General features: G+C 59.4%; 44 protein-coding genes and 1 tRNA gene. 25 read left to right on the forward strand and 20 right to left on the reverse strand.

Annotation, left to right across the window (positions count from 1 at the left end; all coding sequences use genetic code 11):
• Nucleotides 1-56: 56 nt before the first annotated feature.
• From IFT57_RS26175 to IFT57_RS26215, 9 genes are all read left to right on the forward strand, one after another.
• Nucleotides 57-2,108, forward strand: coding sequence for a type VI secretion system Vgr family protein (locus IFT57_RS26175; protein ID WP_192153160.1), 2,052 nt, complete (start codon nt 57-59; stop codon nt 2,106-2,108).
• The gene (locus tag IFT57_RS26180) at nt 2,105-2,959 is read left to right on the forward strand and encodes a DUF4123 domain-containing protein (RefSeq protein WP_192153161.1); all 855 of its coding nucleotides are present in this window, start codon (nt 2,105-2,107) and stop codon (nt 2,957-2,959) included. The genes IFT57_RS26175 and IFT57_RS26180 overlap by 4 nt, the downstream gene beginning before the upstream one ends.
• Nucleotides 2,956-3,729 carry a hypothetical protein gene (locus IFT57_RS26185; RefSeq protein ID WP_244657433.1) on the forward strand — a complete coding sequence of 258 codons (774 nt, stop codon included), beginning with the start codon at nt 2,956-2,958 and terminating at the stop codon, nt 3,727-3,729. The genes IFT57_RS26180 and IFT57_RS26185 overlap by 4 nt, the downstream gene beginning before the upstream one ends.
• Nucleotides 3,730-3,741: 12 nt before the next feature.
• Nucleotides 3,742-4,482 (forward strand): hypothetical protein, encoded by a 741-nt coding sequence (locus IFT57_RS26190; protein ID WP_192153162.1) that lies wholly within the window; start codon nt 3,742-3,744, stop codon nt 4,480-4,482.
• Entirely contained in the window at nt 4,479-5,243 is a 765-nt protein-coding gene (locus IFT57_RS26195; RefSeq protein ID WP_244657434.1) for a hypothetical protein, read from the forward strand. Before IFT57_RS26190 ends, IFT57_RS26195 begins: the two co-directional genes overlap by 4 nt.
• A 12-nt stretch (nt 5,244-5,255) precedes the next feature.
• Nucleotides 5,256-5,996, forward strand: coding sequence for a hypothetical protein (locus IFT57_RS26200; protein WP_192153163.1), 741 nt, complete (start codon nt 5,256-5,258; stop codon nt 5,994-5,996).
• On the forward strand, nt 5,993-6,769 hold the full coding sequence (locus IFT57_RS26205) for a hypothetical protein (protein ID WP_244657435.1): 777 nt from the start codon (nt 5,993-5,995) through the stop codon (nt 6,767-6,769). Before IFT57_RS26200 ends, IFT57_RS26205 begins: the two co-directional genes overlap by 4 nt.
• Nucleotides 6,770-6,781: 12 nt before the next feature.
• Nucleotides 6,782-8,986: a lipase family protein gene (locus IFT57_RS26210; RefSeq protein ID WP_244657436.1), complete on the forward strand. Its 2,205-nt coding sequence runs from the start codon at nt 6,782-6,784 to the stop codon at nt 8,984-8,986.
• A 605-nt stretch (nt 8,987-9,591) separates the two neighbouring features.
• Nucleotides 9,592-11,295: a hypothetical protein gene (locus tag IFT57_RS26215; protein WP_192153164.1), complete on the forward strand. Its 1,704-nt coding sequence runs from the start codon at nt 9,592-9,594 to the stop codon at nt 11,293-11,295.
• A 630-nt stretch (nt 11,296-11,925) separates the two neighbouring features.
• Here IFT57_RS26215 and IFT57_RS26220 read toward each other — a convergent pair.
• The 6 genes from IFT57_RS26220 to dapA form a co-directional block, all read right to left on the reverse strand.
• Nucleotides 11,926-12,660, reverse strand: coding sequence for a hypothetical protein (locus tag IFT57_RS26220; RefSeq protein WP_342030382.1), 735 nt, complete (start codon nt 12,658-12,660; stop codon nt 11,926-11,928).
• 1,016 nt (nt 12,661-13,676) lie between these two features.
• Nucleotides 13,677-13,766: transfer RNA gene (locus tag IFT57_RS26225), tRNA-Ser, on the reverse strand.
• A gap of 93 nt (nt 13,767-13,859) precedes the next feature.
• Complete coding sequence (gene purC, locus IFT57_RS26230; RefSeq protein WP_056843894.1) at nt 13,860-14,573, reverse strand: phosphoribosylaminoimidazolesuccinocarboxamide synthase; 714 nt, start codon at nt 14,571-14,573, stop codon at nt 13,860-13,862.
• Nucleotides 14,574-14,621: 48 nt separating this feature from the next.
• The gene (locus tag IFT57_RS26235) at nt 14,622-15,380 is read right to left on the reverse strand and encodes an MBL fold metallo-hydrolase (protein WP_192153165.1); all 759 of its coding nucleotides are present in this window, start codon (nt 15,378-15,380) and stop codon (nt 14,622-14,624) included.
• A 3-nt stretch (nt 15,381-15,383) separates the two neighbouring features.
• A complete protein-coding gene (gene bamC, locus IFT57_RS26240) occupies nt 15,384-16,502 on the reverse strand; it encodes an outer membrane protein assembly factor BamC (protein WP_192153166.1) in 1,119 nt (372 codons plus the stop codon).
• Between the two features lie 17 nt (nt 16,503-16,519).
• Nucleotides 16,520-17,398: a 4-hydroxy-tetrahydrodipicolinate synthase gene (dapA, locus tag IFT57_RS26245; protein ID WP_122714077.1), complete on the reverse strand. Its 879-nt coding sequence runs from the start codon at nt 17,396-17,398 to the stop codon at nt 16,520-16,522.
• A gap of 331 nt (nt 17,399-17,729) precedes the next feature.
• Between dapA and IFT57_RS26250 the strand changes: the two genes are divergently transcribed.
• Together IFT57_RS26250 and IFT57_RS26255 are read left to right on the forward strand one after the other, a co-directional pair.
• On the forward strand, nt 17,730-18,290 hold the full coding sequence (locus IFT57_RS26250) for a glycine cleavage system protein R (RefSeq protein WP_122476686.1): 561 nt from the start codon (nt 17,730-17,732) through the stop codon (nt 18,288-18,290).
• A gap of 10 nt (nt 18,291-18,300) precedes the next feature.
• On the forward strand, nt 18,301-18,774 hold the full coding sequence (locus tag IFT57_RS26255; RefSeq protein WP_192153167.1) for a peroxiredoxin: 474 nt from the start codon (nt 18,301-18,303) through the stop codon (nt 18,772-18,774).
• Nucleotides 18,775-18,863: 89 nt separating this feature from the next.
• Here IFT57_RS26255 and IFT57_RS26260 read toward each other — a convergent pair whose 3' ends face one another.
• Entirely contained in the window at nt 18,864-19,934 is a 1,071-nt protein-coding gene (locus tag IFT57_RS26260; protein WP_122714079.1) for an AI-2E family transporter, read from the reverse strand.
• Between the two features lie 40 nt (nt 19,935-19,974).
• Entirely contained in the window at nt 19,975-20,214 is a 240-nt protein-coding gene (locus IFT57_RS26265; RefSeq protein ID WP_122714080.1) for a sulfurtransferase TusA family protein, read from the reverse strand.
• Between the two features lie 145 nt (nt 20,215-20,359).
• Here IFT57_RS26265 and IFT57_RS26270 point away from each other — a divergent pair, with 145 nt between their 5' ends.
• The 3 genes from IFT57_RS26270 to IFT57_RS26280 all read left to right on the forward strand — a co-directional run bounded on the left by IFT57_RS26270 (nt 20,360) and on the right by IFT57_RS26280 (nt 25,906).
• Nucleotides 20,360-21,793: a M48 family metalloprotease gene (locus IFT57_RS26270; protein ID WP_122795156.1), complete on the forward strand. Its 1,434-nt coding sequence runs from the start codon at nt 20,360-20,362 to the stop codon at nt 21,791-21,793.
• Nucleotides 21,794-21,943: 150 nt separating this feature from the next.
• Nucleotides 21,944-25,042, forward strand: a complete 3,099-nt coding sequence (locus IFT57_RS26275) for a transglycosylase domain-containing protein (RefSeq protein ID WP_192153168.1) — start codon at nt 21,944-21,946, stop codon at nt 25,040-25,042.
• An 84-nt stretch (nt 25,043-25,126) separates the two neighbouring features.
• Nucleotides 25,127-25,906, forward strand: coding sequence for a siderophore-interacting protein (locus IFT57_RS26280; RefSeq protein WP_122801029.1), 780 nt, complete (start codon nt 25,127-25,129; stop codon nt 25,904-25,906).
• 30 nt (nt 25,907-25,936) lie between these two features.
• On the opposite strand, the gene IFT57_RS26285 is transcribed toward IFT57_RS26280, so the two are convergent.
• Nucleotides 25,937-26,578 (reverse strand): Pr6Pr family membrane protein, encoded by a 642-nt coding sequence (locus tag IFT57_RS26285; protein WP_199869160.1) that lies wholly within the window; start codon nt 26,576-26,578, stop codon nt 25,937-25,939.
• A complete protein-coding gene (locus tag IFT57_RS26290) occupies nt 26,575-26,799 on the reverse strand; it encodes a VF530 family protein (protein ID WP_122476696.1) in 225 nt (74 codons plus the stop codon). The genes IFT57_RS26285 and IFT57_RS26290 overlap by 4 nt, the downstream gene beginning before the upstream one ends.
• 307 nt (nt 26,800-27,106) lie before the next feature.
• Here IFT57_RS26290 and IFT57_RS26295 point away from each other — a divergent pair, with 307 nt between their 5' ends.
• Nucleotides 27,107-28,468: a carbohydrate porin gene (locus tag IFT57_RS26295; protein WP_192153169.1), complete on the forward strand. Its 1,362-nt coding sequence runs from the start codon at nt 27,107-27,109 to the stop codon at nt 28,466-28,468.
• 90 nt (nt 28,469-28,558) lie between these two features.
• Nucleotides 28,559-30,970 carry a glucose/quinate/shikimate family membrane-bound PQQ-dependent dehydrogenase gene (locus tag IFT57_RS26300; protein ID WP_192153170.1) on the forward strand — a complete coding sequence of 804 codons (2,412 nt, stop codon included), beginning with the start codon at nt 28,559-28,561 and terminating at the stop codon, nt 30,968-30,970.
• Between the two features lie 73 nt (nt 30,971-31,043).
• Here IFT57_RS26300 and IFT57_RS26305 read toward each other — a convergent pair whose 3' ends face one another.
• Genes IFT57_RS26305 through IFT57_RS26320 form a run of 4 tightly spaced genes read right to left on the reverse strand, consistent with a single transcriptional unit; the run spans nt 31,044 to nt 35,354 of the window.
• A complete protein-coding gene (locus IFT57_RS26305) occupies nt 31,044-31,469 on the reverse strand; it encodes a group I truncated hemoglobin (protein ID WP_192051073.1) in 426 nt (141 codons plus the stop codon).
• Nucleotide 31,470: 1 nt separating this feature from the next.
• Nucleotides 31,471-32,316, reverse strand: a complete 846-nt coding sequence (locus IFT57_RS26310; protein ID WP_244657437.1) for a DUF3034 family protein — start codon at nt 32,314-32,316, stop codon at nt 31,471-31,473.
• Nucleotides 32,317-32,335: 19 nt separating this feature from the next.
• Nucleotides 32,336-34,696, reverse strand: coding sequence for an EAL domain-containing protein (locus IFT57_RS26315; protein ID WP_192153171.1), 2,361 nt, complete (start codon nt 34,694-34,696; stop codon nt 32,336-32,338).
• Complete coding sequence (locus tag IFT57_RS26320; RefSeq protein WP_192153172.1) at nt 34,680-35,354, reverse strand: methylamine utilization protein; 675 nt, start codon at nt 35,352-35,354, stop codon at nt 34,680-34,682. Before IFT57_RS26320 ends, IFT57_RS26315 begins: the two co-directional genes overlap by 17 nt.
• Nucleotides 35,355-35,516: 162 nt before the next feature.
• Here IFT57_RS26320 and lon point away from each other — a divergent pair, with 162 nt between their 5' ends.
• The 5 genes from lon to IFT57_RS26345 all read left to right on the forward strand — a co-directional run bounded on the left by lon (nt 35,517) and on the right by IFT57_RS26345 (nt 42,780).
• Nucleotides 35,517-37,937: an endopeptidase La gene (gene lon / locus IFT57_RS26325; RefSeq protein ID WP_122476705.1), complete on the forward strand. Its 2,421-nt coding sequence runs from the start codon at nt 35,517-35,519 to the stop codon at nt 37,935-37,937.
• 545 nt (nt 37,938-38,482) lie between these two features.
• Nucleotides 38,483-38,875, forward strand: coding sequence for a protease inhibitor I42 family protein (locus tag IFT57_RS26330; RefSeq protein WP_192153173.1), 393 nt, complete (start codon nt 38,483-38,485; stop codon nt 38,873-38,875).
• 277 nt (nt 38,876-39,152) lie between these two features.
• Entirely contained in the window at nt 39,153-39,935 is a 783-nt protein-coding gene (cmoA, locus tag IFT57_RS26335) for a carboxy-S-adenosyl-L-methionine synthase CmoA (protein WP_185794223.1), read from the forward strand.
• On the forward strand, nt 39,932-40,888 hold the full coding sequence (cmoB, locus tag IFT57_RS26340) for a tRNA 5-methoxyuridine(34)/uridine 5-oxyacetic acid(34) synthase CmoB (RefSeq protein ID WP_192153174.1): 957 nt from the start codon (nt 39,932-39,934) through the stop codon (nt 40,886-40,888). The genes cmoA and cmoB overlap by 4 nt, the downstream gene beginning before the upstream one ends.
• Nucleotides 40,889-41,532: 644 nt before the next feature.
• On the forward strand, nt 41,533-42,780 hold the full coding sequence (locus tag IFT57_RS26345) for a ribonucleotide-diphosphate reductase subunit beta (RefSeq protein ID WP_122476712.1): 1,248 nt from the start codon (nt 41,533-41,535) through the stop codon (nt 42,778-42,780).
• Between the two features lie 210 nt (nt 42,781-42,990).
• On the opposite strand, the gene IFT57_RS26350 is transcribed toward IFT57_RS26345, so the two are convergent.
• The 5 genes from IFT57_RS26350 to IFT57_RS26370 form a co-directional block, all read right to left on the reverse strand.
• Nucleotides 42,991-44,493 carry an MFS transporter gene (locus IFT57_RS26350; RefSeq protein ID WP_192153175.1) on the reverse strand — a complete coding sequence of 501 codons (1,503 nt, stop codon included), beginning with the start codon at nt 44,491-44,493 and terminating at the stop codon, nt 42,991-42,993.
• Between the two features lie 264 nt (nt 44,494-44,757).
• The gene (locus tag IFT57_RS26355; RefSeq protein ID WP_192153189.1) at nt 44,758-45,303 is read right to left on the reverse strand and encodes an ankyrin repeat domain-containing protein; all 546 of its coding nucleotides are present in this window, start codon (nt 45,301-45,303) and stop codon (nt 44,758-44,760) included.
• A gap of 56 nt (nt 45,304-45,359) precedes the next feature.
• Nucleotides 45,360-46,886, reverse strand: a complete 1,527-nt coding sequence (katB, locus tag IFT57_RS26360; protein WP_192153176.1) for a catalase KatB — start codon at nt 46,884-46,886, stop codon at nt 45,360-45,362.
• 150 nt (nt 46,887-47,036) lie between these two features.
• Entirely contained in the window at nt 47,037-47,807 is a 771-nt protein-coding gene (locus IFT57_RS26365; RefSeq protein ID WP_192153177.1) for a hypothetical protein, read from the reverse strand.
• 111 nt (nt 47,808-47,918) lie between these two features.
• On the reverse strand, nt 47,919-48,488 hold the full coding sequence (locus IFT57_RS26370) for a TetR family transcriptional regulator (protein ID WP_192153178.1): 570 nt from the start codon (nt 48,486-48,488) through the stop codon (nt 47,919-47,921).
• Between the two features lie 144 nt (nt 48,489-48,632).
• Here IFT57_RS26370 and IFT57_RS26375 point away from each other — a divergent pair, with 144 nt between their 5' ends.
• The 3 genes from IFT57_RS26375 (at nt 48,633) to IFT57_RS26385 (ending at nt 51,144) form a co-directional block, all read left to right on the forward strand.
• Nucleotides 48,633-49,433, forward strand: coding sequence for an SDR family NAD(P)-dependent oxidoreductase (locus IFT57_RS26375; protein ID WP_192153179.1), 801 nt, complete (start codon nt 48,633-48,635; stop codon nt 49,431-49,433).
• A gap of 3 nt (nt 49,434-49,436) precedes the next feature.
• Nucleotides 49,437-50,444, forward strand: a complete 1,008-nt coding sequence (locus IFT57_RS26380; protein WP_192153180.1) for an NADP-dependent oxidoreductase — start codon at nt 49,437-49,439, stop codon at nt 50,442-50,444.
• A gap of 160 nt (nt 50,445-50,604) precedes the next feature.
• On the forward strand, nt 50,605-51,144 hold the full coding sequence (locus tag IFT57_RS26385) for an isochorismatase family protein (RefSeq protein ID WP_192153190.1): 540 nt from the start codon (nt 50,605-50,607) through the stop codon (nt 51,142-51,144).
• Nucleotides 51,145-51,214: 70 nt separating this feature from the next.
• Here IFT57_RS26385 and IFT57_RS26390 read toward each other — a convergent pair whose 3' ends face one another.
• Nucleotides 51,215-52,084, reverse strand: a complete 870-nt coding sequence (locus IFT57_RS26390) for a LysR family transcriptional regulator (RefSeq protein WP_192153181.1) — start codon at nt 52,082-52,084, stop codon at nt 51,215-51,217.
• A 141-nt stretch (nt 52,085-52,225) separates the two neighbouring features.
• Here IFT57_RS26390 and IFT57_RS26395 point away from each other — a divergent pair, with 141 nt between their 5' ends.
• Nucleotides 52,226-52,972, forward strand: a complete 747-nt coding sequence (locus IFT57_RS26395; protein WP_192153182.1) for an iron-containing redox enzyme family protein — start codon at nt 52,226-52,228, stop codon at nt 52,970-52,972.
• Nucleotides 52,973-53,071: the final 99 nt, after the last annotated feature.

Consider the following 53,071-nt stretch of genomic DNA (forward strand, 5'->3'; position numbering starts at 1 on the left):
ATTACGTCTAAGGTGGGCGTCGCGTTTTGCCTCCTCTCTCAGCTAAGGATAAGCCTATGTTCGCGGCGGCCAATATTGCACACTTCACGTTACTGATCCCCTCTGTTCGCAACGATTTCAAAGTGCTGGCCTTCAAGGGCACCGAATCCATCAGCAGTTTGTATGCGATTCAGGTTGAACTCGTCAGTGAATCCCCAGATTTCGATCTGGAGAGCGTGCTCAGTCAGCCAGCGTTTCTCCAGTTCGGCCTGAACGGTGAAGGTATTCATGGCCGTATCGAAGATGTTTTTGTGGGGGAAGCCGGTAAACGCCTGACACGTTATCACCTGACCTTGGTGCCGGCGCTGCACTATTTGCAGTTCAACCATAACCAGCGGATCTTCCAGCACCTGACAGTGCCGCAAATCATCGCCCAGGTACTCAACGGACATGGCATCCAGGCCGATGCGTTTACCTTTAATGTCAGCACCAGCCCTGAGCGCGAATACTGCACTCAATATGGGGAAAACGACTTCGAGTTCCTGCAGAGGTTGTGCAGTGAAGATGGGATCTCGTGGCACCACCAACACAGCCAGGATGGCCACCAGCTCGTATTCACCGACGATCAGACCTATTTCCCCAAGCTGGGGGAAACACCGTATCAGCAAGGCTCCGGCCTGGCGGCGGATCACCCGGTCGTCAGCCAATTCTCCATGCGTTTCAACACCCGAACCAGCACGAGCACGCGCCGAGGCTATGATTTAAAACGCCCAAGCTTGTTGCTGGAAAGCCAATTTACCGCCGAGTTCAGTCCTGCGCTTGAAGACTACCGCTACCCGGTGCTGATCGAAAATGAAAAGCTCGGCAAACAGCTTGCCCGGCAGGCCCTGGAGCGGCACCGTAGCGACTACCAGTTGGCCGAGGGTAAGAGCGATCAACCGGTCCTACGCAGCGGCCACTTTTTCGATCTGACGGAACATCCGCGTCAGCAGTGCAACGATTTGTGGTTGTTGCTCAGTGTGACGCATTCAGGCAAGCAGCCCCAGGCACTTGAGGAGGCGATCACCAGCGATGTGAATCCAGAAGACGGTTTCACTCAAGGTTACTGCAACAGGTTCAGTGCGATTCCCTGGGATGTGTTCTACCGTCCGCCGCGTGTCACGCGTAAGACAGTGTTGGTCAGCCAGACTGCCCGCGTCACCGGCCCAGCGGGGGAAGAGATCTTTTGCGATGAGTACGGGCGGGTTAAGGTCGAGTTTCATTGGGATCGAGCCGAACTGGGCACCGACAAAAGCAGTTGCTGGTTACGAGTTTCATCTAGCTGGGCGGGGGACAGTTTCGGTGCGGTGACCGTCCCGCGTATCGGCATGGAAGTAGTGGTGACCTACCTGGAAGGTAATCCCGACAATCCGTTAATTACGGGCTGCGTGCCTAACAAGGTCACCTCTGTTCCATACCCCTTACCCGCGAATAAAACCAAAACTGTCCTGCGCAGCCACAGCTCGCCCGCCAGTGGCGGCTACAACGAGCTGTCGATTGAAGACCGCAGCGGCCAAGAGCTGATCTACCTGCGTGCTCAGCGTGACATGGAGCAGAAGGTCGAAAATGACAGCCGACTGGAAGTGGGTAATGAGCGCCGGGAAACCATCAAGGGCAATAGCATTGCGGTGCTGGAAGCTGAAGAGCAGCGCACCGTCACCGCTGACCGCAAAGTCCAGCTCAACGCCAATGACTACTTGCAGGTCGCTAGCAGCAGCCACACTCGTGTAGGGCAAACGGTGGTGATTGAGGCGGGTCAACAAGTCCACCTCAAGGCCGGTGCCCATCTGATCCTGGACGCTGGAGCCAGCATCACCTTAAAAGGCGGTGGTCAGCATATCGTGATTGGCCCTGGCGGTATTTTCAGCAGTACCGAGATTCAAATCGGCGGTGCGCCTGCTGCAGGAACGGCTGCCAATCCGTTGTTGCCGGGTGTACTAGCGCCCCTGGCGACCCCGCCCGCACTGCCTATCATGGCCCCGACACAAAACGCGCTGATGGCGGCCAGTAAAGTTAAAGGCGCTGACTTCTGCCCGCTTTGTGAGGCTTGTAAAAACGGTCTTTGCCTGCCCAAAGGAATGAAATCATGACGGCTGCCTGTCCTCGGCAATGGATGCTCGATCAGCTAAAACTCGACCATACTCTGTGCCTGATTCTAGACTCAGAAGGCGAAGTCGACGTCCGCCAAGCCTTGTTGAACACTAGCGAACCAGATCAGCATCGCAGTGTGTACAGCGAGACTCAGGTATCCGCTTTAGCTGATGCGGGGCCTTTCATATTCCTCATCGACAATCCTGACAATGAACGCATCAGAGACCTACTCAAGGCGCCTGAGCGCAATTGGGGCTGGCTTGCGAGTATTCGCAAAGATGACCTGTCTGCGCTGACCCAGCACTGGCGTGAACGCCTGATTATCGGCACACGGCCCAATCAGGCGCTGTATCGTTTTCACGATAATCAGGTCCTCACCCGTGCCTTGGGGCATATCCCTGAAGAGGCCCGCCCTGAGTACCTGGGGCCCGTGATCAGTGTGTGTTATTGGCAGGGCGCAGACTGGGAAGTCACCCACAATCCAGTTCCCGGCGAACACCCGCGTCCTGCTGATCCGTTGTGGCTGAACGTCCCAGCACCGACTAGTCAGTCGATGGAGATGCTTCAGTCCAATATCTACCGGTATCTGTGGGCAGAACACAGTGACGATCTGATGCGACTCAGCCAGCGCCAAGACCCAAGCACTTGGCTCGCAAAACAACTCTCGCAGGCTCAGCAATGGGGATGGTCTGCCCCTGAGCAAGTACATTTTTTGATCATCAACAAACTCAATGAAACTGAGCTGCCCATCATAAAAAATTGTTTGCCTCATGCCGGCGAAGCGCCGCAGGTGCACTTCGAGCGACTTTTTGATGAAGCGAAATTCTGGTCAAGAGAACACTCCGAATGATGCATGTACGACGCTTTACTCCCCAACTCCTGCAGGTCTTATTTGTGAGCGCAATGGCCTTGGTCGCTTCGGGTTGCTCAATCGCGCAAACAGAAAGCTTTACCTTCCAAGCCGACATGCCGGAAAACTTTACCATTAGTCCGATGGCGTATTACGCGTCGGCCTCCGGCGAGTCGTGTTCCGGGCATAACCTTATCCAAAGCGAGCAGCCCAAAGGAGTGCGTCCGGTTGAGTTCAAGCTGCCACTGACGGACACAGCGAAGGGTTGTTCAATGGTTTTGACAAAGGTGGTGCTGCATATCGAAGGACAGTGGGGCAAGCGTGACTTGGACATGAGTCTGCAGACTGCAGGTTTATCAATCCGTGATGAACCATCAGAAAAGGTTCGCCCTTTCCCCACGTCGGGACCTCTGGTCTTTCAGGGCCAGTGTCAGTGGTTGTTTCGCACGATGGGATCGAAACGATTTATCAGGAAAATCCTACAGTGCCGGGGACTCGACGCGAATGGCGTCGTGCAGAAAAGCCTGGCGGGCGCAGCGTTGCAGCGCGATCAGTTAGCGGGCAAGACCGTGAAATTGGTACTGACGGAGGCGAAAGAGGAACTGCCTTACTTTGATCGCTATTGGATTAAAACAACTAGTGGATGGAAACCGTGCAAGGGGAACTGGGGGCGCGACATCGAGGAGCTGTGTGTAACCCCCCCTCAATTCAAACCCTTCAAAATGCCTGATGGACGTGACTGCACCGTCTACCCCAACTGCACCGAATAAGGACATCCAAAAATGAGTTCCTATAAACCCATGGAAGATGGTGATAAGCCGGCATTCAGCGGCAAGATGTTTGCCTGCCCATTAAAAGTTCACTGGATCAGTTTTCAGTTGGTAGACGAGTTCGGTGAAGGCAAACCGTATGCTGGTCTTGCCTATACCCTTCAGGACAGCGCAGAGCAACAGTACACGGGAGTGTTGGACGCCGAAGGGTTTGCCAAGATTGAAGACTGCTATCGTGGGCCTGTCGTATTAACGGTCGATAGTGAGTATCAAGGAGGCGTTGATATTTGGTATGAAAAGATCGTGGATAGAAAATCTTATCCACTTCCGATTACCGAGCTCCAAGTCCGCGCCGAACAAACCCGTTTCTTTCACAAGGACGGCTTTCCTGTCGACCACAACCCCGCGCAAAAAGCGGGAGATAAATTCATCCAGGTAGAGGTGCGGGACTTGGTCAAGCACCGCGCGCATTTACCTCCGCCCGTTGACCGTAAATACCCGCCGGGTGACGATCTGATGCGACTCAGCCAGCGCCAAGAACCAAGCACTTGGCTCGCAGAACAACTGTCGCAGGCTCAGCAATGGGGATGGTCTGCCCCTGAGCAAGTGCATTTTTTGATCGTCAACAAACTCAATGAAACTGAGCTGCCCATCATAAAAAATTGGTTGCCTCTAGCCGGCGTTGCGCCGCAGGTGCACTTCGAGCGACTTTTTGATGAAGCGAAATTCTGGTCAGGAGAACACTCTGCATGATGCATGTACGACGCTTTACTCCCCAACTCCTGCGGGTCTTATTTGTGAGCGCAATGGCCTTGGTCGCTTCGGGCTGCTCTATGGCGCAGACAGAGACTTTTACCTTCCAGGCCGACATGCCGGAAAACTTCACCATTAGTCCGATGGCGTATTACGCGTCGGCCTCCGGCGAGTCGTGTTCCGGGCATAACCTTATCCAAAGCGAGCAGCCCAAAGGAGTGCGTCCGGTTGAGTTCAAGCTGCCACTGACGGACACAGCGAAGGGTTGTTCAATGGTTTTGACAAAGGTGGTGCTGCATATCGAAGGACAGTGGGGCAAGCGTGACTTGGACATGAGTCTGCAGACTGCAGGTTTATCAATCCGTGATGAACCATCAGAAAAGGTTCGCCCTTTCCCCACGTCGGGACCTCTGGTCTTTCAGGGCCAGTGTCAGTGGTTGTTTCGCACGATGGGATCGAAACGATTTATCAGGAAAATCCTACAGTGCCGGGGACTCGACGCGAATGGCGTCGTGCAGAAAAGCCTGGCGGGCGCAGCGTTGCAGCGCGATCAATTAGCGGGCAAAACCGTGAAGTTGGTACTGATGGAGGCGAAAGAGGAGCTGCCGTATTTTGGGCGCTCATGGCTAGAAACACCTAGGGGCTGGAAGCCCTGTATCGAAACGAAGGAAACGTTCCGCTGCCAAACTCCGCCGACTTTCACCGATTTCAAAATGCCTGATGGACGTGACTGCACCGTCTACCCCAACTGCACCGAATAAGGACATCCAAAAATGAGTTCCTATAAACCCATGGAAGATGGGGATAAGCCGGCATTCAGCGGCAAGATGTTTGCCTGCCCAAACAAAGGGCACTGGATCAGTTTTCAGTTGGTAGACGAGTTCGGTGAAGGCAAACCGTATGCCGGTCTTGCCTATACCCTTCAGGACAGTGCAGAACAGCAGTATACCGGGGTATTAGACGCCGAAGGGTTTGCCAAGATTGAAGACTGCTATCGTGGGCCTGTCGTATTAACAGTCGATAGTGAGTATCAAGGAGGCGTTGATGTTTGGTATGAAAAGATCGTGGATAGAAAACCTTATCCACTTCCGATTACCGAGCTCCAAGTTCGTGCCGAACAAACCCGCTTCTTTCACAAGGACGGCTTTCCTGTCGACCACAACCCCGCGCAAAAAGCGGGAGATAAATTCATCCAGGTAGAGGTGCGGGACTTGGTCAAGCACCGCGCGCATTTACCTCCGCCCGTTGACCGTAAATACCCGCCGGGTGACGATCTGATGCGACTCAGCCAGCGCCAAGAACCAAGCACTTGGCTCGCAGAACAACTGTCGCAGGCTCAGCAATGGGGATGGTCTGCCCCTGAGCAAGTGCATTTTTTGATCATCAACAAACTCAATGAAACTGAGCTGCCCATCATAAAAAATTGTTTGCCTCATGCCGGCGTTGCGCCGCAGGTGCACTTCGAGCGACTTTTTGATGAAGCGAAATTCTGGTCAGGAGAACACTCTGCATGATGCATGTACGACGCTTTACTCCCCAACTCCTGCGGGTCTTATTTGTGAGCGCAATGGCCTTGGTCGCTTCGGGCTGCTCTATGGCGCAGACAGAGAGTTTTACCTTCCAGGCCGACATGCCGGAAAACTTCACCATTAGTCCGATGGCATATTACGCGTCGGCCTCCGGCGAGTCGTGTTCGGGGCATAACCTTATCCAAAGCGAGCAGCCCAAGGGAGTGCGTCCGGTTGAGTTCAAGCTGCCACTGACGGACACGGCGAAGGGTTGCTCAATGGTTTTGACAAAGGTGGTGCTGCATATCGAAGGACAGTGGGGCAAGCGTGAGCTGGACATGAGTCTCCAGACTGCCGGTTTATCAATCCGCGATGAGCCATCGGAAACGGTTCGCCCTTTTCCCACGTCGGCACCTCTGGTCTTTCAGGGCCAGTGTCAGTGGTTGTTTCGCACGATGGGTCCGTATCGTTACATCGTCAAAATCCTACAGTGCCGGGGACTCGACGCGAATGGCGTCGTGCAGAAAAGCCTGGCGGGCGCAGCGTTGCAGCGCGATCAGTTAGCGGGCAAGACCGTGAAATTGGTACTGACGGAGGCGAAAGAGGAGCTGCCAGCAATTGGTGATAATTGGGTTAAGTTTCCTGCTGGTTGGAAGCGTTGTATGGGGAAAGGACTAGACGATTTGTACGGATTTTGCCGTGGAAATACTACGGACTTCAAACCCTTCAAAATGCCTGATGGACGTGACTGCACCGTCTACCCCAACTGCACCGAATAAGGATATCAAAGGATGAGTTCGTATAAACCTATGGAAGATGGGGATAAGCCGGCTTTCAGCGGCAAGATGTTTGCCTGCCCAAACAAAGGGCACTGGATTAGTTTTCAGTTGGTGGACGAGTTCGGTGAAGGCAAACCGTATGCTGGTCTTGCCTATACCCTTCAGGACAGTGCAGAACAGCAGTATACCGGAGCATTGGACGCCGAAGGGTTTGCCAAGATTGAAGACTGCTATCGTGGGCCCGTTGTACTCCGTTTAGACACTGAGTATGCCGGCAGCGAAGATTTGTATCGTCTTTTGATGAAACGCGAGTCATATCCACTTCCGATTACCGAACTCCAAGTTCGTGCCGAACAAACCCGCTTCTTTCACCAAGACGGTTTCCCTGTCGACAACAACCCTGCGCTAAAGGCGGGAGATAAATTCATCCAGGTAGAGGTGCGGGACCTGGTCAAGCATCGTGCGCATTTACCTCCGCCCGTTGACCGTAAATACCCGCCGGATGACATCTTGGTACGAGCGCTTGATGAGCTGACGTTTGGTCCAGAGCCTTTATCTCAGCGTGGTGTTGGGCTGTTGTCAAACCGACACACGCTACTACAGGTGCGCCCGCTGCGTGCGTTTAGACCCATGCTCTCAACCGATGATGCCTTCAGTGCACTGAACCTGTATCAGCTCGCGATCATGGCGAATTTGAGTTATTCCAACTTTGGCCAGAATCCCGCCAAAGAACCTGTGGACTCTGTGAGTTTTCCGCTGGATCCCAGCGTCGGTAATTTTTTTGGTGATGCCCTTTCGAACTATCGAGAAAGCTGGAAGGTAGACAGTTCACAGTCATCGGTTCACCGTTACTTTCCACTGTACGAAGAAGTTCCTTACTCGAAGCGCTTTAAAATTTTGCCGTTCGACCCAACGGTGTATGAGCAGAATAAGCCTAGCGACACTCAGGAGCACCCTGCCAATCTGCATTTTTTTGATGACATCAATGAGTGTTGGGTTAGCGATAAGAGCACCCAGGCGTTCATTACGCATCATGATGAGATCATACTGATCGCTATCCGTGGAACACTGGAATTGTCAGATTGGTGGCGTGACGCGGATGCGGCACAAGTACCCTTCAAAGAGGGTAAAGGGAAGGTCCATCATGGTTTTTACGATGCCTATCAGGCGTTGAAGAAGTTTGTTCAGGACTATTTATTCCGATTTTATGTCGGTCAAAAAATCATAATCAGTGGCCATAGTCTGGGTGGCGCGATTGCATTGCTGCTGGCGGAAGCATTGCGATGTGATGAAACTCAGAAATACGACGTGCTCCTCTACACCTATGGGGCGCCACGTGCGGGTGATGCCACGTTCGTCGCGGCTGCCGAGGCGCTGACGCACCACCGGATGGTGAACAACAACGACATGGTTCCCGGTGTCCCTGCTACCTGGATGAACGCACGACGAACCATCTGGATTCCTGGGCTTGCGACCCTTTTTATAACCAATCCTATTTTAGGCATCTTGATCTTCGTCGCAGGTCTTGTGCGTGTTGGTGGCGATCCTTATGAGCATCACGGCACATTGCATCACTTCATGCCGGTGAATTTTACCGGCAAGGAAAAGTCGGCGATTCTCTGGGACCCGGGTTGTGCCTCCATCGAAGAGGCCGCTTGCACTCGGGCGCTCGCCAAAGATGGCGACCTGCCGTTTCGTGGCGGCTTTATCGATCAGGCCATGAATTTCGGTGATCACAGTGCACCGGGGTCTTATATCCCGTTTTCCTGGGCGACGTTACGACGTTGGCAGCAAACTCAGGAAACGAAGGGAACGGTGGTCACTAAGAGTGAATACGATTTGGTGGCGGCGGCATTGAAGACGATGCATGGCAAGGTGCAGGATCAAAGCCAGCGAACTAGAGACACTCTGCGTTATGCCAATAATGACCCTGCGTACCTACAAACGGTAACTGACTTGAACAAAGAGTCGCGAAATCTTCTCGATTCGCTACAACGACTTAAAATACAAAAGGGGCGCCAACTGACGCTTTTCGATGTCTATGGCAGCGCTGCGCAGTCTCCCAACTTGGAAGCCGCCCTGCATCGCTGGAAGGGCCAGCGGGAGAACAACCTGAAGGTGCAGATAGCCATGATCCCTCAACAGGATGCTGGCGATTTGATGCTTTCCACTCGCATCGGTGCGCCTCATACGTTGGACATCGACTCTATTGTCTAGTTGGAGTGTCTACCGGTGAGTCCGCGTCTCTGGGCTCACCGGATAACTGACCAGATTCTCTATGAAAAACTCAAGCTCAATGACCGATACTCATACTCCACCTGGCTAGCCCCACAGCCAAGCAACAGCAGGGGCACACCGATCTAGCCCAATAGATTACCTGGCTACGCAGTCGCCGAGTCAAAGAGGTGAGTTATTTGTGCGTGACGGTGGGCAATTGGAGGCGGTCGCTGACTCTCGTTACTAAACTGATTCAAATCGCCGCTTTGCCGTTCCCTCCAAACATTCCCGAAAGGGAATCTCTGTTTAGTAAGCCGCTTCAACCAAAGCCACAAGGAAGTATTTATGCATCCATCGCTACAGTGCCTATCCCCAAGCTCCGCGCCTCGTTCACACCTTGCCTTGCTGTTGGGTACAAGTTTGTGTAGTTCGCCCATTAGACCCGTGCCAGAGGGACGAATATGAAGCGTTTACTACCAAGCCGGTACGGCTCCCTCCTGGCCGCAGTTCTGTTTTCAGCCTGTACCGCTGCTTGGGCGGCGCCGACGGTTGAGGCGAGGCCCCAAGCGCCAGACGCTGCTGGGCTGATGCGTGAGGCACAACGCTTGAGCAGCGCGAAATCATTGGTAGAGGCCACGATTATGGCCCAGGCTGCTATGGAGGCTGGCCGTAAGGGCGGGGCCGGAGAATACACGGACCTCGAAGCGGGCGCCTTGCTCGTCAACCTACTGCAACAGCAGAAGAGATACGACGAGGCTCGGATCGCCGCCGAAGAGCAAATTGCGTATTGGGAGCAGCAAACAGCCTCTAACGGGTCGAGGGACAAACGCGACATTCGTATCTCGCGCATGCTTGGGCGGGCAATAGAGGCAAGCATGATGGCGGGTGAAAGAGCAGAGGTCGCACGCTTGCAGGAAAAGCTATTCGCGGTCGTCAGCCCCTATCCCGGTCTATGGCGCTTATCACTGGACGAGCCGCGTTTACGATATGAGCTGGCTGACTTCTCGATGCCAATGCTGCTGGGGCAGTGGAAACTGACGACGTTTGAGCCCGCTGAAAATCGGGAATCCCCCACTAGGGTCCTCTACACGCAGGAATCGGCAGACAGCCACCTGAGCGCCGAGATTTCGCTGTCTTATGACGAATTACAACGTAAGAAGACATCGTCACAACGGCAGGAATGGCTCAAATCCTACGACGAGCTGCGTGAGCAAAAAGCGCATGCATCGGCGATGCCCGATCTACCCTTCGACGGACTAACCACCGTCAAACTAAGGAGGCCAGAGCCCTGTGACGGCGAGCCGTGCACTAGCTTTTATTGGACGGCACTACGTGGCGACTGGCGTATGGAGATCGATGTGATTTTCAGATCGCGAGACGAGACCCAAGCAGTTGAGCAAGTGCGAAAGTTGTTCGCAGCGCTGAAATGGCAAAGTGCACCACAGCTGTTTCGTGAGCACACGATGGCCGAGCAGAACCAAGATATGGACTCACATTGGAATGCTCCTGGCGGCTGGTCCAAGGCCGCTGAACTGGCGGAGCAGGCTAAGCCCGATGCCTTTTTTTCCGAGGAAATTGCACGATTACAAACATATATCGGCGTATCGCAGTACCGGCGTGGCTCGCTAGGCGCCGCCCGACGCTCGCTAGATTTGGCCGTACTTGCCTGGAGGAATGGCTCTGCCCAAGATGCGGAACTTTTTAGGACAGCGCTAGATTATGCTGCGGATATCGCCTACCGCCAGAGGAGAGGTAATGAGGCTATTGCCCTGAACCGGAGGCTCATTGAGTGGCAGAAAAGCGACGCGTCGATGGGCTGGGGAATACCGAAGGGCGAAAATGCCTTTGTTAACCTCTGGGGAGCCATGCGGTTGCCCTTGCGTGTGGGTACTTACCGCCTGAGATTGGGTGATGCCAATCGTTTTTACTATGAAAACTTGCAAACGGGGGCACAACTTGGTCTCACGGTGGGCTTAGCTCAGTCATCCGACGAGAAGCTTGAATCGTTGCTGCGTGCCTTCATGACGAAAAAACTAGGGTTGCAAGCCGGAAAAATGCACATAACGAAGTTTTCGCCCAAGCCGGCCGAGCATGGAGAGCCGCAGGCAACCGGCCGTAAATGGGAGTTCGATGTGACGAAGCTGCCGGATGAGGCCCCAGCAACTGGTGTCCTTCAGGAAACACCTATAAAGATGGCGTTCTGGATCGTCGATCGCGAGGGGGAACGATCGTTGCTGCGGGCACCAATCATGGACGGCGGTCAAACCACGGCTGAGGCGAATCAGATTGCGCAAGCATTGTCATGGTAGGGCCGATGACGCGCCGACAGCCGCTGAAGATCTGGAGTAGGTGGGCCTCCAGGTTGCTACTTTGAGTCGAAGATCTTTAGCAATTCGTCGGGGAAGGCCTCAATCAGCTCATTCAACCGAGAGGTTGATAAAGTGCAAGAGACCCGAGACCGATTAGCGACCGTGCATAAGGATAAGGTTGACGGAGCGAAGGTCTACGGCTTGCTTTCACAACACACTGAAATACTGGCAGACAGCCTGCTTCGCTGGCAAGCCCATCCAGAAAACAGGGTAGCGGAACAATTGGCCATGGCGCCGCGCTGTCGAAAGCGACCGTGAGTTATTCGCGTCAATATTAGGTCGCCCAATCGGCACTCCACACACGCTTGATATTGATTCAATCGTCTGAAACAAAGCGGTAGCAGGCAACGCTGCGAAATGGTTGCCTGCAAGATATCTGGTTGGTTAGGGCGTTTGAAGGGTTCGGATGACTATCCGCGCCCAAACACCTACTGGTCATCTGAACTTACTCAGCATCCAACTCTTGTCGAGCGATGGGCTGATTAGTCACCCAGGAACTTTTCTTTGCCTGACCTTTACGCAAGCAACGAGCCCCCACAGGCTTTAGCCGTAGATACTGAGTGTCTTTGCCTAGGTAACGCATCGCATAATGGATCTTCGGCCGAATATCGAGATCATCGCGCCTGATGACACCGATACCAAGTGCTCGACACTGCAGATATATCCGATCAAATGGCCAAAGATTGAATTGCGTTCAATTTCCCTGACCAGCCTTTTCTGATCTCCAAAGGCGTCTTCAACACGCAGCCTAGCTTGCACCACAGATAGGTAATGCAGATCTACTCGGACCACAACAGTACGTGAGTAACGGTCAAGTACTCGATCAACGTATTCAGTGATCTTGGTTTGTTTATCCCTGGCTTGGTAACGACGGTCTACCTTCCCACGCTGATACCGTTTTCCACTTGTCAGTTGGCGGATACGGTCAGTCAGTGTATTGAGCGTCTCATCAGTGCTTAGGTAGCGGCTCTCGCCTTCATCAAGGCACGTCAGTCCCATCGGGCTCAGCTCCAGACCAATGTCCTGACACGCTTGCCTGAACACGTGGAGGTGCTCGCTGTAATCGTAGGGGTAACGGTCGTCGAACAAACCTACCATCTGCTGAATGTGGTTGAAGTACTTGGAAAGCCTGATTTTTTGTACACGCTCTTGGACGGGCCTGAGCTGAGTGACCCTGAACGCCGGGATGGTCGTGTCCTCAATAGCCTGTACGAGACGTTCAATCTGAATGGCGATACAGGATTGGGACAGGCTGGTGTAGGTGGTGCGCTTGCTCATGGTGATGTAGCTGGCTGGTTTAGTCATACCGGATACGGACGATGTCTTTTTTAACCGACCACATGCCTTGCAGGGCCAGGTAGCGGTGGTGGTATTGGCAGGCTTATCGTACGTAGGTAGCAGGTATCCACTGGGTATGGAGTGCTGGTAGGTATGGGTAATGATGGGTATGGGTAGTGACCTGTATGGGTACCGAGTTAACTTGATTCATAACTTACGGCATAATCGCGAACCAATTAATCTTGTTTTTCCAGTCATCTGCCGCTAACGGTTCGCGGTGATAGTCTCAATATTGATGCAACCCAACCGGCTACGCATATCTCTCGTACTCCAGCACGAATCTATAGCGATCAATGCTGACTAAAAGCTTGTCCAATTTATCCCATAAAGCCTGCATCACACGGGCAAAATCATTCCCTGCTGGAAACCCTGAGAAAAATCCCTATAGGGATTTTTTCGGAGCCACACTACCGAGCTCCCTGACCGACAGTTCCACACTGCCCGCGCACGACACAAGCGCGAAGTAATCTTTGCCAGGGCTGTCTACCGAAACTATCCAGCCTTTGGTCGAGGGGTTATATTCTTCGTCATGAAATATCTGGACGGAATTGCCCCCTTGATTCGGCTTGAACCTATCAAAGTAGGCCCGCACCGATCTCTCTAGAAAGTCTCTTCCTGCCTGAGGACAAGGCTCTATCTGCCGTTTTTCGCAGCCCATCATAAAAACACAGCATGCAGTTGTTACGATCATTCTGAACGAGCACATTTGTTCCTTCCTTTGAATAGCGGGCAACCCTGTCGTTGGGTTTTCGTTTGGCCGCTGGAACTTTACTCGGTCCGATGTGAAACGCGTCTGATTTTTTGAAAGCTGCTGTGTCGTTATTGTAGGCGCCAAACAGGAATCGCAGAGGGCAGCATTGCGCTGAAAGCCATGGACTCAAGCGTCAAGGGATGGCCGGCTGCGGACGCACAGGCACCCATTACTTAAATCCCTGAAACAAAAAAAGCCCCGAGGCTATAAGCACTCGGGGCTTTTCAAATAATGGCGGAGAGATAGGGATTCGAACCCTAGGTACCGGTGAAGGTACAACGGATTTCGAATCCGTCCCATTCGGCCACTCTGGCATCTCTCCAACGGCGCGAATCATACCAGCGTCTGCGCCAAACGCGAAGCCCCTGATGCAAAATAATTTGCGAATTCAGGCGCTTGCGCGTCTACAGCGGTGTTACAGCGGCACGCCCAGGCGGTTGGCCACTTCTTCGTACGCCTCGATGACGTCGCCCAGACCCTGGCGGAAGCGGTCCTTGTCCATTTTCTTGCGGGTGTCCTTGTCCCACAGGCGGCAGCCGTCGGGGCTGAATTCGTCGCCCAGGACGATGGAGCCGTCGCTGAAAACGCCGAACTCGAGCTTGAAGTCGACCAGCAGCAGGCCGGCGTCGTCGAAGAGCTTGGTCAGTACGTCGTTGACCTTGAGCGACAGCTCTTTCATTTTCGCCAGTTGCTCGGCGGTGCCCCAGCCGAATGCCACCACGTGGGATTCGTTGATGAACGGGTCACCCTTGGCGTCGTCCTTGAGGAACAGCTCGAAGGTGTACGGGTTCAGCTTCATGCCCTCTTCGACGCCCAGGCGCTTGACCAGGCTGCCGGCAGCGTAGTTGCGCACCACGCATTCGACCGGAATCATGTCGAGCTTCTTGACCAGCACTTCGTTGTCGGCCAACAGCTTGTCGAATTGGGTCGGGATACCGGCGGCTTCCAGTTTCTGCATGATGAAGGCGTTGAACTTGTTGTTCACCATGCCCTTGCGGTCGAGCTGTTCGATGCGCTTGCCGTCGAACGCCGAAGTGTCGTTGCGAAACAGCAGGATCAAGCGGTCGGCGTCGTCGGTCTTGTACACCGACTTGGCTTTGCCGCGGTAGAGTTCTTCACGTTTTTCCATGATGGGCTCCGCTTGCTAAAAGTATGGGCTAGGCGCCCCTTTGGGACGCTAGGCGATGTGGCGCCAGTCGAGCCCTGAATCTTGGTCGGCCAGTTGCAGCCAGTCCGGGTCGCACCCCAGGGTGTCGACGAAGCATTGCCGGGCCAGCTGCGGCAGGTTGTTCTTGCTGCTCAGGTGGGCCAGCACCAGGTGTTGCAGGTTCTGCCAGCCCAACTGCGCCACCAGGCCGGCTGCCTGGTGATTGTTCAAATGGCCCCAGTCACCGCCAACGCGCTGCTTGAGAAAATAAGGGTAGTGCCCACGGGCAAGCATGTCGCGGCAGTGGTTGCTTTCGATCATCAGGGCATCCAGGCCCTGGTAGTGGTCACGCACCCTGGCGCAGTGCGAGCCCAGGTCGGTCAGCAGGCCGAAGCGCCGCTTGCCGTCGCTGAACACGTACTGGGTAGGCTCCAGGGCGTCGTGAGCCACGGCAACCACTTCGACACGCAACGCACCGATTTCCAGCACGTCGCCGCAGCGCACATGGGTGCGTACCGGCACCGGCTTGCGCAGGCCGCGCTCGGTGCCGAGGCTCATGTAGACAGGCACGCCATGGCGGCGCGCCAGCAGCTCCACGCCATGCACATGGTCGGCATGTTCGTGGGTCACCAGCACGGCGCTCAATTGCGCGGCGCTCAGGCCCAGGCGGGCCAGCCGACGTTCGGTTTCGCGCAGGGAGAAACCGCAATCGACCAGCACATGGGTGTCTTCGCTGCTGATCAGCGTGCCATTCCCTTGGCTACCGCTGCCGAGAACGGCAAAACGCATCGCTTAACCCAGGTTGTCTTGAATCACACCCAACACGCGGCGGGCAACATCTGCCGGGGCCACGGTGTTGATGTTCTTCTCGACGGTGACCTGGACGCTGTCGCCCACCTTGCTCAGGCGCACCTGATAACGCTCGGCGCGGGCTTCGATTTCTTCCTTGCTCGGCGCATTGCCGAACACGCGGCTGAAGAAGCCGGGCTTGTCGTCGGCGCGCTGGGCGGACTCGGCGAGGTTGATGTAGTACAGGCCCAGGCTGCGGTTGATGTCTTCGATGCGCCACTGACCCTGCTCCAGGGCACGGCCCACGCTGGACCAGGCACGGTCCAGGTCGGCGCCGACGTTGAGCACCGGGTTGCCGCTGCCGTCTTCGCTCATGGCTACACGGCTGGGCGCGTCGAAATCACGCGCGGCAACCAGAGACACCGAGCCACCGCGCTCCGAGTCGCGGGTCATGCTGGCGAGCATCTGGTCGACCAGGATCGAGTCCAGGCCGGTGTTCACCGAGCGCGCCGGGAAATCGGGTTCGGTGCTGCTGCCGGCTGGACGCTCGACGCTGACCACGTAGATTTCGCTGCTGTTGCGCTGTACGCCAGGTTCGATGCGCACGCGCACGCGGGTTTCGCTTGCACTGGAGGTGGTGGCACCGCTCAGGCGCTGTGCCATAGAGGCGGAGAGCTCGTCGAAGCGCTGCCAGGTGGTGGTGAATTCACCGGTTTGCGGACGGTCTTCGGCGATGCGGAAACCGTTGTCCTCGAAGAACTGGTGAGCGATCGGCCAGACTTCGGCAGGCGCACGCTGGGCCATGATCCAACGGTTTTCGCCGCTGCGCTGCAGCGAGAAATCACTGGCCTGCGCAGCCACCTGCAAAGGCAGTGGGCGCGGCACTTCGAATTCGGAAGCCTTGGCGTTATCGTCGGCGACGTTGCGCGGGATCGGCAGCAGCGGATCCAGACGCTTGTCGGTTTGCACGCCGGGCGGCAGTTGCATCGGGGCGGTTTGGGTCGCCTCGAGGTAATCATTGCCACGATCGCGGAAGTAACCGTTTTCGCCCCAGAGCCACCCGCAACCGCTGGTGCTCGAAATGACCAAGGCAAGGGCAGAAAGGCCAGCCAATCGCTTCATGCGTCTTACTTCCTCAATTAAACCAGGACGCCGGACTGGCGCAGGGCCTGCCGCAGCGGTTCATGACAGGTGGCGCTCAACCAGGTGAGCGGCAGGCGAATGCCTTCGGGCATCAAGCCCATTTCATGCAACGCCCATTTGACCGGAATCGGGTTGGCTTCCAGGAACAGGTTTTTGTGCAGCGGCATCAGCTTGTCGTTGATGGCGCGGGCCAGTTCGGCCTCGCCCTTCAACGCCGCATTGCACAGGTCGGCCATGGCGCGCGGGGCGACGTTGGCGGTGACCGAAATATTGCCCTTGCCACCCAGCAGGATGAGCTCGACCGCAGTGGGATCATCGCCGGACAGCACCAGGAAGTCGCTGTCGACACGGCTGATGATGTCCTTGGCACGGGCCAGGTCGCCGGTGGCTTCCTTGATGCCGATGATGTTCGGCACGCTGGAAAGGCGCACGACGGTGTCGGCCAGCATGTCGCAGGCGGTGCGGCCGGGAACGTTGTAGAGGATCTGCGGAATGTCGACGGCTTCGGCGATGTGCTTGAAATGCTGGTACAGGCCTTCCTGGGTCGGCTTGTTGTAGTACGGCGTGACCAGCAGGCAGGCATCGGCGCCGGCCTTCTTGGCATTGCGGGTCAGCTCGACGGCCTCGCGGGTGGAATTGGCGCCGGTGCCGGCGATGACCGGGATACGCCCGTTCACCTGCTTGACCACGTGCTCGATGACCTTGATGTGCTCTTCGTAGTCGAGCGTCGCCGATTCGCCGGTGGTGCCGACCGCGACGATGGCATGGGTGCCCTCCTTCAGATGGAAGTCCACCAGTTTGCTCAGGCTGTCCCAGTCCAGACGCCCTTGGGCATCCATGGGTGTGACCAGTGCCACCATACTGCCCGCAATCATGCAACCGCTCCTGCCGGAAAAAGAGAGCGGTAATGGTACTGGCGCTATCCACCTTGCACAAGCGAAGTACCACGCCGCGAGCATTCCCCTTGGCGCCGGTTTTCTATACCCTTTCAGACTTTGATCGGCAGGGGTTGCCTTTCTTGCCTGGTCATCGCCTGCCGTAACGGCGCTTCGAACCCCGTCCCTGAGCCTTGCCACCTGGCTTCACCCCGTATTTGCGGGCGTTGCCGGGCGGTCGGCCGAGGTACGCACGAGGTACGGCGCAGGCCTTGAACCAGTCATTCGGCCCCTTGACGCCGCCGACCGCTCATCGCTTTAGGAATGCTGCATGTCCACCCCCACAGTTCGCGAACAATTCCTCGTCATCAGCGCCCTGGGCCGTAATCCCATGGAGCTGACCAATGTACTGTGCCGCGCGGCCCACGACGCCCGCTGCTCGGTGTCCACCTCGCGCCTGACCCGCCACGGCGAATACAGCGCCCTGGTGCTGCAGGTGGCAGGCAACTGGGACGCCCTGGCGCGCCTGGAAACCAGCCTGGCCTCGCTGGCCAAGAAGCATGACTTCACGGTCAGCCTGGTGCGCAGCGCCACCCTCGACAGCCGCCCGCAGGCGCTGCCGTACGTGGCCTACGTCAGTTCGGCATACCGCTCGGACATCATCAACGAGTTGTGCCAGTTCTTCATCGACCACAACGTCGAACTGGAGAACCTGACGTGCGACACCTATCAGGCGCCGCAGACCGGTGGCACCATGCTCAACGCCACGTTTACCGTGACACTGCCCGCCGGCGTGCAGATCAGCTGGTTGCGCGACCAGTTCCTGGACTTCGCCGATGCCTTGAACCTCGATGCGCTGATCGAACCCTGGCGCCCACAGAACCCCATGTAAGGACTGACCGATGGCTGTCGCTCTCAATGAACCTGTTGCCGATTTTCAAGCCCAGGCCACCAGCGGCCAGACCGTCCGCCTGACCGAGCTCAAGGGTCGCCAGGTGGTGGTCTACTTCTACCCCAAGGACAGCACGCCGGGCTGCACCACCCAGGGTCAGGATTTCCGTGACCTGCTCGAGCAGTTCAAGGCCGCCGACACCGAAGTGTTCGGGGTGTCGCGCGACGGGCTCAAGTCCCACGAGAATTTCAAGGCCAAGCAGGGCTTCACCTTCGAGCTGATCAGCGATCAGGACGAGGCGTTGTGCCAGCTGTTCGACGTGATCAAGTTGAAGAAGCTGTATGGCAAGGAATACCTGGGCGTGGATCGCAGCACTTTCCTGATCGACCGGGACGGTGTGTTGCGCCATGAATGGCGTGGCGTGAAGGTGCCGGGGCATGTGCAGAGTGTGCTGGAGGCGGCACAGGCGTTGAGCAAGGGTTGAGAGGGGGTTGGATTTTTCGCGGCCGCTGCCCGCTCCTACGACGATCGTGTGCAGGAGCGGTCAGCGGCCGCGAATGATGCGCCGCAGCCTCAGAGCATCGGCGCCACGGTGGGCTCCTGCCGCGGCCAGGCATCGAGCACGGCCTTGAACAGGGTCGCCAGGGGAATGGCGAAGAAGATGCCCCAGAACCCCCACAGCCCGCCGAACAGCAACACCGCGCAGATGATCGCCACCGGATGCAGGTTCACCGCCTCGGAGAACAGCAGCGGCACCAACACATTGCCGTCCAGCGTCTGGATGATGCCGTACACCACCATCAGGTAGATGAACTGGTCGCCCCACCCCCATTGGAACAGCGCGATCAGGGTCACCGGTACGGTCACCACCACGGCGCCCACATAGGGCACCACCACCGACAAGCCTACCAGCAGGGCCAACAGCGCCGCGTAGTTCAAGCCCAGCGCGACGAACGCGATGTAGGTCACCACACCGCAGATGAAGATCTCGATGACCTTGCCACGGATGTAATTGGCGATCTGCCGGTTCATCTCCTGTGCCACCCGGGTCAGCAGCGCCCGCTCGCGAGGCAGGTAACCGCTGACCCAGCGGCCGATCATCACTCGGTCCTTGAGAAAGAAGAACACCAGAATCGGCACCAGCACGAAATAGATCATGATGTTGACCAGCAGCGGCAGGCTGGACAGCGAAAAGGTCAGTGCCCACTGGCCGAACTTGCCGATCTCGCCGCGCGCCGCTTCGATGGCCTGCAGCACCTGTTCGTCGCTGACCAGGTGCGGATAGCGTTCGGGCAGCAGCAACAGCAGTGACTGCCACTTGCCCAGCATCCCGGGCAGCTCGTTGAACAGCGTGATCAACTGGTGCCAGAGCAGCGGCACGAGCACCAGCATGAACAGCGCCAGCGCACCCATGAACAGCGCGAACACCGCTCCCACGGCCACGCCCGAAGGCACCCGCAAGCGTTCCAGGAAATTGACCAGGCCCTGCATGAGAAACGCCAGCACCATCCCTGCCAGCACCGGCGCCAGCATGCCACCCAATGTCAGCACGGCGGTGAACGCCAGCACCAGCAACACCGCCAGGACGACGGCCTCTTCGTCGGAGAAGTAGCGCTGGATCCAGTTGCGTAACACTTTGAACATTGAAATTCCCTTGAATGGCCCAGCTACCGAAGGTGGTGGCTCAGGCCTTGCGCAACCAATACGAGTAGACCCCGTCCAGCGCCTGTTCATGTAACAGCGCGTGACCTGCCAACGTGGCGAACGAACGGAAGTCGCGCTGCGAGCCGGCGTCCGTGGCGATCACCTTCAATACCGCGCCGGTGGCCATCCGATTCAGCTCCAGCTTGGCCTTGAGCAGTGGCAACGGGCAATTAAGACCGCTGGTGTCCAGCTCGACGTCACATTCGGGCGCATCGCTCATCAATATCTTCTCCAGGCCAAGGATGCCGTGATGCTGCCTCGATCCCGGCAGCCAGCGGCGCGACAGGATAACCCAAGGCCGGCGCCTCTGGTGGTCATCGGATGGGGCGGCTACAGTAGGGCCTTTCATCTGCCGAGCTCAGTGCATGCCCTTTCTGCGCCCTACCCTGCTGACACTTGCCTGCCTGCTGGCACTGCCGGGCCACGCCAGCGATCTGCCGTCCCTTGGCGACGCCAGTTCCGCGATCGTCTCGCCCCAGCAGGAGCATCAGTTGGGTCGCGCCTGGCTGAGCCTGCTGCGCGGTCAGGTCAAACAGCTAAATGACCCGCAGCTGAAGAATTTCGTCGAAACCAGCGTGTATCGACTTTCCGAAACCAGCCAGCTGAACGACCGGCGCCTTGAGTTCATCCTGATCGACAGCAAAGAGCTCAATGCCTTCGCCGCGCCAGGAGGCATCGTCGGGGTCAACGGCGGGTTGTTCTTCAATGCCCAGACCGAGGGCGAGTACATCGGTGTGCTGGCCCACGAACTGGCGCACTTGTCGCAGCGCCACTTCGCTCGCGGGGTCGAGGCTCAGCAGCGCATGCAGCTGCCGATGATGGCGGCGCTGCTGGCGGGCATCGTGATCGCCGCCTCCGGTGCCGGTGACGCCGGCATTGCGGCAATCGCCGGCAGCCAGGCGGCCGCGATCCAGGAACAGCGACGCTTCTCCCGGCAGAATGAGGAGGAGGCCGACCGCATCGGCATCATCAACATGGAAAAGGCCGGCTATGACCCGCGCAATATGCCGACCATGTTCGAACGGCTGATGCGCCAGTACCGATTCGATGCACGGCCGCCGGAATTCCTCCTGACTCACCCGGTCAGCGAATCGCGTATCGCCGACACGCGCAACCGCGCCGAACAAGCGGCCAAAGGGGGCAAGGAAGACAGCCTGTGGTACCAACTGATGCGCGCGCGCGTTCAGCTGTACTACGAGGAAACCCCAGGGCTGGCAGCCAAGCGCTTCCGCGCGCAGCTGGATGAGAACCCCAATGCGCTGCCCGCGCGCTATGGCTTGGCACTGGCTCAGGTCAAGGCTGGCCAACTCAACGAAGCACGGGAGAACCTCAAGCAGCTGCTGGCCAAGCAGCCGGACGACATCACTTTCAACCTGGCGCAGGTCGATCTGGACATCACCAACAACCGAATCCCCGATGCGCAGCAGCGCATCGATCGGCTGGTGACGCAGTACCCCGGCAACTACCCGATCAACCAGAAGCGGGTCGATGTGCTGCTCAAGCAGAACCGCATGGCGGATGCAGAGAAAGCGCTGGAAAACCTGCTCAAGAGCCGCTCGGATGACCCGGACGTCTGGTACCTGGTGGCCGAAACGCGCGGACAGAACGGCAACATCATCGGGCTGCATCAGGCGCGCGCCGAGTTTTTCGCCCTGGTCGGCGAGTTCGACCAGGCCATCCAGCAATTGGACCTGGCCAAGCGCCGGGCTGCGGACAACTTCCAGCTCGCCTCGCGAATCGATGCACGGCAACGCGAGTTGATCGAGCAGGATCGGTTGGTCAAGGAAATGCTGCGCTGAAGCCCAGGCGGGCCGAATCGGGCCCGCACGGTCGATCGCAATGAACCGACGTATCCGACACATTGATTTTCACATTTTTTTCACGCAACTGCTCTAGCGTCTAGACTTGCTCCAGGTGCGATGAATTTTCCGTGACCGGTGTGAATATCTATGGGCGTTTTGTGGCAAACCGAACCTGACAAGACTGCAACCCCGGCTGGCAGTCCTGACCCGTCTCCATTGCCAGATAGCCCACGTCAACGTCACTTGTGGCGGCGTCTGTTCTGGCTGTTGGTACTGATCACTGCTGCGGCGCTGGCGTATGCGATGTATGCGGAGACGCGCACATCGCGACTGCAGGCGCGCGAGTTCAGCCGCTGGGCAACATCGCTGACCTATGACGTGCAGCCCGGGCCGAGCGAGGCCATTGTCTATCCCGGCGAAGGTCCGTTTGACAAACGCCTGGGCTACAGCGCCCTGGGCGATTTCATTCCACGCCTGCTCAAGCGCAATTACGTGGTCGAACGACAGACCCATTTCTCGCCAGCGTTGATGCGCTACGCCGGTCATGACCTGTTCGTGCCCTATCAGGAAAAACCCCAGGCCGGGCTGGTGATCACCGATTGCCGGGGCGACCCGTTGTACCTGTATCGCTACCCGCAGCAGCTTTACACCGAGTTCGCCCAGATTCCGCCAGTCATGGTCAACAGCCTGCTGTTCGTCGAGAACCGCGGCCTGCTCGACAGCCCCGAACCCCTGCTCAACCCGGCCGTGGATTGGCCGCGCTTTGCCAAGGCCGCGTGGTCGCAGGTGGCCAAGATGTTCGCCCTCCCCGGCCAGTCGGCCGGTGGCAGCACCCTGGCCACGCAACTGGAGAAGTATCGGCATTCGCCCGACGGCCTGACCGGTTCGGGGTCGGAGAAGATTCGCCAGATGATCTCGGCCAGCGTGCGTGCCTATCAGGACGGCCCGCAGACCCTGGAGGCGCGCCAGCGCATCGTGCGCGACTACCTCAACAGCGTGCCGCTGTCGGCCGTGCCTGGCCATGGTGAAGTGCACGGCATGGCCGAAGGCTTGCGGGTCTGGTACGGCGCCGATTTCGAGCAGGTCAACCGCGCCCTCGCCAGCACCACCACCGACCCCGCCAGCGAAGCCGCGCGTGGGCTCGCCCTGCGCCAGGTTCTGTCGCTGATGATCGCCCAGCGCCGCCCTTCGTACTTCCTCAACAAGGGCCATGACGACCTCGTCGAGCTGACCGATAGCCATATTCGCCTGCTGGCCGCCAACGGTATCGTCGACCCGACCCTGGCCACCGCAGCCCTGGCCAGCCAGGTCATGTACCGCGACTGGGTGCAGGAGCCGACCTGGCAGCCCAACGAGTCGAACAAGGGCATCAGCGTGGCGCGCAACCGCCTCTCGTCCATGCTCGACCGGCCACTGTACGACCTGGACCGGCTGGACCTTTCGGCCACCACCACGCTGCATGCCGATCTGCAGAAACAGGCCAGCGATTACCTGCGCCACCTCGCCGACCCGGCCTTCGCCCAGCAGATCGGCCTGATCGGCGAGCGCCTGCTGACCTCGGCGAGCACCCGCGAAGTCAGCTACAGCTTCACCCTGTTCGAACGTACGGCCGATGGCTCGCGTGTACGAGTGCAGACCGATAACACCGACCAGCCGTTCGACATCAACGAAGGCAGCAAGCTTGAGCTGGGATCGACGGCCAAGATGCGCGTGCTCACCACCTACCTCGAGATCATTCATGAACTGCATGAGCGCTATGCCGGGCAGACACCCGCGCAACTTCGCCAGGTGAAGATCGAAGAAGCCGATCGGCTGTCGCGCTGGGTGCTCGACTACATGATCCAGAACCCCGGCGTGGACGCGCGGGCACTGCTCGGCGCCGCCCTGGAGCGCAAGTACTCGGCAAGCCCTGCCGAAAGTTTCTTCACCGGCGGCGGGATCCACACCTTCGGCAACTTTCGCCGCGAGGACAACGGCCGCATTCCCACCCTCAAGGAAGCGTTGCAGGAATCCATCAACCTGCCCTTCATCCGCCTGATGCGCGACCTGGTGCGTTACAGCACCTACTCCGCCCCGAGCAACAGCGGGCAGTTGCTCAAGGACGACGACGATCCGCGTCGCCAGGAATACCTGGCACGCTTCGCCGACCGCGAAGGCACGGAGTTCCTTCAGCGCTTCTGGAAGAAGTACCAGCGCAAGACCACCGAGCAGCGCCTGGAAACCTTTCTCGACGGTATGCGCCCTACCCCGCAGCGGCTGGCGGCCGTGCATCGCTACCTGTACCCCAATGCGCCCCAAGCGCAATTCGATCGTTTCGTGCGCGAGCACAGCAAGAGCGACAACGTCACCGACAAGCGCCTGAACGAGATGTACATCGGCTATGGCCCGGGCCGCTACAACCTGCCGGATCAGGGCTACATCGCGCGCGTCCACCCGCTGGACCTGTGGCTGCTGGGCTACCTGCTCAATCACCCGGACGCCAAGTTCGGCGAGGCGGGCGCGGCCAGTCGGTTCGAACGGCAGGAGGTTTACAGCTGGTTGTTCAACAGTCGCCACAAGCGCGCCCGCGACAACCGTATCCGCACCATGCTGGAGATCGAAGCGTTTACCGATATCCATCAGCGCTGGCAGCGCGTGGGTTATCCGTTCGATCACCTGGTGCCGTCGCTGGCAACCGCCATCGGCAGCTCGGGTGACCGCCCTGCAGCATTGGCCGAGCTGATCGGCATCATTCAGAACGACGGCATCAAGCTGCCTACCGTGCGCATCGACACCCTGCATTTTGCTGCCGACACGCCCTACGACACGCGGCTGATCAGCGATCCGGACCGGGGCAAGCGGGTCCTGCCCGCCGAGGTTGCGGCGGCCATGCGCGAGGCGTTGTCGCAGGTGGTGGACGCCGGCACCGCGCGGAGGGTATCGGGCAGCTTCAAGACCGATGATGGCACGGCGCTGGTGATGGGCGGCAAGACCGGCACCGGTGACAACCGTATTTCCAGCTTCGGCGCCGGTGGCCGGGTCATCAGTTCGAAGGCCATCAACCGTACCGCCACATTCGTGTTTTTCATAGGCGAGAATCACTTCGGTACCTTGACCGCGTTCGTGCCGGGCAAGGCGGCGGAGGGCTTTCGCTTCACATCGGCGCTTCCGGTGCAGGTGCTCAAGGGCATGGCTCCGATTCTCACACCCTACCTGCAGCCGGGTGCGCATACCCAGTGCAATGCGCCCTTGCAGGCGGCGCGTTGAACGGGACTGCGATTTCATCGACTCGCGTGTGGCCGCGTAATAAGCTATATCGATAGCCCCCTATCGGCCCAGGAGCCCCTCGCAATGAAGGCAGACAATCCGTTCGGTATTCAGCGCGTCATGCACGAGATCAAACGTCGCCGCCTGCAGGTGCTGCGTGTTGCACAGCTCACTCCGCGCATGCGCCGCATCACCCTCGGCGGCCCCGAGCTGGCCGGTTTCGTCAGCGAAGGCTGCGATGACCACATCAAGCTGATGTTCGCCACCACCCCGGAGCAACAAGCGGCGCTCGACACCATGGTGCTGGGGGCGCCGACGCCCGACGGTGCCAAGCCCGACATGCGCGACTACACGCCTCGCCGCTTCGACCTCGCGGCCGGCGAGCTGGACATCGACTTCGTTCTGCACGGCGACGGCCCTGCCGCGACCTGGGCCGCCCAGGCCGAGCCAGGTCAATTCCTGCATATCGGCGGCCCACGCAGCTCGATGCATGTACCGGATGTGTTCGATGCCTACCTGCTGATCGGTGACGAAACCGCCATTCCGGCCATGGCCAGGCGCCTGGAAGAGTTGCCGGGCAACCGCCGCGCGCTTTTGGTCATCGAAGTGGAGAACGCTCAGGAACAGCAGTCGTTCGACAGCGCGGCGGCCTTCGACGTGATTTGGGTCGACCGGCACCAGGGCGACCTGCTGCAGGCCGTCAAGGATATACGCCTGCCCGACGGCGTGGTCTATGGCTGGATCGCGACCGAGGCCGGGCTGTCACGCAAGTTGCGGCGCGTGCTGCTGGACGACCACAAGCTGAGCGAGGAGCAGATCAAGGCCGCCGGATACTGGCGTCATGAGGGCGACGACAGCGAGTGAGGCAGCCCGCCGGGGTACTTGCGGGAGCGCCTAGCGCGCACCTGCGCGTCCCCAGCAGCGGTCTATCACCAGCACGAGTGCGGAGCAGCCAATGAAGGCCACCAGCACCCCCAGTGCGTTCAGCCACACCTGGCCCATACCCAGTTTCGAGACGTCCAGAAACGGATAGGGATACACACCGATGCTGTGCCCGCGCAGCAACAGGTAGGCGAAGTAGACCACAGGGTAGACCGCCCAGGCCGCCATGTGCCACAGGCGCAGCGTGCCTTTAGGCACGCAGCACGCCCAATACACCACGAACGCCACGGGCAGCACATCGTGGAGCAACTCGTTGGCCAGCCATTGCCAGCCCTGAGGGTGCCACAGGTTGCGCAGCAACAAGCTATAGGCGACGCCCACCACCACGATGCTGACCAGCACCCCGCCGCTCACAGCCGGCCGCAGGCATAGCCGACGCCACAGCGAGTCGCGCTTCGACACATGGGCAGTCAACACACCAGCCACTGCCGTATTGGTGAGGATGGTGAAAAAGCTGAAGAAATGCACCAGCCCACCCAGCAGGCTCGCTTCGATCTGCCAGCGCGACCACAGCACAAGGTACAGCTGCAATGCCAAGGCAAACCAGGTGCCGGCCGCCGCCAGCGCAATCAACCGGCGTTCGGCGGGGATCAACGCTTGCCGCGCTGCAATTGCACATAGAGCCGCTCGACTTTCTCCCGCGCCCAAGGCGTCTTGCGCAGGAAGGTCAGGCTCGACTTGATGCTCGGGTCGCTCTTGAAGCAGCGGATGTCGATCCGTTGCGCCAGTCCTTCCCATTGGTAATGCGCCACGAGCGCAATGAGGATCTGCTCCAGCGTTACGCCGTGCAGGGGGTTGTGTGTAGGCTCATGCATGCCAGGCTCCAGAAACGGCGGGGCAGAAGGTGCGCACCTTAACCAACGCGCACGGTCGCGCAAAGCTTTTATTGGGCGAGCGCCGTGAGGCGCAAAGGCTGTCGAAGCGGGCGCTGCGCGTGCCCGTCCCCTGCGGCAGGTCGCCGCACTGTTGCAGTTTCGGCAACTGACCCTCTTTCAAACCCGGCTTTAAAAGCGGGGCCTCGAGCTATATCCTTCCGCCGCAACAAACTGAAACGTTTCACTTTTGAAAAATAACGAAGCGCTTCTCGAACAGCTTCGGACCCACCAGAAGAACCCTCTGCCAATGCCTCTTACTGCCCCCTCACGCCCCATGGCGTTTTTGCCGTTCACCGCGTTACTTGCGCTGGGTACCCTGGGCACCAGCCAAAGCGCTGTTGCCCTGCCCGCCTTCGATTCGCAGTCTCCGTTCATGTTCGGCGACTGGAACGGCACCCGCGGAGATCTTTCCGCCAAAGGCTACGATTTCAAGCTCGACTACACCGGCGAAGTCGGCAGCAACCTGCACGGCGGTTACAACCACGACCATGCCACGCGCTACAGCGACCAGTTTGCGTTGGGCGTGCACATGGACCTGGAGAAGATCCTCGGTTGGCACGACGCCGAGTTCCAGCTCACCCTGACCGACCGCAACGGCGACAACATCAGCAACGACCGGATCAACGATCCGCGTGTCGGCGGTTTCACATCGGCGCAGGAAGTCTGGGGGCGCGGCAACATTACGCGGATCACCCAGCTGTGGTACCAGCAGAAGTTCTTCGACCAGCGCCTGGACATCAAGGCCGGTCGCTTCGGTGAAGGCGAAGAATTCAACAGCTTCCCGTGCGACTTCCAGAACCTGGCGTTCTGTGGCTCGCAGGTGGGCAACTGGGTCGGCAGCGTCTGGTACAACTGGCCGGTGAGCCAGTGGGCGTTGCGCATCAAGTACAACATCACACCGCAGTTGTACGCCCAGGTCGGCATCTTCGAGCAAAACCCTTCGAACCTGGAAAACGACAACGGCTTCAAACTCAGCGGTAGCGGTACCGAAGGCGCCATGCTGCCGGTCGAGCTGATCTGGAAGCCGACCCTCGCCGGGCTGCCGGGCGAGTACCGCGCTGGCTACTACTACAGCACGGCGGACGCCGACGACGTCTACAAGGACCGCAGCGGCCAGCCTGCCGCCCTCACCGGCCAGGACTACCGCAGCGCATCCAGCCGCCACGGTTTCTGGCTGGGCGCTCAGCAGCAGTTGACCAGCGTCGCCAGCGACAACTCGCGAGGCCTGAGCGTGTTCGCCAACGCCACCCTGCATGACAAGAAAACCAACGCCATCGACAACTACGTCCAGGCCGGCGTCGTCTACAAGGGTCTGTTCGATGCGCGCGCGCGCGATGACATCGGTTTCGCCGTGGCCAGGGTCCACGTCAACCCGGCGTATCGCAAGAACGCCGAGTGGCACAACCGTACCCTCACGCTCAGCGATTACAACGATGCCGCGTACCTGCCGATCCAGGACACCGAATACAGCGCCGAGCTCTACTACGGGGTTCACATGGCCAACTGGCTGGTGCTGCGGCCGAACCTGCAATACATCCGCCACCCGGGCGGCGTCAGCCACATCGACGACGCATTGATTGGCGGCTTGAAGATTCAAGCATCGTTCTGAAACTAAACGGCGCTGAAATACCCTTACACACACGAGCTCAGAAAAACTTGAACTCTGCTGAACCATTTGACATGACGGAGAAAACTCACTATGAGCACTGACGGTGCTTTGCGTCGGTCGCGCCTGCTGCCCAAACTTCTGGGTATCGTGATGCTGCTGATGGGTCTGGCCTTGCTGGCCGGCGGTATCAAACTGGCCACCCTAGGTGGCTCGCTGTACTACCTGATCGCCGGTATCGGCGTAGGCTTCACCGGCGTACTGCTGCTGCAGGGTCGTCGCTCGGCCATCGGCCTGTATGCAGCGGTATTGTTCGCCAGCACCGTCTGGTCGCTGTACGAAGTGGGTCTGGACTGGTGGCAACTGGTGCCACGCCTGGCCTTGTGGTTTGCCCTGGGCGTGGTCCTGCTGCTGCCCTGGTTCCGCAAGCCACTGCTGCGCCAGCCTGCGCCCAAGGCCACGGCTGCGCTGAGCATCGCCGTGGTTCTGGCGGGTCTCTGCGCACTGGCTAGCCAGTTCACCAACCCTGGTGAAATCAAAGGCGAGCTGGACCGCGAAACCGCCAACATGCCGAACACCGCGCCGGCGATGCCCGACGGTGACTGGAATTCGTACGGTCGCAGTGCCCATGGCGATCGCTACTCGCCACTGGCGCAGATCACCCCGGAAAACGTCAGCAAGCTGACCCCGGCCTGGACCTACCGCACCGGCGACATCCCTGGCCCGAACGATCCGGGCGAGACCACTGCGGAGAACACCCCGCTCAAGGTCAACGGCATGCTCTACGTGTGCACGCCGCACAGCCAGGTCATCGCTCTGGACCCGGACACCGGCAAGGAAATCTGGCGTTTCGACCCGAAGATCAGCACGCAGAACGCGCCGAACTTCAAGGGTTGGGCGCACATGACCTGCCGTGGCGTGTCGTATCACGATGACACAGCCTACGCTGCTGCCAGCCCGGTCACCGACGCCAGCGCACCTGCGGCTGCGCCGACTGCCTGCCCGAAGCGCATCTTCGTGCCGACTGCCGACACCCGTCTGATTGCCCTGAATGCCGACACTGGCAAGATGTGCGAAGACTTCGGCGACAAGGGCCAGATCGACCTGCGCGCCAACATCGGCGAGTTCGCTGCGGGGGGTTACTACTCCACTTCGCCACCGGCCGTGACCAAGAACCTGGTGGTGATCGGCGGCCACGTGACCGATAACGTTTCGGTGGACGAGCCTTCGGGCGTGATCCGCGCCTATGACGTGCACGACGGTCACCTGGTATGGAACTGGGACAGCGGCAACCCCGACGACACCACGCCGATCGCCGCGGGCCAGACCTATACCCGCAATTCGCCGAACATGTGGTCCATGTTCAGCGTCGACGAAAAGAACGGCATGCTGTACCTGCCCATGGGCAACCAGATGCCCGACCAGTGGGGCGGCAACCGCACTCCCGAGTCGGAGAAGTACAGCGCTGGCCTGACCGCGCTGGACATCGACACCGGCCATGTGAAGTGGACCTACCAGTTCACCCATCACGACCTGTGGGACATGGACGTAGGCGGCCAGCCTACCCTGATGGACCTCAAGACCGCCGATGGCGTTAAGCCGGCCGTGCTGGCCTCGACCAAGCAGGGCAGCATCTACGTGCTGAACCGCTTGACCGGCGAGCCGATCGTGCCGATCCACGAAGTGCCGGTGCCCCAGGGCGCGGTGGAAGGCGACCACACCTCGCCCACTCAACCAAAATCCGACCTCAACTTCATGCCACCGGTCATGCAAGAGCGCGACATGTGGGGTGTGACGCCATTCGACCAGATGCTGTGCCGGATCGACTTCAAGTCGCTGCGCTATGAAGGTCCGTTCACGCCACCTTCGCTGCAGGGCACCTTGGTGTACCCAGGCAACTTCGGCGTGTTCGACTGGGGCGGCCTGTCGGTCGACCCGGTGCGTCAGGTGGCGTTCGTCAACCCAAGCTACATGGCTTTCCGCTCCAAGCTGGTGCCTGCTGCAGAAGTGGCCGGCGGCCCTGGTCGCAAGAGCGAAACCGAAGGTGTGCAGCCCAACAAGGGCGCGCCGTACGGGGTGATCCTGGAGGCGCTGCTGTCGCCGATGGGCCTGCCTTGCCAGGCGCCAGCCTGGGGCTACGTGGCTGCGGTCGACTTGACCACCCACCAGACCATCTGGAAACACAAGAACGGGACCGTGCGCGACAGCTCGCCTGTGCCAATCCCCTTGACCATGGGCGTGCCAAGCCTGGGTGGTGCTTTCACCACAGCCAGCGGCGTGTCGTTCCTCAGCGGTACGCTTGACCAGTACCTGCGTGCCTACGATATCCGTAACGGCAAGCAGCTGTGGGAAGGTCGCCTGCCTGCAGGCGCACAGACCACGCCGATGACCTACACCGGCAAGGACGGCCGTCAGTACGTGCTGGTGGTCGCTGGCGGGCATGGCTCGCTGGGCACCAAGCAAGGTGACTACGTGATGGCGTTTGCACTGCCTGAAAACAAGTGATGTCGATGTAATGAAAAACGGCTCCCTCGGGAGCCGTTTTTTTTGAGTGTGTCAGTGACTACCATTCACCCCCCTACTTCTCGATCACCTCTCCGCGCTGCGCCGCCAACCGGGCCAACAGCCGATTCTGCGCCGGCACCGGAACACCCTGGGCTTCCATGGCCTTGATCAGATCCTCCACCAGCGCGTTGAACTCGCTGCGGCTGATCTGCTGGCCCTTGTGCGCTTCCACCATGTCATCCCCGGTGTACTTGCACGGCCCGCCCGCCTCGACACAGAACTTGTCGATCAACTGCACACGCAGCAACTCGATGTTGACGTTGCGAAAGTGCGCCACGATCCGCTCATCCCGGGCTACGTTCAACAACATCCCCTCCACGATCCGGCTGATCCCTGGTTTGCCACCCAGCGCCTGGTACAGGCTGTCGTCCTTGGCCGGCTGCTGGTGACCCGTGCAGGCACCCAGCAGCAGGGCCATGCCCAGCACACACATACGCATGTCAAAAACTCCCTTGCACGGACAGGTAGGTGCCGTTCTGATTGTCCAGCGTGGCGATCTCGCCCAGCCTCGCGTAAGCCAGCACGATCGCCAGATGCTTGTTGGGGAAATACCCCAGGAACACATCCGCCCAGTCGCTTTCGCCGGCGAACGACAGGTTGTCCGGCTTCTCGCGGTACTCCACGCCCAACGCCCAGCGCGGGTTGAACAGCACGGCCAGCGAGCCCTCCTTGAGCAGGCTGCGGCTGTCGCGGCGATCACCGCCGAAGCCCAACAGGCCCAGTTCGTTGGCGCGGCTGTAGCGCACTCCGCCATTGACCAGCAGGTTGTAGCCAAACGCTGCGCCCATGAACAGGCGACTGGCCGTCAGGTAACCCTCGACATCTTCGTCACGCTTGGCACCGACCAGGTTGGGAATGAGGAAATCCTTCTGCCGCTTGTACGCCAGGCCCAGCGCCACCTGTGGCAGGTGGTCGTAGATCAGGTCACCGAACAGACGCACCTTCACCCCGAAAACATCCTGGCTGAGGCTGTCTTCGGGCAGCCCCAGCTTGTGCACCAGCGACCCCAGGTCGAAGCGTTGTCGGGCGTAGGAGAATTCGATGCGATTGTCGTAGCTGGCGGCCATGCCTGCCACGTCGAGCCGGTAGTCCGGCAGGTCCACGCGGGTGGCAAATGCCGTCGCGCCCCATTCGCCCTGCTCGCCATAGCCGGAAAGCACCGCCCAGGGCGTGATCCCCCCACCGGCGGCGCCGTCGATACTGCTGGCACCGCCGGTGGCCAACAGACGGCCCTCGTTGGCCTGGAGCGACGGTTGCCAGCACAAAGCCAGCGAGCACAACAACATGGCTTTTCGCATCATGACATCAATGAACCACGGCAATTGAAATGGACGAGGATTGCTGCATCCAGGCTTCGAACGCGACAGCGGTCAGCGGCCGGCTGATCAGATAGCCCTGGGCGGTGTCGCAGTTCCAACGTTCGAGCAAGCGCAGGCTGTGTTCGTATTCGACGCCCTCGGCCACCACTTTGAGGCCCAGGTTGTGGCTCATTTCGATGGTGGACCGCACGATCACCGCATCCTCGCTGGTCTCGTCGAGGTTGCGCACGAACGACTGGTCGATCTTGAGCTCCTGCACCGGCAGACGCTTGAGGTGGGCCAGCGACGAATAACCGGTGCCGAAGTCGTCGACAGACAAGCTGATACCGCAGTCGCGCAAGCTGTTGAGCACCTTCAATGCCTTCTCGGGCTCGCGCATGATCGCGCTTTCGGTGATCTCGAAAATCAACTGCTCGGCCGGCACCTGGTGCAGACCCAGGAGGCGCACGACCCGCTCAGGCAGGTCCGAACCCAGCAGGTCGTCCGCCGAGATGTTCAGCGACAACTGCACGACCAGGCCGCGCGTGCTCCATTCGCTCAACTGTCGAATGCCTTCCTCGATGACCCACCGGGTCAGCGTCTGGATACTGCCGGTGCGCTCGGCCAGCTCGATGAATTCACCAGGCGAGACATTGCCCAACTGTGGATGCTGCCAACGCAGCAAGGCTTCGGCCTGGCGTACCTGCTTGTCTCGCAGGTCCAGCTTGGGCTGGTAGTGCAGGGACAACTCGTTGTTCGCGGCGGCCCGACGCAGGTCGCGGATCAGCCGCACCTGACGCTGATGCGCGAGGTCACGACCGTGCTGATACACCTGCAGGCGACCCGGCATGTCGGCGGCGTCTTTCATCGCGATTGCCGAGCGCGCCAGCAGCTCCTCGGCACTCAGGCCGTCGGAGGGAAAGGCCGCGATGCCGATACGGCAGTCGATGGCAACGTCGTGGCCACCGAAACGGTGGGGTTGCAGCAGCACCTGTTGCAGTTTGTCGGCTACTGCCACGGCGCTGTCGCTGTCGAGGTTTTCCAGCAGCAGGAGGAATTCGTCGGTGATCAGGTGCGCCACCGTGTCGCCGGGTCGCACCAGTTCCAGCAGGGTCTGCGCGACTTGCTGGAGCAGTTTGTCGACGAAGGTCGGTCCGCCGCTTTCACTGAGTTCACGCAAATTGTCGATCCCGATGTACAGCAGGCCGATCGGGCGGTCGGCGGCAATGGCGCTGCCCAGTCGCTCCATCGCCAGCGTGCGGTTGGGCAAGCCGGTCAGGGCATCGTGCAAGGCATTGTGGGCCAGTTGCAGCTCGCGCTCGGCAATCCCGGCCTGCATGCGACTGATGGCCTGGGCCAGCACGCCCAGTTCGTCGGTGCGGTCCAGCGGTACGTCGGTCTGGTAGTCGCCATGGCCAATGCGCCCGGCGGCCCGCGCCAGGCTCTGCACCGGCAGCGAGACACTGCGCGCCAGCAGCAAGGCACCCACCAGGGAGGCCAGCAATGCAGCGAAGGCAATGCCGAAGATATTGCGATCCAGGGCGACGAACGCGCGCATCGCCTCGTCCAGCGGGCTCTGCAGCAGCGCCATGACCTTTCCGCCCTCCGGGCCACTGCTGCTGGCCAGCAACAAGGGCTGGCTGAGGTAGGTACGATCGTTGTGTTCGGAAAGGGAAATGTGTTGCGCCGCCGATTCATTGACCTGCATCCATTGACTGATGCTGGCGGACAATTCGGTCGGCTGGGTGCTCACCAGCGTGCCGACCTTGCCGGCCTCGGTGGTCAGGAAGGACACCTGCAAGTTGGTCAGCGAGTGCAATTCCTGGGCAAGGGTCACATCCATGCTGAAACCCATCACCACCCGCGCGATCGGCAGCGGTGCCAGCACCGGCGCTTCCACCAGCAAATGCGGTAACCCCTGCAACGGCACGAACAGCATCGACTGGCTGGTTCGACGCGCTTCGCGCAGCGCCGTGTCGTAGGGAAACACGCTGCCGGTGGGGACCTGATCCACGGTGCTGGCCAGTACCCGACCGTCCATGCCCAACACGAACATGTCGGTGGCGCCGATGCGCGCGCCCTGATTCTGCAGCGCCGAACGGATGGTCGGCGAGTCGCCGCTGGACACCGCATCGCGGAAACCGAAGTCGGCAGCCAGCAACTGCACGCCGTCGCGCAGGCGCCGACCGCGCACATCCAGCAGACGCTCGAACACTCGCGTGCCCACTTGCAGCTGCTCGCGGGCCTGGGCGCGCACGGCATCGTTGGTGGCCACTTTCACGGCCACGGTCAACGCCCCCACTACCACTGACAGCAGCAGAATGAGTACGCAGGCGATGCGCGCCTGGAAACTATTGCGCAGCTTCACCGGCAGCCTTTTTGAATGCATCGCTGAAAGCGCCGGTCGCCGGCTCCTGCGCAGCATCGTCCGCCGTCGCCTCGACCTTCAGCGTGTAGTTCTGCGTCATGGCCGTAGCCGTCATGTCGATCTCGCCTCCTGGCTGTACTTGCGCATCCACGCTGCGCGGATGCCACAGGCTCACTTGGTAGCGGCCCGCGGGTAATTGATCGAAACGCACGCGCCCTTGCTCGTCGCTGACGGCGAACCAGGGGTCATCGGTGACATAGATATAGCCAAGCATCCAGTCGTGAATATTGCAACCCAGGACCACGACGCCGGCCTTGTCGAACAGCTCCGGCTGGCTCGGCGTGCCTTCATAAAGCCGCAGCTCGAAGCGCTTGGCGGGCGAAAAGGAATACACCTGATGGCGGATATTGTCGCTGTTGGGGAATGAAACCGAGGTACCGGTGGCCACTGCCAGCACGTGCGGCAGGTACTTCTGCGCGCGCTGGTCCATGATCGCCGTGGCCTGCCTGGATCCGGCGGCCGCCGGCCCCCCGGACAGGCTGAGCACCGCGTCGGCCAGCGGCTTGCCGTCGGCCTGGGTGATACGTGCCTCGAAGGAGGCCGCGCTGACCCACGTGCTGAGGACGAAACTGCCGAGCAAGGCGCCAAACCTGATCATGAAATTTACCTGACGGATGGAAGTGTGGCCTGCCGCGGCCCGCTTGGGCCACAAGCCCGGTTACAACCTTATCGGCAGCCGGCTGCAAAGCTTCAGTGCAACCATTGAAACCAGTCGCACCCCGCCCCATCTAAGCAGCATAGTCATTGACGCAGGTGCCCCATGAGCGACCAGCAGGAATCCAACGAGAATCCGTCCGAAGATCTGGACAACGAGCACATCGAGCACTCGACCCACTCCAGCACCGAGCTGGCCCTGCCTGGGCAGAACCTGCCGGACAAGGTCTACGTCATCCCGATCCACAACCGCCCGTTCTTCCCCGCGCAGGTGCTGCCGGTCATCGTCAACGAAGAGCCTTGGGCAGAAACCCTGGACCTGGTCTCCAACACCGAGCACCACTCGCTGGCGCTGTTCTTCATGGACACCCCGCCCGACGATCACCGTCATTTCGATACCTCCAGCCTGCCGCTGTACGGCACTTTGGTGAAAATCCACCACGCCAGCCGCGAAAACGGCAAGCTGCAGTTCGTCGCGCAGGGGCTGTCGCGCGTGCGAATCCGCACCTGGCTCAAGCACCATCGCCCGCCGTATCTGGTGGAAGTCGAATACCCGCAGCAGCCCATCGAGCCCACCGACGAGGTCAAGGCCTACGGCATGGCGCTGATCAATGCCATCAAGGAGCTGCTGCCGCTCAACCCGCTGTACAGCGAAGAGCTGAAGAATTATCTCAATCGCTTCAGCCCCAACGACCCGTCGCCGCTGACCGACTTCGCCGCCGCGCTCACCTCGGCCACGGGCAACGAGCTGCAGGGCGTACTCGACTGCGTGCCGATGCTGCGGCGCATGGAAAAAGTCCTGCCGATGCTGCGCAAGGAAGTCGAAGTCGCGCGGCTGCAGAAAGAAATCTCCGCCGAAGTGAACAAGAAGATCGGCGAGCACCAGCGCGAGTTCTTCCTCAAGGAACAACTCAAGGTCATCCAGCAGGAGCTGGGCCTGACCAAGGACGATCGCAGCGCCGACGTCGAGCAGTTCCAGCAGCGTCTGCAGGACAAGACCTTGCCGCCCGCCGCGCAGAAGCGCATCGACGAGGAAATGCAGAAGCTGTCGATCCTGGAAACCGGCTCGCCGGAATACGCCGTCACGCGCAACTATCTGGATTGGGCCACTGCCCTGCCATGGGGTGTGTACGGCAAGGACAAGCTCGATCTGAAGCATGCGCGCAAGGTGCTCGACCAGCACCATGCCGGCCTCGACGACATCAAGACGCGCATCATCGAATTTCTCGCCGTGGGCGCCTACAAAGGTGAGATCAGCGGCTCCATCGTGCTGCTGGTGGGCCCGCCGGGCGTGGGCAAGACCAGCGTCGGCAAGTCCATCGCCGAATCGCTGGGTCGTCCTTTCTATCGCTTCAGCGTCGGCGGCATGCGTGACGAAGCCGAGATCAAGGGCCATCGCCGCACCTACATCGGCGCCCAGCCGGGCAAGCTGGTGCAGGCGCTCAAGGACGTCGAGGTGATGAACCCGGTGATCATGCTCGACGAGATCGACAAGATGGGCCAAAGCTTCCAGGGCGACCCGGCGTCGGCGCTGCTGGAGACGTTGGACCCGGAACAGAACGTCGACTTCCTCGACCACTACCTGGATCTGCGCCTGGACCTGTCCAAGGTGCTGTTCGTATGTACTGCCAACACCCTGGACTCCATCCCCGGCCCGCTGCTCGACCGTATGGAAGTGATCCGCCTGTCCGGCTACATCACCGAAGAGAAAATGGCCATTGCCAAGCGCCATCTGTGGCCCAAGCAACTGGCCAAGGCCGGTGTCGACAAGAACCGCCTGACCATCAGCGACAGTGCGCTGCGCACGGTGATCGAAGGCTATGCCCGCGAGGCCGGTGTGCGCCAGCTGGAAAAACAGCTGGGCAAACTGGTGCGCAAAGCAGTGGTGCAGTTGATCGACAAGCCCGACGTGCCGATCAAGCTGGTACCCAAGGACCTTGAAGCCTCCCTGGGCATGCCGGTGTTCCGCAGCGAGCAGGTGCTGTCGGGCAAGGGCGTGATCACCGGCCTGGCCTGGACCAGCATGGGTGGCGCCACCTTGCCGATCGAGGCGACACGTATCCATACCCTGAACCGGGGCTTCAAGCTGACCGGGCAATTGGGCGAGGTGATGAAGGAGTCGGCAGAAATTGCCTACAGCTACGTCAGCTCCAACCTTGCGCAGTTCGGCGCGGACTCCAAATTCTTCGACGAGGCCTTCGTGCACTTGCACGTACCTGAAGGCGCCACGCCCAAGGACGGCCCGAGCGCGGGTGTGACCATGGCCAGCGCGCTGCTGTCCCTGGCCCGCGACCAGGCGCCGAAGAAAGGCGTGGCCATGACCGGCGAGCTGACCTTGACCGGGCACGTGCTGCCGATCGGTGGCGTGCGCGAAAAAGTCATCGCCGCACGGCGGCAGAAGATCATGGAGTTGATTTTGCCCGAGCCAAACCGGGGCAATTTCGAAGAGCTGCCGGACTACCTCAAGCAGGGCATCACCGTGCACTTCGCCAAACGTTTTGCCGACGTCGCCAAGATCCTCTTCTGACCCATCCACCCCCTGTAGCAGCGGCGCAAGCCGCGTCAGGGGGCATCGCGTCTGCTCAGACACACCTCATCTACCGCCGACGCGGCTCGCGCCGCTGCTACAACGGCCTCATCCGCCACACCCTTGCGCCTTGACGCGGCTCGCGCCGCTGCTACGACGGCCCCATCCGCCACACCCCTTGCGCCCTGACGCGGCTCGCGCCGCTGCTACGACGGCCCCATCCGCCACACCCCTTGCGCACTGACGCGGCTCGCGCCGCTGCTACAACGGCCTCATCCGCCACACCCTTGCGCCCTGACGCGGCTCGCGCCGCTGCTACAACGGCCTCATCCTCCACACCTCTCGCGTCCTAACGCGGCGCGCGCGGTGGCTACAACACCTCCAAACAACACAATCCCCTGTAGCAGCGGCGCGAGCCGCGTCCGGCCCCACCACCGCCCTACCAGACTCACCACAATCTCCCCAAACGCGGCTCAGGTGCCTCACCCCTGCACATTCGACGAACTGGGTTATGCTTTCCAGATCCTCGTCCGTTCGGAGCCACCATGTCCGTCGTCCGCCTGATACTGCCCGCCAGCCTTGCCGCGCTCACGGCCTGCGCCCAGCAACCGCTTCACAGCGTCGTGCTGGAAAGTCAGAGCCAGTGCCCGGTTTTCCTCAGCGTCGACCAGACCATCACCCTGCAATTGCCCACCAACCCCAGCACCGGCTACCGCTGGTTGGTTCAGAATCCGGGCGCGAGCGTTTTGCGCGGCCTTGGGCCAGAGGTCTACAGCCATCCCGAAGAGGCCGGTGTGGTCGGAGCCGCCGGGCAATCCACCTGGCGCTTTCAGGCGCGCACCCCTGGCAAAGGTCACCTGATGCTAGTGCTACAGCAACCCTGGGCCCCGGAAATCCCCCCAGCCCAAACCTTCAGCTGCGACATCACCGTAAAATAATCCGTAGGAGCGGTCATCGGCCGCGAACCAGGCACCGCGGTTCACCTGNACCGCTCCTACAGGAATCGTCATCCCCCCCGTAGGAGCGGTCATCGGCCGCGAAACAGGCACCGCGGTTCAGCTGACACACCGCGGGGCCCTTCGCGGCCACAGACCGCTCCTACAGGAATCGTCATCCCCCCGTAGGAGCGGTCATCGGCCGCGAAACAGGCGCCGCGGTTCAACTGACACACCGCACATCCCACAAAAAATGCACCCCCGCCCTACATCCGCTAAAATGCCGCCCCGATTTCCCGCAACCCGCCTGGATCGCCCCGTGAGCAAAGAGCCCGACCGCCTATTCGCCCAGCCCCTGAGCCAGGTCCCCGACTTCGCCTTCAACGAAGACGTGGTGCGCGTGTTCCCGGACATGATCAAACGCTCGGTCCCAGGCTACCCCACCATCGTCGAAAACATCGGCGTGCTCGCGGCGCAATTCGCCCAGCCCAACACCACACTCTACGATCTGGGCAGCTCCCTGGGCGCCGTCACCCAAGCCTTGCGCCGCCACGTGCGCGCCGAAGGCTGCCAGGTGATCGCCATCGACAACTCCCAGGCCATGGTCGAGCGCTGCCGCGAATACCTCAACGCGCAGAACTCCATGTTTCAGGAACTGCTCCCGGTCGACGTCATCGAGGGCGACATCCTGGCCCTGGACTTCAAGCCCGCATCAGTCATCGCGCTCAATTTCACCCTGCAGTTCATCCCCCCGGCCCAGCGCCTGGAACTGCTCACCCGCATCCATCAGGCCCTGGTCCCCGGCGGCGCACTGATCCTCTCGGAAAAACTGCGCTTCGAAGACGACCAACAACACGACCTGCTCACCGACCTGCACATCGCCTTCAAACGCGCCAACGGCTACAGCGACCTGGAAATCGCGCAGAAACGCAGCGCCATTGAAAACGTCATGAAGCCCGACAGCCTCGAAGAAAACCGCGATCGCCTGCTCGCCGCCGGCTTCAGCAAGGTCGTGCCCTGGTTCCAATGCCTCAACTTCGCCTCGATGATCGCCCTGCCATGATTGACCTGTCCCCGCTCGTTCGCCGCCAGGCCAACACCCCGCTGGCCAACTGGGCCAATGGCCTGCAGGCCCAGCTCGACACCAAGATGGAAAAAGGCCACGGCGACCTCCAGCGCTGGCAGAGCGCACTCGACGCTCTGCCCGCGGTAACCGCCTGCGACATCGACCTGGTCAACGGCCTACGCCTGGACTGCGCCGACAACGCGGCTACCCGCGATCAAATGCGCGCCGCCCTGATGGGCCTGTCCCCGTGGCGCAAAGGCCCCTTCGACCTGTTCGGCGTCCACGTCGACACCGAATGGCGCTCGGACTGGAAATGGGACCGCGTCGCCCCCCACCTCGACCTGCGCGGCAAACGCGTGCTCGACGTCGGCTGCGGCAACGGTTACTACCAGTGGCGCATGCTCGGCGCCGGTGCCGACAGCGTCATTGGCGTCGACCCCAACTGGCTGTTCTTCTGCCAGTTTCAGGCCGTGCAACGCTACCTGCCCGACCTCCCCGCCTGGCACCTGCCCTTCGCCCTGGAAGACCTGCCCGCCGGCCTGGAAGGCTTCGACACGGTGTTTTCCATGGGCGTGTTCTACCACCGTCGCTCACCCATCGAGCACCTGTTGGCGCTCAAGGACTGCCTGGTCAAAGGCGGCGAACTGGTCCTCGAAACACTGGTGGTACCCGGCGACGAGCACCAGGTGCTGGTCCCCGAAGACCGCTACGCGCAGATGCGCAACGTCTGGTTCCTGCCTTCCGTCCCAGCCCTGGAAAGGTGGGTGCGCCGCGCGGGCTTCACCGACGTGAAATGCGTGGACGTGAGCATCACCACCATGGCCGAGCAACGCGGCACCGAATGGATGAAGTTCCAGTCGCTGAGCGACTTCCTCGATCCCGACGACCACAGCAAAACCGTCGAAGGCCTGCCGGCGCCGATGCGCGCGGTGATTACAGGCAGAAAATAAGCCGTAAGTCAGGAATGAGCGAATCGACGGCGAAATAAACGCCGTCGCACTTGCCTTCTTGCCGCTCATCGACTCCTTCACAGAACCATAAAAAAACTTGAAACGGTTGCATTTGCTGCAAGCCAAGCAGGGCAAGGTTTTGCGCCCAGCACAGCGAAACTCTGGCTGATTTCTAACCAGCTCATTGGGTTTGCAACCCGAACTCAAGCCTATATCCTGTGTCCACTTCTTACCAAAACCACCACATAGGCGATTTTGGGTCCGAGTCGGGGCTTATAGGTCCTAGGCCGGACGACTGGCACCAAGGTTGTAAGAAATACCGGTTTCAGCGGTTTTTTTGTGTCCTGGCGTGAACACGAGCAGGCAAAAAACCCTATAATCGCCGCCCACTTCAAGGACCTGAGACATGACCCATCGCGACATCGAAGCCGGCACGAGCACCTCGACCGAAGCTTGCCCGCGAAGTCAGCGTCTCAGCGCGCTCCAACCGGATCGTTGATAGCCCCCGCCAGGGCACCACGCTGAAAAAGCCTGGACCCGGCGACGCAACACGCACACAAAGCCAGCTTGCGCCACGCAACCTCGGCAATCAGATTTCTAAATTCATCAGCCGCCCACAGCGGCCTCGAGCAGGAGCCTCCCCCATGCTGAGCTGGGACGAATTCGACAAAGAAGACGCAGCCGAACCCGCCAAAGGCGCCAACGCCGGCCACGCCAGCGAAGCTGCGATGGACAAGCTTGACAGCGCCGGCGGTGCCGCCGCCCAAGAAGCCCGCGCCGCCAGCGCCAGCGACTCCGCTGCCGTAGCCCGCGCCAAGGCCGCCCTGAACAAACTCGACATCGCCGAAGGCCTGGCCGAGCTCGAAGGCTCCGCCGCCCGCGTCGCCGTCGACGAAAAGCGCATGATCAACTGCCGCGCCGACCTCAACCAACTCGTACCCTTCAAGTACGACTGGGCCTGGCAGAAGTACCTGGACGGTTGCGCAAACCACTGGATGCCGCAAGAAGTCAACATGAACGCCGACATCGCCCTCTGGAAAAATCCGGAAGGCCTGACCGACGACGAACGCCGCATCGTCATGCGCAACCTGGGCTTCTTCAGCACCGCCGACTCCCTGGTCGCCAACAACCTGGCCCTGGCCGTGTACCGCCTGATCACCAACCCGGAGTGCCGCCAGTACATCCTGCGCCAGGCCTTCGAAGAAGCCATCCACACCCACGCCTACCAGTACTGCATCGAATCCTTGGGCATGGACGAAGGCGAAATCTTCAACATGTACCACGAGATCCCATCGGTCGCTAAAAAAGCCGCCTGGGGCCTCAAGTACACCCGCGCCATCTCCGACCCGGAATTCAACACCGGCACCGTCGAAACCGACAAAGAGCTGCTGCGCAACCTGATCGGCTACTACTGCGTACTCGAAGGCATCTTCTTCTACTGTGGCTTCACCCAGATCCTCTCCATGGGCCGCCGCAACAAGATGACCGGCGTCGCGGAGCAGTTCCAATACATCCTGCGCGACGAATCCATGCACCTGAACTTCGGCATCGACGTGATCAACCAGATCAAGATCGAAAACCCGCACCTGTGGGACGCCGAACTGAAGGAAGAAGCTTCGCAGATGATTCTGCAAGGCACTCAGCTCGAGATCGAATACGCCCGCGATACCATGCCTCGCGGCGTGCTGGGCATGAACGCAGCGATGATGGAGGACTACCTCAAGTTCATCGCCAACCGTCGGTTGTCGCAGATTGGGTTGAAGGAAGAGTATCCAGGGACTACCAATCCGTTCCCTTGGATGAGCGAGATCATGGACTTGAAGAAGGAGAAGAACTTCTTTGAGACTCGGGTTATTGAGTATCAGACGGGTGGGGCTTTGAGCTGGGATTGATGGTTGGTCCCGCCTAGCTTTACTGGAAAGAGGCCGCCGTTGGGCGGCCTTTTTTGTGCCGGGAATTCAGGGGTTTTTGACCCATCGGCCGCGCAAGATGCTTTTCAGTTCATCGAGGGACAATAGGTACGACATGGTGAACGGGGATGAAGCCTTCGAGTGGTCACCATAAACCGATCGAAATCGAAACCAGAAGCTGATCCAGGCCAGTCATCCCCGTCGCAAACCCCGACATGCATACAAGGCAAACACCACGATCAATCCAGCGACCAAACCACTCGCCACTGTGACCCCTTCACTGAAAGCAGCATTTGCCGCTTGAGCCAACTCCTTCCCTACTTCAGCAGGTAAATCCTGTGCAAGTGAATGAGCACCTCCCAGCGTCGCCGTAAGAGCGTCCGCCTCATCCCCAACCCCCTCGGGCAACACCAGACTTAACCGATACAATGCTGCCACGGCGCCTCCCACCACTGTCGTCCCCAACACCACCCCGACCTCATACGCCGTCTCACTTACAGACGACGCACTGCCTGCCTTCTCAGCCGGCACAGCGCTCAGTACAAGGTCGTTGGAAACGCTGGTAATCGCCGCAACTGCAGCATTCAGCAACACGAAAGCCACTGCCACGATCATTGCGGTCGCAGTGAACAACGCCACGACTGCAAACGCCACAGCTGCCACACATAAACAAGCGGGTATCACGACATTCGGCGCTACCCGTTGCGCAATCGGCACAATGGCGAGGCCCGCGGCCACGGCACAGACTTGACCGGGCACCAGTACTAAGCTGGCAGCAATGGGTGACAGACCCAGAACCAGTTGCAACAGCTGGGTAGCGAAAAAGAGGAACCCGATCAGCGCGCCTAGGCTGACGAGATTGACTGTGATCGACATGCTGAAGGCGCTCGAATCGAACAGCCCCAGGTCGAGCAACGGATCCTCCAGCGCCCGTTGGCGTCGGACAAAAGCGATGCCCATCAAAAGGCCTGTCAGCATGCCCACAATTGCGTAGGTATCCAGACCCACCGTGGCTACGTGCTTGAGAGACAGCATCACTCCTGTCATGGCACCTAGGCTCAGTAGGATGCTTGGATAGTCGATCGACAACCCGGCCTGCCGTGGAGACTCTTCAATCATGGGTGATAGCAGCAGGACCGGCAGCAGGAATGGCACTGCCACCAGAAACACCGACTGCCAACTGAAGAACTGGAGCAGCACGCCACCGAGCAGCGGTCCTGCGGCCGCCCCCAATGTCAGGCAGGTCGCCCATGCCGCGACGGCAAGACGCCTTTCTTCTCGGTCATCGAAGGCGGTCCGGATCAACGCAAGCGTGGCGGGTAGAATCATTGCGCCGAACAAACCCAGTACCGCGCGCCCTGCGATCAAATGCCAAGCCTGTTGGGCGAACACAATGGCAGCCGAGATAACCGCGAAACCTGTACATCCCACACATAGCAAGCGGCGATAGCCGACGCGATCGCCCACGCTGCCCATGGTAATCAAAAGGCCAGCCAGCACTAATGAGTAGGCATCAATTACCCATAGCTGTTCGGCGGCCGAGGGGCCAAGGGCGACGGCTATCTTGGGAAGAGCAAAATTGAGGATGGTGTTGTCGAGGGTTACGAGCAATACGGGCAGAAGGATCATCAACAGGCCGGCGAGCTTGGAGCGATTGGTAATGATGGACCGCAGCGGGCTTGGGATTTTTGGCATTGATCGGTTCTCCCTGAACGTCAAAGTATGGAACGCAGGCTTCGCCATCGAGTTAGGCGTGAATTGCCCAAGGCAGTCTTGCGGTTTGATTCACACCGTCCTTGGTGTGGGGAGGTCGAACTTACTGACAGATCAGGAGGGTCGCAACTGTTTGGCCAATAAGTTTGTGTCAAGATTTACGACGATTGCCCCGTACGCAGTTGGCATCCCTCTACGGACGATGGATTGCAGCGTATGTGGCCCGGCTTAAACCAGCGCTACAGCTCAGCGTATTGGCGCCGAACTAAACCGCCCCTCCCCCAACGACCGTGCATCATTCCCCCTATCATCCCGCGCATCCAAATCCGCGCCCCTCGCCGCCAACGCCTCAAGAATATCCTTGCGCTGAAACAGCGCCGCATACATCGCCGCCGTCTGCCCTGAGTTATTACGCTCGTCCGGCGCACAGTCTGCGCCGAGTAGCCGATGGGCGATGCTGACTTCGCCTTTGAAGATCGCCCCCATCAACGCAGTGTTGCCGCGCTTGTCCTGGCTACACGAGTTGGCGCCCGCTGCGAGCAACTGTTCCACGGCATCTTTATGGCCGTGATAAGCCGCCAGAATCAGTGCGGTGTAGCCGCTTTCATCGCGGGTGTCCAAATCATAGTGAGCCTCGATGAACGCGCCCAAACGGTCGGTGCTGCCGGTACGTGCGGCGTCGAAGTACAGTTCACGAAGTTGCTGGCGGGTATCGGGGGGCGGTGCGGCATCGCCGAAGGCCGCCGTTGAAAGCATCATCGCCGAGCAGATCCAGGGAATGAAATAGCGCATTAGGTTTTGCTCCTGAAGATCACCGACCGTTGTTGCACGGCCGGTGATCGGATGCATCAGTCCTGCAGCTTGGCGGCCAACTGCTTGACCTTTTCCAAGTCGCCGTTGGCAACTTTGGTTACGCCTGTGCCATAGGCCGGATCGGCTTTGTACAGATACGACAGCATGATGTTTTTGCTCTCGGTATCAGTGTCAGCCAGGGAACCGCCGAAGCTGTTGATCAGGTCCTGCTGCTCCTTGGGCGAATAGGAGCGGTACAAGTCACCCGCTTGTTTGAAATTCTGCTCGCGCTGAATCTTCGCCTGTTGGGTAGTACCGCTCAAAGCCGTTTGGCTATAACGCGCACTATCGTCACTGGGGCGCGGCGCAAGACGGCTCGGCTCGTAGTTCACCCCACCGGTGGTATGGCCGCTGTTCAAGGCACCATCCTGGTTACCATTATTGACGGTCACGCGAGGACGGTTGATCGGCAGGCTCATGCCGTTGGCGCCCAAGCGGTACATCTGGGTATCGGCGTACGAGAACACACGGCCTTGCAGCAGACGGTCTTCAGACGGTTCGATACCCGGCACCACGTTGGACGGTGCCATCGCAACCTGTTCGGTTTCCTGGAAGAAGTTGTCGACGTTCTTGTTCAGCACCATCTGCCCGATCTTCTGCTCCGGCACCTCTGGCCAGATCTTGGTCGCGTCGAGCGGGTCGAAGGCGAACTTGGCCAGGTCCTCAGGCTTGAGCACCTGGATGTACAAGTCCCACTTGGGGAAATCACCCTTGTTGATTGCGGTGACCAGGTCATGAGTCATGTGCGCGTAGTCTTTGCCCTGGGTTTGCACGACCTGTTCCGGGTCAAGATTCTTCAGACCTTGCAGGCTCTTCCAGTGAAACTTCACGTAGTGCACTTCGCCCTTGTCGTTGACGAACTTGTAGGCGTGCACGCCATTGCCGTCCATGAAGCGATAGCCAGCAGGCGTGCCCTCATTGGAATACAGCAGCGTGAGCGTACGCGTCGCTTCCGGAACGTGGGAGAAGAAGTCGAAACGGCGGGAGTCATCGTCGAGGTTGGTACGCGGATCGGGTTTGAACGCGTGCACCATGTCGGGAAACTTGATGGCATCACGAATGAAGAAGGTCGGGAAGTTATTACCGACCAGATCCCAGTTGCCGTCCGCCGTATAGAACTTGGTCGCGAAACCACGTGGGTCACGCAGCGTTTCCGGCGAGTGGTTGCCGTGAACGACCGACGAGAAGCGCACGAACACCGGTGTGTGAGTTCCTGGCGTGAACACCTTGGCCTTGGTCAACTCACTGATGTTGCTGGACGCGACGAACTCGCCATGCACGCCGGTACCACGGGCATGCACTACGCGCTCCGGAATGCGTTCGCGGTCGAAGCGCTGCAGTTTCTGCAATAGCTGTACGTCTTGAAGCAACGCCGGCCCGTTGGGTCCGGCCGTCTGTGAATTCTGATTGTCACCAACGGCGGCACCGTTGTCGCGGGTCAAGGTGTCGGCAAAAGCAGATGACGAAAATATGCCGATGGCCAACGCCGTGACCGCATACCCTGATAAGGTTCTGATTTTCATAGTGAATCCCTCACGCTTCTTATGTTATGAAGAAACCTTGAGGGTAACGGCAGCCACCAGCGTGGCTAAATTGGAAGAGCCTATCGGCCCGATAGGCAAAGATGCCTGCCGGTATTATCGGATGGATTCGTACCTCTGATCCGGTACCGCCTACGCTCGTAACCCATCCTCCGGCACAAATATCCACCCCTCCACCGGATCGACATCCGCCCTCGGCTGAGCCAGCCACTGCGGCCTGTGCTCGAACGCCCACGCCAGCAGCGCGCAGGTCAGCGCATCCTGTGCATCGACAAGTTCAAAACCCGGCACGAAACTTCGCGGCACACTCGCCCCCTCGACATGGAAAGGCACCCGCAAAGCCTCGATACACGCCGACCGTTTGCATGCCGAGGGATAGGCTTCGATCGCCCGCAGCATCTGCCCGTCCGTCCATACGCCACAGGCTTCGCGAATGGGCGCAAATCGCCCCAGCACATGCATGCCCTTGGTCGCCTGGCTTCCGATCATGTCTTTGATCGGCGACAACGGATAAAGCCCGCGTTCGAACAGAAAATGCTCGGTGCGGCGGTGCAGGTAGGGATTGCTGGATGATTCGCCAACGGTGGGCACGGCGATGCCGCGGGTAATGAGGTCTATGAAAGGCCTGGAGAAGCCAAGCGGAGTGTCGATGCCCATAAGCACGCGTGGCGCCTGGTGAACTGCTGGGTCTATTTCACACAGCCTGAACAGCCCATCAACGAATTGCTCTGTCGAACTTGCTTGGTTGATCGTCTGCCGCAGATTACCCCGCCACGGCTTGCCCACGAGTCGACGCTCAGCGTCCAACACGACCAAGGCATCGCGGCTCGCCGGGTTTCGATCGCAATTCCAGCCGCCCACGTCCCAGCCTACGAACAGTGTGGTGGGGTTCGGGTAAGTCATGGTGAACACTCACGTAAGTAGATTCGAGTTGCCGTCGGGCATACGCGTAGCACGGCGCCTCGCAGCACGTTTCTCATACGGAACATAAGACGCAAAGTTAAGACAGTCCCCTCAACCCTCCACCCGCGCCAACGCATGTACCCGGCAGCTTTTCAGTATCTCGTCAGCCAGCGCGGAGTCATCCGGACAGGCTCTGGAGAGCATCAATGCGCCGACCAGATGCGCCAGTGCATTGATGCGTTCGGCCCGGGCGGTCTGCTGCGTAACCTCGTCTGCATCCGGCTCACCGGGCGTCGCTTTGGCCAAAAGCCGTTCCATTCCCTGCGCGAACACCGCTTTGATCTCTTCGGGCTGCCGTGCGGCATCGGCCGACAATGCGGCAAGGGTACAGCCATCACCAGGTGCGTCGCGGTGCTCGCGCGACAGGTAGCGCTCGATCAGCGTTGCACGTTCCGCCTCACCGGTACTGGCCTCCATCTGCGCGAAACCACACACCGCCGCTTCGCTCATGAGGTCTGCCTTGGAGCGAAAATGCTTGTAGAAACCGCCGTGGGTAAAGCCAGCGGCTGCCATCAGATCAGCCACGCTCACGCCGTCGTAACCCCGTTCGCGAAACAAGGTGGAGGCGGTTTCAACGATGTGCGCACGGTTGGCCTGCGCCTGTGCCTTGGTGACTTTCATGCCGGTGCCTATGAAATAGAGCCAGTGACAAGCATACATTGATGTTGATCAACATCAAAATGCTTGACCGTTTAGATTTCGATCATCATCATAAAGCCGTCACTGCCCATCCTTGCCGCGCGTCTCTCCCAGGAATGAATCCCCATGAGCAATCTCCCTACAGTACTGATCACCGGCGCCTCCAGCGGCATCGGCGCTACCTACGCACGACGCTTCGCCAGTCGTGGCCACGCACTGGTACTGGTGGCGCGCAATCGCGAACGGCTGGACGCCTTGGCTGCACAGTTACGCGAAGAGAGCGGCGTGAACGTCGATGTCATCCAGGCTGACCTCACCCGCGCTGAAGACCTTGCGCAAGTAGAACGACGCTTGACCGAAGATGCCCGCATCGGGGTCTTGATCAACAATGCCGGCATAGGCCAGTCAGGCGGTTTTTTGCAACAGCGTGTCACTGCTCTCGACAGCCTGCTGGCGCTGAACGTCACCGCAGTGACGCGCTTGGCGGCAGCCATCGCTCCGCGCCTGATTCAAGCGGGTGCTGGCAGCATCGTCAACATCGGCTCGGTCGTAGGGCTCGCCCCGGAAATGCAAATGACCGTCTACGGCGCCACCAAAGCCTTCGTATTGTTCCTGTCCCAGGGCCTGCAGGCGGAACTGGGTCCCAAGGGCGTCTACGTGCAAGCGGTGCTGCCCGCAACCACGCGCACCGAGATCTGGCAGCACTCCGGGATCGATATTGCAACCTTGCCGGAAATCATGGAGGTGGAGGATCTGGTGAACGCCGCCTTGGTGGGCTACGACCGTCGCGAGCTTGTGACCATCCCACCGCTGCACGTGGCCGAGCGTTGGGAAGCGTTGGAAGGTGCCCGTCGCTTTCTGCTTTCGGATCTACGCCAGGCGAGTCCAGCCGAGCGCTACCTGACATCTGCCCCTGTCGGGCAATGACCCATGAAAGCCTTTGTAATCGATCGTTACGGCAAACGTGTCATCGGCCGGATAGCTGACATGCCAGAGCCCACCCTGGCGGCCGACGATGTCCTGGTGCACGTACACGCGGCGGGCGTCAATGCGCTGGATGTCAAGATTCGCAACGGCGAGTTCAGGCTCATCCTGCCTTATACCCTGCCGCTGATACTGGGTAATGATGTGGCAGGCACAGTGCTCGAAGTGGGTACGAACGTCACCCGCTTCAAACCGGGCGACGATGTGTTCGCCCGAGCCCATCAAGCACGTATCGGCACGTTCGCCGAACGCATTGCCATCGATCAATCCTGTGTGGCTAAAAAACCTGCGAACTTGACCATGGTCCAGGCAGCATCGCTGCCCTTGGTCGCATTGACTGCCTGGCAAGTCCTGGTTGAAACCGCACAAGTCACGCCCGGCCAGAAGGTTCTGATCCACGCAGGATCCGGCGGTGTAGGCACGGTGGCGATACAACTCGCCAAACACCTGGGTGCTTATGTCGCCGCTACCACCAGTACGGCCAATCTCGAGTGGGTGAAGGCCCTCGGCGCCGACCAGGTGATCGACTACACGACTCAGCACTTCGTAGAGCAGCTTCACGATTACGACGTTGTGCTCAATAGCTTGGGACCAGACGTATTGGGCAAGTCAGTGAAGGTGTTGAAGCGTGGCGGTCGACTGATCTCGATTTCAGGCCCACCGACTGCGGAATTTGGCGCCAGACAAGGTCTTGGCTGGCCCTTGATACAAGTAATGCGTGCATTGAGCTACCGCATTCGCAGCCAGGTCAGGCAACGGGGCATGTCCTATGATTTCGTGTTCATGCGTGCGGACGGCGGTCAGCTCAGGAAGATAGCTTCACTCATTGAAGCCGGCGTCATCACGCCCGTGGTCGACAAGGTCTATGACTTCGAGGCCACTGCAGATGCCCTGGCCCATGTTCAAGGCGGCCGCGCAAAGGGGAAAGTGGTCATCCAGATGCAGCGCTCGTAGCACCGTTTGGATCAAGCTGCGCATGGATGAAGTTTCTCGCAGTCAACGTTTTGCATATGGACCCATCAGGCGCAAGCGCTTAGGCTGACCCGTGCTCAGCCCGGCACGTTGGCCGGGGTGGGTTCGATGCTTCTCATCTCATTCAAAGGACTTGAAATCCGTGAAAGCACTAATCGTCATCGATGTACAACAAGGCCTGTTCCAAGCGAACCCAGCGCCGGCCTTCGCCGCTGAAGTCATTGAACGCATCAACACACTGACGGCACGTGCCAGAGCTGAAAACGTTCCGGTAATTTTCGTTCAGCATGAACTTGCCAGTGGCGAGTTTCTGGTGCGCGGCAGTGAAAGCTGGAAAGTCGACAACCGGCTCGTGACAGCCGACACTGATCACTACGTCAGCAAGACCACGCCAGACTCTTTCCTCAGGACCGATCTTCAGCCGCTGTTGCAGCAAGCTGAGATTTCACACCTGGTAGTGTGCGGCTATGCGACCGAGTTTTGTGTGGACACGACGGTCCGTCGTGGGGCAGGCCTGGGTTATGAGATCACATTGGTAAGCGACGCCCATACCACGCAATCCAAGGCGCATGCCGATGCGGCGCAGATCATCGCGCACCATACAGCCACGCTGCCGAGCATCAAGAGCTTCGGTGTACCCATCCAGGCACAGGAAACCACAGCGGTCGACTTCATTGCCTGAGCAAACGCAAATACCTCACTGCGACTTTGGAACGATAGCCTCGCTCGCTTGAAGCAACACATCCGTACATTCAACCCGAATGTACGGATGTACCGCATAGTATCCGTTCGAATCCGTCTCTGACCGGATGACCGCCAGTGCGCTTGTGGGTCAGCAGATAGTGATCAACCCTGTCGAACTCGAGCGCGTCACAGACAGCCAGGCCGTCTAGTGCGCTGTAGTTGTCGTAGACGCCTCTGGGAACCACCGCCATGCCCAGACCTTGTTCCACACAGGTCAAAATGCCTCCCCAACTCGCACATACCCTCCACTCAACGCCCTTCAATGAGTCGTCACACCAAACCTGCGCCACAGCTTGAAATGGACAACCTTTGGGCCACGCCAGAAGTTTTCTGTTGTTCAGATTCAAAGGCCCGTCGTGCAACCACCGTTGTGGATAGACCAATACCGGTCGCTCGCCGGGCAACCTTTGACTAATGATCTTTGGGTTGGTCGTATTCACTGCCACCACAGCTATATCCAGCTTTCCTTCGATAACTTGTTCTAAAAGTTCTAGCGAGGTAGCCGTAGCGACTTCCAATACAACCTCCGGATACTCACGTTCGAATGCTGCAGCAATGCTCGCCAACTGAGTGCTGACGAAGGAGTCTGTGCTTCCCACCTTCAAAGTACCGCCGAGCTTTTTAGTATCATTGAAACAAGACTGTGCCTCGCCAAATGCCTCCAGCACTTTCTCTGCATGGGCGAGCAGGTGTTTGCCTGCCGCACTTAGTTCAACGCCCTTGTCTCCTCTATTCAACAAACAACATCCAACTTCGGCTTCCAGAGCCTTCATGCGGGCAGTGACATTGGACGGTACGCAGTGCACGGACTTGGCGGCTTTGACGATGCTTCCGGCTTTGTAGATAGCAGTGAGCATGCGCAATTGCGAAATATCCATATACACCTCGAGTGAATCATTGATTCATTTTTTATTGGTTGTGCGAGTCCCCTTGCCCGTGGATTCTACTGCTAATGCCAAGCTGATACCAAAAACCAAACGGCAACTTCGAAGCACCAGGTTACAAATAAGGAGCTGCGAATGTCCGGTTATTATGAAGAGATCACGAAACTTGCAACCTCTGTGCAGCATCACGGGGCGCTGAACAACGCGTTCTATGAACGTTGGATGAGCGCACCCTTGCCTTTTGACGAGCTGGCCCTGTTTGCCAAGAATTATTTGGTAAGAACTTCGCAGACGCCGACGATGATTGCATTTTCACTGCTGCACACCGACAACCTATGTGCGCGTGTCGAAATCGCCAAGAACCTGTACTCAGAATATGGCTACGGCCAGCCGCAAAAAGCACACATTCATCTGCTGGAGAACTTCCTCACTGATCTACTCAGTCGAGTGGCTGTTGCCTACAAGCCGGTGACCAAGCTGAGTGACGAGCTGATACTGCCCAGTACCCGGCAATTCCTCGAGGAACAGCAAACCCTGTATACCCGCCGCCCTGACGAGCATGGCTGTCAGCGCATACTGGGGACACTGTTGGCTCAGGAGTGGCTGGCCTTTTCCATGCTCACGCGCTTGTACGAAGGCGTGCGGCACTACCAGCATCTATACGCTTCAAACGACGAGTTCCACGAACACTGCGAGTACTTTTACGTCCACATCGGCAATGCCGAAAAGGAACACAAGATACAGGCCATCCATGCTGCAACACTCGAATGCCGCAACGACGATGAATTCGTGGCGTTGGCAGATGGGTTCTATGACTTCATGACGCTGACCGAGCAATACTGGAATGGCATCGCCCACGCCATGGGTTACCGCCCCCGTTAAGCAAGAGCCTTTTCTAGATCGAGGCGAGCAATATCAAGCCGAAAAAGACAAAACCCCTACCTGCTTACGCAGATAGGGGTTTCGGAATTCAATCTTGAC

This window comes from Pseudomonas sp. CFBP 13719 (genome assembly GCF_014842095.1).
Classification (GTDB): Bacteria; Pseudomonadota; Gammaproteobacteria; order Pseudomonadales; family Pseudomonadaceae; genus Aquipseudomonas.

What these genes read in the sequence shown, in the direction of transcription:
- IFT57_RS26175 (WP_192153160.1), top strand. Translation starts at nt 57, where the DNA reads ATGTTCGCGGCGGCCAATATTGCACACTTCACGTTACTGATCCCCTCT.
- IFT57_RS26180 (WP_192153161.1), top strand. Translation starts at nt 2,105, where the DNA reads ATGACGGCTGCCTGTCCTCGGCAATGGATGCTCGATCAGCTAAAACTC.
- IFT57_RS26185 (WP_244657433.1), top strand. Translation starts at nt 2,956, where the DNA reads ATGATGCATGTACGACGCTTTACTCCCCAACTCCTGCAGGTCTTATTT.
- IFT57_RS26190 (WP_192153162.1), top strand. Translation starts at nt 3,742, where the DNA reads ATGAGTTCCTATAAACCCATGGAAGATGGTGATAAGCCGGCATTCAGC.
- IFT57_RS26195 (WP_244657434.1), top strand. Translation starts at nt 4,479, where the DNA reads ATGATGCATGTACGACGCTTTACTCCCCAACTCCTGCGGGTCTTATTT.
- IFT57_RS26200 (WP_192153163.1), top strand. Translation starts at nt 5,256, where the DNA reads ATGAGTTCCTATAAACCCATGGAAGATGGGGATAAGCCGGCATTCAGC.
- IFT57_RS26205 (WP_244657435.1), top strand. Translation starts at nt 5,993, where the DNA reads ATGATGCATGTACGACGCTTTACTCCCCAACTCCTGCGGGTCTTATTT.
- IFT57_RS26210 (WP_244657436.1), top strand. Translation starts at nt 6,782, where the DNA reads ATGAGTTCGTATAAACCTATGGAAGATGGGGATAAGCCGGCTTTCAGC.
- IFT57_RS26220 (WP_342030382.1), bottom strand. Translation starts at nt 12,660, where the DNA reads ATGACTAAACCAGCCAGCTACATCACCATGAGCAAGCGCACCACCTAC.
- purC (WP_056843894.1), bottom strand. Translation starts at nt 14,573, where the DNA reads ATGGAAAAACGTGAAGAACTCTACCGCGGCAAAGCCAAGTCGGTGTAC.
- IFT57_RS26235 (WP_192153165.1), bottom strand. Translation starts at nt 15,380, where the DNA reads ATGCGTTTTGCCGTTCTCGGCAGCGGTAGCCAAGGGAATGGCACGCTG.
- bamC (WP_192153166.1), bottom strand. Translation starts at nt 16,502, where the DNA reads ATGAAGCGATTGGCTGGCCTTTCTGCCCTTGCCTTGGTCATTTCGAGC.
- dapA (WP_122714077.1), bottom strand. Translation starts at nt 17,398, where the DNA reads ATGATTGCGGGCAGTATGGTGGCACTGGTCACACCCATGGATGCCCAA.
- IFT57_RS26250 (WP_122476686.1), top strand. Translation starts at nt 17,730, where the DNA reads ATGTCCACCCCCACAGTTCGCGAACAATTCCTCGTCATCAGCGCCCTG.
- IFT57_RS26255 (WP_192153167.1), top strand. Translation starts at nt 18,301, where the DNA reads ATGGCTGTCGCTCTCAATGAACCTGTTGCCGATTTTCAAGCCCAGGCC.
- IFT57_RS26260 (WP_122714079.1), bottom strand. Translation starts at nt 19,934, where the DNA reads ATGTTCAAAGTGTTACGCAACTGGATCCAGCGCTACTTCTCCGACGAA.
- IFT57_RS26265 (WP_122714080.1), bottom strand. Translation starts at nt 20,214, where the DNA reads ATGAGCGATGCGCCCGAATGTGACGTCGAGCTGGACACCAGCGGTCTT.
- IFT57_RS26270 (WP_122795156.1), top strand. Translation starts at nt 20,360, where the DNA reads ATGCCCTTTCTGCGCCCTACCCTGCTGACACTTGCCTGCCTGCTGGCA.
- IFT57_RS26275 (WP_192153168.1), top strand. Translation starts at nt 21,944, where the DNA reads ATGGGCGTTTTGTGGCAAACCGAACCTGACAAGACTGCAACCCCGGCT.
- IFT57_RS26280 (WP_122801029.1), top strand. Translation starts at nt 25,127, where the DNA reads ATGAAGGCAGACAATCCGTTCGGTATTCAGCGCGTCATGCACGAGATC.
- IFT57_RS26290 (WP_122476696.1), bottom strand. Translation starts at nt 26,799, where the DNA reads ATGCATGAGCCTACACACAACCCCCTGCACGGCGTAACGCTGGAGCAG.
- IFT57_RS26295 (WP_192153169.1), top strand. Translation starts at nt 27,107, where the DNA reads ATGCCTCTTACTGCCCCCTCACGCCCCATGGCGTTTTTGCCGTTCACC.
- IFT57_RS26300 (WP_192153170.1), top strand. Translation starts at nt 28,559, where the DNA reads ATGAGCACTGACGGTGCTTTGCGTCGGTCGCGCCTGCTGCCCAAACTT.
- IFT57_RS26305 (WP_192051073.1), bottom strand. Translation starts at nt 31,469, where the DNA reads ATGCGTATGTGTGTGCTGGGCATGGCCCTGCTGCTGGGTGCCTGCACG.
- IFT57_RS26310 (WP_244657437.1), bottom strand. Translation starts at nt 32,316, where the DNA reads ATGTTGTTGTGCTCGCTGGCTTTGTGCTGGCAACCGTCGCTCCAGGCC.
- IFT57_RS26320 (WP_192153172.1), bottom strand. Translation starts at nt 35,354, where the DNA reads ATGATCAGGTTTGGCGCCTTGCTCGGCAGTTTCGTCCTCAGCACGTGG.
- lon (WP_122476705.1), top strand. Translation starts at nt 35,517, where the DNA reads ATGAGCGACCAGCAGGAATCCAACGAGAATCCGTCCGAAGATCTGGAC.
- IFT57_RS26330 (WP_192153173.1), top strand. Translation starts at nt 38,483, where the DNA reads ATGTCCGTCGTCCGCCTGATACTGCCCGCCAGCCTTGCCGCGCTCACG.
- cmoA (WP_185794223.1), top strand. Translation starts at nt 39,153, where the DNA reads ATGCCGCCCCGATTTCCCGCAACCCGCCTGGATCGCCCCGTGAGCAAA.
- cmoB (WP_192153174.1), top strand. Translation starts at nt 39,932, where the DNA reads ATGATTGACCTGTCCCCGCTCGTTCGCCGCCAGGCCAACACCCCGCTG.
- IFT57_RS26345 (WP_122476712.1), top strand. Translation starts at nt 41,533, where the DNA reads ATGCTGAGCTGGGACGAATTCGACAAAGAAGACGCAGCCGAACCCGCC.
- IFT57_RS26350 (WP_192153175.1), bottom strand. Translation starts at nt 44,493, where the DNA reads ATGCCAAAAATCCCAAGCCCGCTGCGGTCCATCATTACCAATCGCTCC.
- IFT57_RS26355 (WP_192153189.1), bottom strand. Translation starts at nt 45,303, where the DNA reads ATGCGCTATTTCATTCCCTGGATCTGCTCGGCGATGATGCTTTCAACG.
- katB (WP_192153176.1), bottom strand. Translation starts at nt 46,886, where the DNA reads ATGAAAATCAGAACCTTATCAGGGTATGCGGTCACGGCGTTGGCCATC.
- IFT57_RS26365 (WP_192153177.1), bottom strand. Translation starts at nt 47,807, where the DNA reads ATGACTTACCCGAACCCCACCACACTGTTCGTAGGCTGGGACGTGGGC.
- IFT57_RS26370 (WP_192153178.1), bottom strand. Translation starts at nt 48,488, where the DNA reads ATGAAAGTCACCAAGGCACAGGCGCAGGCCAACCGTGCGCACATCGTT.
- IFT57_RS26375 (WP_192153179.1), top strand. Translation starts at nt 48,633, where the DNA reads ATGAGCAATCTCCCTACAGTACTGATCACCGGCGCCTCCAGCGGCATC.
- IFT57_RS26380 (WP_192153180.1), top strand. Translation starts at nt 49,437, where the DNA reads ATGAAAGCCTTTGTAATCGATCGTTACGGCAAACGTGTCATCGGCCGG.
- IFT57_RS26390 (WP_192153181.1), bottom strand. Translation starts at nt 52,084, where the DNA reads ATGGATATTTCGCAATTGCGCATGCTCACTGCTATCTACAAAGCCGGA.
- IFT57_RS26395 (WP_192153182.1), top strand. Translation starts at nt 52,226, where the DNA reads ATGTCCGGTTATTATGAAGAGATCACGAAACTTGCAACCTCTGTGCAG.